54 protein-coding genes and 1 riboswitch (1 of these 55 only partly in view) are annotated in these 56748 nt (G+C 73.0%); of the genes, 42 read left to right on the top strand and 12 right to left on the bottom strand.

Translation table 11 applies throughout. The features are described from left to right. The 4 genes from coaBC to ACX27O_RS20365 form a co-directional block, all read left to right on the top strand. Positions 1 to 998, top strand: the 3' portion of a protein-coding gene (gene coaBC / locus ACX27O_RS20380; protein WP_458939920.1) for a bifunctional phosphopantothenoylcysteine decarboxylase/phosphopantothenate--cysteine ligase CoaBC. 211 nt of this gene lie to the left of the window's left edge; the window shows 998 of its 1209 coding nt (coding positions 212-1209); its start codon lies off the left edge, out of view; the stop codon is at positions 996 to 998. Positions 999 to 1085: 87 nt separating this feature from the next. Next, a complete protein-coding gene (gene metK, locus ACX27O_RS20375; RefSeq protein WP_030335671.1) occupies positions 1086 to 2279 on the top strand; it encodes a methionine adenosyltransferase in 1194 nt (397 codons plus the stop codon). Next, positions 2276 to 4249 (top strand): primosomal protein N', encoded by a 1974-nt coding sequence (locus ACX27O_RS20370; RefSeq protein ID WP_435823377.1) that lies wholly within the window; start codon positions 2276 to 2278, stop codon positions 4247 to 4249. Before metK ends, ACX27O_RS20370 begins: the two co-directional genes overlap by 4 nt. A gap of 245 nt (positions 4250 to 4494) precedes the next feature. After that, positions 4495 to 5478 (top strand): AAA family ATPase, encoded by a 984-nt coding sequence (locus tag ACX27O_RS20365; protein WP_203122050.1) that lies wholly within the window; start codon positions 4495 to 4497, stop codon positions 5476 to 5478. 79 nt (positions 5479 to 5557) lie between these two features. Here the strand turns inward: ACX27O_RS20365 and ACX27O_RS20360 are convergent, their stop codons facing one another. After that, positions 5558 to 6838: a chymotrypsin family serine protease gene (locus ACX27O_RS20360; protein WP_458939919.1), complete on the bottom strand. Its 1281-nt coding sequence runs from the start codon at positions 6836 to 6838 to the stop codon at positions 5558 to 5560. A 238-nt stretch (positions 6839 to 7076) separates the two neighbouring features. Here ACX27O_RS20360 and ACX27O_RS20355 point away from each other — a divergent pair, with 238 nt between their 5' ends. The 4 genes from ACX27O_RS20355 (at position 7077) to ACX27O_RS20340 (ending at position 12576) form a co-directional block, all read left to right on the top strand. Next, complete coding sequence (locus ACX27O_RS20355; RefSeq protein WP_458939918.1) at positions 7077 to 9542, top strand: ATP-binding protein; 2466 nt, start codon at positions 7077 to 7079, stop codon at positions 9540 to 9542. A 111-nt stretch (positions 9543 to 9653) separates the two neighbouring features. Next, positions 9654 to 10211, top strand: coding sequence for a peptide deformylase (gene def, locus ACX27O_RS20350; protein ID WP_030335682.1), 558 nt, complete (start codon positions 9654 to 9656; stop codon positions 10209 to 10211). Between the two features lie 5 nt (positions 10212 to 10216). Further along, complete coding sequence (gene fmt / locus ACX27O_RS20345; protein WP_458939917.1) at positions 10217 to 11143, top strand: methionyl-tRNA formyltransferase; 927 nt, start codon at positions 10217 to 10219, stop codon at positions 11141 to 11143. Continuing rightward, positions 11098 to 12576, top strand: a complete 1479-nt coding sequence (locus ACX27O_RS20340; protein ID WP_435817694.1) for an RsmB/NOP family class I SAM-dependent RNA methyltransferase — start codon at positions 11098 to 11100, stop codon at positions 12574 to 12576. Before fmt ends, ACX27O_RS20340 begins: the two co-directional genes overlap by 46 nt. 50 nt (positions 12577 to 12626) lie before the next feature. Here ACX27O_RS20340 and ACX27O_RS20335 read toward each other — a convergent pair whose 3' ends face one another. Next, complete coding sequence (locus tag ACX27O_RS20335) at positions 12627 to 13517, bottom strand: septum formation family protein (protein ID WP_030335686.1); 891 nt, start codon at positions 13515 to 13517, stop codon at positions 12627 to 12629. Between the two features lie 82 nt (positions 13518 to 13599). Beyond that, complete coding sequence (locus tag ACX27O_RS20330) at positions 13600 to 14493, bottom strand: septum formation family protein (RefSeq protein ID WP_030335687.1); 894 nt, start codon at positions 14491 to 14493, stop codon at positions 13600 to 13602. A 253-nt stretch (positions 14494 to 14746) separates the two neighbouring features. On the opposite strand from ACX27O_RS20330, the gene rpe reads away from it, so the two are divergent. The 7 genes from rpe to ribH all read left to right on the top strand — a co-directional run bounded on the left by rpe (position 14747) and on the right by ribH (position 20957). Next, positions 14747 to 15427 (top strand): ribulose-phosphate 3-epimerase, encoded by a 681-nt coding sequence (gene rpe / locus ACX27O_RS20325; protein ID WP_030335689.1) that lies wholly within the window; start codon positions 14747 to 14749, stop codon positions 15425 to 15427. 1 nt (position 15428) lies between these two features. Beyond that, positions 15429 to 16385 (top strand): GGDEF domain-containing response regulator, encoded by a 957-nt coding sequence (locus ACX27O_RS20320; protein WP_030335691.1) that lies wholly within the window; start codon positions 15429 to 15431, stop codon positions 16383 to 16385. 78 nt (positions 16386 to 16463) lie between these two features. Beyond that, positions 16464 to 16634, top strand: a riboswitch (FMN riboswitch). Between the two features lie 167 nt (positions 16635 to 16801). Beyond that, entirely contained in the window at positions 16802 to 17863 is a 1062-nt protein-coding gene (gene ribD, locus ACX27O_RS20315) for a bifunctional diaminohydroxyphosphoribosylaminopyrimidine deaminase/5-amino-6-(5-phosphoribosylamino)uracil reductase RibD (RefSeq protein ID WP_030335693.1), read from the top strand. 1 nt (position 17864) lies between these two features. Then, on the top strand, positions 17865 to 18509 hold the full coding sequence (locus ACX27O_RS20310; RefSeq protein ID WP_357638411.1) for a riboflavin synthase: 645 nt from the start codon (positions 17865 to 17867) through the stop codon (positions 18507 to 18509). Further along, positions 18509 to 19192: a nicotinamide riboside transporter PnuC gene (gene pnuC / locus ACX27O_RS20305; RefSeq protein ID WP_210859248.1), complete on the top strand. Its 684-nt coding sequence runs from the start codon at positions 18509 to 18511 to the stop codon at positions 19190 to 19192. The genes ACX27O_RS20310 and pnuC overlap by 1 nt, the downstream gene beginning before the upstream one ends. Continuing rightward, positions 19189 to 20454 carry a bifunctional 3,4-dihydroxy-2-butanone-4-phosphate synthase/GTP cyclohydrolase II gene (locus ACX27O_RS20300; protein ID WP_030335699.1) on the top strand — a complete coding sequence of 422 codons (1266 nt, stop codon included), beginning with the start codon at positions 19189 to 19191 and terminating at the stop codon, positions 20452 to 20454. Before pnuC ends, ACX27O_RS20300 begins: the two co-directional genes overlap by 4 nt. 2 nt (positions 20455 to 20456) lie before the next feature. Beyond that, a complete protein-coding gene (gene ribH / locus ACX27O_RS20295; protein ID WP_030335701.1) occupies positions 20457 to 20957 on the top strand; it encodes a 6,7-dimethyl-8-ribityllumazine synthase in 501 nt (166 codons plus the stop codon). Between the two features lie 17 nt (positions 20958 to 20974). Here ribH and ACX27O_RS20290 read toward each other — a convergent pair whose 3' ends face one another. The 3 genes from ACX27O_RS20290 to ACX27O_RS20280 are packed head-to-tail and all read right to left on the bottom strand — an operon-like array spanning position 20975 to position 23427. Then, positions 20975 to 21718 carry an amino acid ABC transporter ATP-binding protein gene (locus ACX27O_RS20290; protein WP_030335704.1) on the bottom strand — a complete coding sequence of 248 codons (744 nt, stop codon included), beginning with the start codon at positions 21716 to 21718 and terminating at the stop codon, positions 20975 to 20977. A gap of 3 nt (positions 21719 to 21721) precedes the next feature. After that, on the bottom strand, positions 21722 to 22567 hold the full coding sequence (locus tag ACX27O_RS20285; RefSeq protein ID WP_374224328.1) for an amino acid ABC transporter permease: 846 nt from the start codon (positions 22565 to 22567) through the stop codon (positions 21722 to 21724). Next, entirely contained in the window at positions 22564 to 23427 is an 864-nt protein-coding gene (locus tag ACX27O_RS20280) for an ABC transporter substrate-binding protein (protein ID WP_030335707.1), read from the bottom strand. The genes ACX27O_RS20285 and ACX27O_RS20280 overlap by 4 nt, the downstream gene beginning before the upstream one ends. 133 nt (positions 23428 to 23560) lie before the next feature. On the opposite strand from ACX27O_RS20280, the gene ACX27O_RS20275 reads away from it, so the two are divergent. The 16 genes from ACX27O_RS20275 (at position 23561) to argH (ending at position 39809) form a co-directional block, all read left to right on the top strand. Next, positions 23561 to 23824 carry a phosphoribosyl-ATP diphosphatase gene (locus ACX27O_RS20275; protein WP_030335709.1) on the top strand — a complete coding sequence of 88 codons (264 nt, stop codon included), beginning with the start codon at positions 23561 to 23563 and terminating at the stop codon, positions 23822 to 23824. A 48-nt stretch (positions 23825 to 23872) separates the two neighbouring features. Further along, positions 23873 to 24718 (top strand): ATP phosphoribosyltransferase, encoded by an 846-nt coding sequence (hisG, locus tag ACX27O_RS20270; RefSeq protein ID WP_030335711.1) that lies wholly within the window; start codon positions 23873 to 23875, stop codon positions 24716 to 24718. A 437-nt stretch (positions 24719 to 25155) separates the two neighbouring features. Beyond that, complete coding sequence (locus ACX27O_RS20265) at positions 25156 to 25629, top strand: PH domain-containing protein (protein ID WP_210859252.1); 474 nt, start codon at positions 25156 to 25158, stop codon at positions 25627 to 25629. Positions 25630 to 26186: 557 nt separating this feature from the next. After that, positions 26187 to 26834 (top strand): translation initiation factor IF-3, encoded by a 648-nt coding sequence (gene infC, locus ACX27O_RS20260; protein WP_030335715.1) that lies wholly within the window; start codon positions 26187 to 26189, stop codon positions 26832 to 26834. A gap of 20 nt (positions 26835 to 26854) precedes the next feature. Continuing rightward, complete coding sequence (rpmI, locus tag ACX27O_RS20255; protein WP_007458415.1) at positions 26855 to 27049, top strand: 50S ribosomal protein L35; 195 nt, start codon at positions 26855 to 26857, stop codon at positions 27047 to 27049. Positions 27050 to 27081: 32 nt separating this feature from the next. Continuing rightward, the gene (rplT, locus tag ACX27O_RS20250) at positions 27082 to 27474 is read left to right on the top strand and encodes a 50S ribosomal protein L20 (protein WP_030335718.1); all 393 of its coding nucleotides are present in this window, start codon (positions 27082 to 27084) and stop codon (positions 27472 to 27474) included. A gap of 83 nt (positions 27475 to 27557) precedes the next feature. Beyond that, complete coding sequence (locus ACX27O_RS20245; RefSeq protein WP_435817690.1) at positions 27558 to 28355, top strand: TrmH family RNA methyltransferase; 798 nt, start codon at positions 27558 to 27560, stop codon at positions 28353 to 28355. Between the two features lie 218 nt (positions 28356 to 28573). Then, complete coding sequence (gene pheS / locus ACX27O_RS20240; RefSeq protein ID WP_030335722.1) at positions 28574 to 29641, top strand: phenylalanine--tRNA ligase subunit alpha; 1068 nt, start codon at positions 28574 to 28576, stop codon at positions 29639 to 29641. Between the two features lie 40 nt (positions 29642 to 29681). Then, a complete protein-coding gene (gene pheT, locus ACX27O_RS20235; RefSeq protein WP_458939916.1) occupies positions 29682 to 32231 on the top strand; it encodes a phenylalanine--tRNA ligase subunit beta in 2550 nt (849 codons plus the stop codon). Positions 32232 to 32464: 233 nt separating this feature from the next. Then, positions 32465 to 33466 (top strand): N-acetyl-gamma-glutamyl-phosphate reductase, encoded by a 1002-nt coding sequence (gene argC / locus ACX27O_RS20230; protein WP_030335725.1) that lies wholly within the window; start codon positions 32465 to 32467, stop codon positions 33464 to 33466. Further along, positions 33463 to 34635 carry a bifunctional glutamate N-acetyltransferase/amino-acid acetyltransferase ArgJ gene (gene argJ / locus ACX27O_RS20225; RefSeq protein ID WP_030335727.1) on the top strand — a complete coding sequence of 391 codons (1173 nt, stop codon included), beginning with the start codon at positions 33463 to 33465 and terminating at the stop codon, positions 34633 to 34635. The genes argC and argJ overlap by 4 nt, the downstream gene beginning before the upstream one ends. A gap of 55 nt (positions 34636 to 34690) precedes the next feature. Beyond that, complete coding sequence (gene argB / locus ACX27O_RS20220; protein ID WP_210862104.1) at positions 34691 to 35596, top strand: acetylglutamate kinase; 906 nt, start codon at positions 34691 to 34693, stop codon at positions 35594 to 35596. Next, on the top strand, positions 35593 to 36822 hold the full coding sequence (locus ACX27O_RS20215) for an acetylornithine transaminase (protein ID WP_030335731.1): 1230 nt from the start codon (positions 35593 to 35595) through the stop codon (positions 36820 to 36822). Before argB ends, ACX27O_RS20215 begins: the two co-directional genes overlap by 4 nt. Next, complete coding sequence (gene argF, locus ACX27O_RS20210; protein WP_210866538.1) at positions 36819 to 37757, top strand: ornithine carbamoyltransferase; 939 nt, start codon at positions 36819 to 36821, stop codon at positions 37755 to 37757. The genes ACX27O_RS20215 and argF overlap by 4 nt, the downstream gene beginning before the upstream one ends. Then, entirely contained in the window at positions 37754 to 38269 is a 516-nt protein-coding gene (locus ACX27O_RS20205; RefSeq protein ID WP_210863518.1) for an arginine repressor, read from the top strand. Before argF ends, ACX27O_RS20205 begins: the two co-directional genes overlap by 4 nt. Positions 38270 to 38345: 76 nt before the next feature. Beyond that, positions 38346 to 39809: an argininosuccinate lyase gene (gene argH, locus ACX27O_RS20200; protein WP_030335737.1), complete on the top strand. Its 1464-nt coding sequence runs from the start codon at positions 38346 to 38348 to the stop codon at positions 39807 to 39809. A gap of 44 nt (positions 39810 to 39853) precedes the next feature. Here argH and ACX27O_RS20195 read toward each other — a convergent pair whose 3' ends face one another. Then, positions 39854 to 40207 carry an MmcQ/YjbR family DNA-binding protein gene (locus ACX27O_RS20195; RefSeq protein ID WP_030335740.1) on the bottom strand — a complete coding sequence of 118 codons (354 nt, stop codon included), beginning with the start codon at positions 40205 to 40207 and terminating at the stop codon, positions 39854 to 39856. A 77-nt stretch (positions 40208 to 40284) separates the two neighbouring features. After that, complete coding sequence (locus ACX27O_RS20190) at positions 40285 to 40725, bottom strand: hypothetical protein (RefSeq protein ID WP_036412188.1); 441 nt, start codon at positions 40723 to 40725, stop codon at positions 40285 to 40287. A gap of 135 nt (positions 40726 to 40860) precedes the next feature. Here ACX27O_RS20190 and ACX27O_RS20185 point away from each other — a divergent pair, with 135 nt between their 5' ends. The 5 genes from ACX27O_RS20185 to ACX27O_RS20165 all read left to right on the top strand — a co-directional run bounded on the left by ACX27O_RS20185 (position 40861) and on the right by ACX27O_RS20165 (position 44893). Further along, positions 40861 to 41502 carry a DNA-3-methyladenine glycosylase gene (locus ACX27O_RS20185; protein ID WP_051708752.1) on the top strand — a complete coding sequence of 214 codons (642 nt, stop codon included), beginning with the start codon at positions 40861 to 40863 and terminating at the stop codon, positions 41500 to 41502. Positions 41503 to 41590: 88 nt separating this feature from the next. Beyond that, positions 41591 to 42676 carry a WD40/YVTN/BNR-like repeat-containing protein gene (locus ACX27O_RS20180; RefSeq protein WP_210861121.1) on the top strand — a complete coding sequence of 362 codons (1086 nt, stop codon included), beginning with the start codon at positions 41591 to 41593 and terminating at the stop codon, positions 42674 to 42676. Between the two features lie 2 nt (positions 42677 to 42678). After that, complete coding sequence (locus ACX27O_RS20175; protein ID WP_030335746.1) at positions 42679 to 42954, top strand: ubiquitin-like small modifier protein 1; 276 nt, start codon at positions 42679 to 42681, stop codon at positions 42952 to 42954. Positions 42955 to 43118: 164 nt separating this feature from the next. Further along, positions 43119 to 44261: an LLM class flavin-dependent oxidoreductase gene (locus ACX27O_RS20170; RefSeq protein ID WP_030335748.1), complete on the top strand. Its 1143-nt coding sequence runs from the start codon at positions 43119 to 43121 to the stop codon at positions 44259 to 44261. Further along, positions 44258 to 44893, top strand: coding sequence for an FMN reductase (locus ACX27O_RS20165; RefSeq protein WP_030335749.1), 636 nt, complete (start codon positions 44258 to 44260; stop codon positions 44891 to 44893). Before ACX27O_RS20170 ends, ACX27O_RS20165 begins: the two co-directional genes overlap by 4 nt. Here ACX27O_RS20165 and ACX27O_RS20160 read toward each other — a convergent pair. The 3 genes from ACX27O_RS20160 to ACX27O_RS20150 form a co-directional block, all read right to left on the bottom strand. After that, positions 44886 to 45764 (bottom strand): universal stress protein, encoded by an 879-nt coding sequence (locus ACX27O_RS20160; RefSeq protein ID WP_458939915.1) that lies wholly within the window; start codon positions 45762 to 45764, stop codon positions 44886 to 44888. The genes ACX27O_RS20165 and ACX27O_RS20160 overlap by 8 nt on opposite strands. A 154-nt stretch (positions 45765 to 45918) precedes the next feature. Further along, complete coding sequence (locus ACX27O_RS20155) at positions 45919 to 46809, bottom strand: universal stress protein (protein ID WP_458939914.1); 891 nt, start codon at positions 46807 to 46809, stop codon at positions 45919 to 45921. Positions 46810 to 46863: 54 nt separating this feature from the next. Beyond that, complete coding sequence (locus tag ACX27O_RS20150) at positions 46864 to 49479, bottom strand: cation-translocating P-type ATPase (protein ID WP_458939913.1); 2616 nt, start codon at positions 49477 to 49479, stop codon at positions 46864 to 46866. Between the two features lie 170 nt (positions 49480 to 49649). On the opposite strand from ACX27O_RS20150, the gene ACX27O_RS20145 reads away from it, so the two are divergent. From ACX27O_RS20145 to ACX27O_RS20125, 5 genes are all read left to right on the top strand, one after another. Next, positions 49650 to 50162 carry an ArsR/SmtB family transcription factor gene (locus ACX27O_RS20145; RefSeq protein WP_458939912.1) on the top strand — a complete coding sequence of 171 codons (513 nt, stop codon included), beginning with the start codon at positions 49650 to 49652 and terminating at the stop codon, positions 50160 to 50162. Between the two features lie 69 nt (positions 50163 to 50231). Then, a complete protein-coding gene (locus tag ACX27O_RS20140) occupies positions 50232 to 51707 on the top strand; it encodes a serine hydrolase domain-containing protein (protein WP_458939911.1) in 1476 nt (491 codons plus the stop codon). 38 nt (positions 51708 to 51745) lie between these two features. After that, positions 51746 to 52246, top strand: a complete 501-nt coding sequence (locus ACX27O_RS20135) for a GNAT family N-acetyltransferase (protein WP_030335760.1) — start codon at positions 51746 to 51748, stop codon at positions 52244 to 52246. A gap of 9 nt (positions 52247 to 52255) precedes the next feature. Beyond that, complete coding sequence (locus ACX27O_RS20130; RefSeq protein ID WP_458939910.1) at positions 52256 to 52897, top strand: hypothetical protein; 642 nt, start codon at positions 52256 to 52258, stop codon at positions 52895 to 52897. Positions 52898 to 53050: 153 nt separating this feature from the next. Next, complete coding sequence (locus ACX27O_RS20125; RefSeq protein WP_458939909.1) at positions 53051 to 54370, top strand: hemolysin family protein; 1320 nt, start codon at positions 53051 to 53053, stop codon at positions 54368 to 54370. A gap of 22 nt (positions 54371 to 54392) precedes the next feature. Here ACX27O_RS20125 and ACX27O_RS20120 read toward each other — a convergent pair whose 3' ends face one another. After that, a complete protein-coding gene (locus tag ACX27O_RS20120; protein ID WP_210863300.1) occupies positions 54393 to 54782 on the bottom strand; it encodes a PaaI family thioesterase in 390 nt (129 codons plus the stop codon). A 101-nt stretch (positions 54783 to 54883) separates the two neighbouring features. Between ACX27O_RS20120 and tyrS the strand changes: the two genes are divergently transcribed. Continuing rightward, positions 54884 to 56176: a tyrosine--tRNA ligase gene (gene tyrS / locus ACX27O_RS20115; RefSeq protein ID WP_458940012.1), complete on the top strand. Its 1293-nt coding sequence runs from the start codon at positions 54884 to 54886 to the stop codon at positions 56174 to 56176. Positions 56177 to 56748: the final 572 nt, after the last annotated feature.

Below are 56748 nucleotides of genomic sequence, written 5' to 3'. Positions count from 1 at the left end.
TCCGGCTCGGTAAGCAGGCCGACCTGGTGGTGGTCGCGCCGACCACCACCGACCTGCTCGCCAAGGCCGCCCACGGCCTCGCCGACGACCTGCTCACCAACACCCTGCTGACCGCCCGCTGCCCGGTCCTGCTGGCCCCGGCCATGCATACCGAGATGTGGGAACATCCCGCCTCCGTGGCCAACGTCGCCACGCTGCGCTCCCGGGGGGTGCGGGTCATGGAACCCGCCGTCGGCCGGCTCACGGGCGCCGACACCGGCAAGGGTCGGCTGCCGGACCCGGCGGAGATCTTCGCGGTCGCCGTTCGGCTCCTGGCCCGTGGTGACGCGGCTCCCGCCGACCTGGCCGGTCGCCGGGTGGTCGTCACCGCCGGTGGCACCCGCGAGCCCCTGGACCCGGTCCGCTTCCTGGGTAACCGCTCGTCGGGCAAGCAGGGGTACGCGTTCGCGCGCGCGGCGGTCGCCCGGGGTGCCCGGGTCACCGTGGTCGCGGCGAACGTCGACCTCGCCGACCCGGCCGGCGTCGACCTGATCCGGGTGGGCACCACCGCCGAGCTGCGGGAGGCGACGGTCAAGGCCGCCGTCGACGCCGACGCGGTGGTCATGGCGGCGGCTCCGGCCGATTTCCGGCCCGCGACGTACGCGCCTGGCAAAATCAAGAAGTCGGACGACGGTGTCGCGCCCACCATCGAGCTCGTCACGAATCCGGACATCGCGGCGGAGCTCGGCCAGCGCAAACGACCGGAGCAGGTGCTGGTGGTGTTCGCCGCCGAGACCGGCGACGCCGAGGCCAACGGCCGGGCGAAACTCGCCCGGAAGCGGGCCGACCTGATCGTGATCAATGAGGTCGGTCCGGACCTGGTCTTCGGCGCCGACACCAACACGGTGACGGTCATCGGCGCCGACGGCTCGGTCAGCCGGCTGCCCGAGCAGGCCAAGGAGGCAGTGGCCGACGCCGTGTGGGATCTCGTCGTGGCGCGGCTGCCCGGCCGCTCCTGACGGGTGGAACAGGACGCGACCGATCCCGACACCGGCCGCAGTGGTGATTAGACTGCCGCGGAACGACCTCACACGCTTAGGAGTGCCGTGACACGCCGTCTCTTCACGTCCGAATCGGTCACGGAAGGCCACCCGGACAAGATCGCTGACCAGATCAGCGATGGCATCCTCGACGCGCTGCTGACCGAGGACCCCCACAGCCGCGTGGCGGTGGAGACCATGATCACCACCGGTCAGGTACACATCGCCGGTGAGGTGACCACCAAGGCGTACGCCGACATCCCGACGATCGTCCGCCGGACCATCCTCGACATCGGCTACGACTCGTCGAAGAAGGGCTTCGACGGCGCCTCCTGCGGCGTCAGCGTCTCCATCGGCGCACAGTCCGAGGACATCGCGCAGGGCGTGGACAACGCCTTCGAACTGCGGACCGGGGCGTCGGAGAGCGCGCTGGACGCGCAGGGCGCCGGCGACCAGGGCATGATGTTCGGCTTCGCCTGCTCGGAGACGCCCGAGCTGATGCCGCTGCCGATCGCGCTCGCCCACCGGCTGGCCCGTCGCCTCTCGGCGGTGCGCAAGGACGGCACGATCCCGTACCTGCGGCCGGACGGCAAGACCCAGGTCACCATCGAGTACGAGGGGCTGCGCCCGGTCCGGCTGAACACCGTTGTGGTGTCCAGCCAGCACGCCGCCGACATCTCGTTGGACTCGCTGCTCACCCCCGACGTTCGTGACCACGTGATCGCCCCGGAGCTGGAGAGCCTCGGTCTGGACACCGACGGCTACCGGCTGCTGGTCAACCCGACCGGCCGGTTCGAGATCGGCGGCCCGATGGGTGACGCCGGGCTGACCGGTCGCAAGATCATCGTCGACACCTACGGCGGATACGCCCGCCACGGCGGCGGCGCGTTCTCCGGCAAGGACCCGTCCAAGGTGGACCGCTCGGCCGCGTACGCGATGCGCTGGGTGGCCAAGAACGTGGTCGCCGCCGGTCTGGCCGAGCGGTGCGAGGCGCAGGTCGCCTACGCCATCGGCAAGGCGCACCCGGTGAGCCTCTTCATCGAGACGTTCGGCACCGAGACCGTGCCCGTCGCCTCGATCGAGAAGGCCGTCGGCGAGGTGTTCGACCTGCGTCCGGCGGCGATCATCCGGGACCTCAACCTGCTCCGCCCGATCTACCAGCAGACCGCCGCGTACGGCCACTTCGGCCGGGAGTTGCCGGACCTGACCTGGGAGAGCACCGACCGGGCCGCCGACCTCAAGTCGGCCGCGGGAGCCTGACCACCACCAAGCGCAGCGACCGGCGACCCGCGGATGGGTCGCCGGTCGCGCGCGTCTGCGTGGATGTCGGCCTGGCGCACCTGGACCGGCCGTTCGACTACCTGGTGCCGGCGGAGCTGGACGAGGTGGCGGTGCCCGGGACCCGGGTGAAGGTGCGCTTCGCCGGGCAACTCGTCGACGGGTGGCTGCTGTCGCGCGCCGACGACTCCGGGCACACCGGCCGCCTCGCGTACCTGGAGAAGGTGGTCTCGCCGGAGCCGGTGCTGGCCCCCGAGATCGCCCGGCTGGCCCGGGCGGTCGCCGACCGCTACGCGGGCAGCCTCGCCGACGTGCTCCGGCTCGCCGTGCCACCCCGGCACGCGCGGGTGGAGAAGGAGCCCCGCGACGAGCAGCCCACCCCGGCCGCCCCCACCGGGGCGGTCGACCCGCGCGGTTGGCGTGACTACCCGACCGGCCCGGCGATGCTGCGCGCGCTCACCGACGGCCGGGCGCCCCGCGCGGTCTGGTCGGCGTTGCCCGGCGAGGACTGGGCGGCCCGCTACGCCGACGCGGTGGCGGCCACCGTCGCCGGTGGGCGCGGCGCGGTGGTCGTGGTGCCCGACGCACGGGACCTCGACCGGCTCGACGCCGCGCTCACCACAGTGCTCGGCCCGGGGCGGCACGTCAGCCTCTCCGCGGCCCTCGGCCCGGCCCGGCGGTACCGGGCGTTCCTCGCCGCTCGCCGGGGCCAGGTGCCGGTGGTGATCGGCACCCGGGCGGCGATGTTCGCCCCGGTGGCCCGACTCGGCCTCGTCGCCATCTGGGACGACGGTGACGACCTGCACTCCGAGCCCCGGGCGCCCTACCCGCACGCCCGCGACGTGCTGCTCACCCGCGTCCACCTCGCCGAGGCCGGCGCGCTGGTCGGCGGGTACGCCCGCACGGCCGAGGGGCAGCTGCTGGTGGAGACCGGTTGGGCGCGGGAGGTGGTCGCCGACCGGAGCACCGTACGGGCGCGGGTCCCGGCCATCGCGCCGACCGGGGACGACCCCCAACTGGCCCGGGACCCCGGGGCGGCCACCGCCCGACTGCCCAGCCTGGCCTGGACGGCCGCCCGCGACGCGCTCCGCCAGGACCTGCCGGTGCTGGTGCAGGTGCCCCGCCGCGGCTACCTGCCGTCGATCTCCTGCGCCGAGTGCCGCACTCCGGCCCGCTGCGTGCACTGCGCCGGCCCGCTCGCGCTGCCCGCTGCCGGCGGCACCCCGGCCTGCCGGTGGTGCGCCCGGGTGGCGGCCGCGTACGCCTGCCCGCAGTGCGGTGGGCGGCGGCTGCGGGCCGCGGTCACCGGCGCCCGGCGCACCGCCGAGGAGCTGGGCCGGGCGTTCCCCGGCGTCCCGGTGCGCACCTCGGGGCGCGAGGAGGTGCTGACCGACGTACCCGGTGGTGCCGCCCTGGTGGTGGCCACGCCGGGCGCCGAGCCGGTCGCCGAGGGAGGCTACGGCGCGGTGCTGCTGCTCGACTCGTGGGCCCTGCTGACCCGGGCCGACCTGCGCGCCGGTGAGGAGGCGCTGCGCCGCTGGCTGGCGGCGGCGGCGCTGGCCCGCCCGGCGCCGGCCGGTCGGGTGGTGGTGGTCGCCGACGGCGCGCTCGCCCCCGTGCAGGCGCTGCTGCGCTGGGACGCCGGCTGGTTCGCCGGCCGGGAGCTGGCCGAGCGCCGCGAGCTGGGCTTTCCACCGGCCGTCCGGATGGCGAGTGTCACCGGCCCGGCCGAGGCGGTGGCGGACCTGCTGGCCGCGGCCCGGCTGCCGGACGACGCCGAGGTGCTCGGGCCGGTGCCGGCCGAGGAGGGTCGGGAGCGGATGCTGGTCCGGGTGCCCCGGGCCCGGGCTGGCGCGCTCGCGGAGGCGTTGCACTCGGCCGCTGGTGCGCGGGCCGCCCGCAAGGCCGCCGATCCGGTTCGTCTCCAGGTCGATCCGCTGAGCCTGTTCTGAGGCGTTTCGGCCGGTGCCGGCTGGCCCACCGGGGGTGCCCTCGCACACCGCGTCCGGCAAACCGGTGGCGGCCGAGTGGTAGCATCGCCCGTCATGCCGAGGCGTACGACGGGCTCCAGGTCGCGAGGGGGCGTCAGCCGCGCCGAGCTGGAGTCGCCGCGGGATGGCGCGACGATGGCGGGAACGCGTCCGTCGGGCGCGAGGTCGATGATGTCAATGAGCCGGTGATCAGGGGTGGACCAGTCGTGACCGTTGGACAATCGATCGTCTTCAACGGCGACCTCGGCAGCGGCAAGAGCACCGTGTCGGTCGAGATCGCCAAGCGGCTCGGCATGCGCCGGGTCAGCGTGGGGGACCTCTACCGGGAGATGGCGCAGCAGCGGCAGATGACCGCGCTGCAGCTCAACCTGCACGCCGAGCTGGACCAGGCCGTCGACGGCTACGTCGACCAGCTCCAGCGGGACATCGCCGCCTCCGGTGAGCGCCTCATCATGGACTCCCGGTTGGCCTGGCACTTCTTCACCGACGCGCTCAAGGTGCACATGATCACCGAGCCGGGTGAGGCGGCCCGCCGGGTGCTCGCCCGGCCGTCCGGGCCGGCGGAGAGCTACGCCTCCCTGGAGGAGGCCAAGGCCAAGCTCCGTGAGCGCAGCGCGAGCGAGCGGAGCCGGTTCATCATCCGTTACGGGGTGGACAAGGCCCGGCTGCGCAACTATGACCTGATCTGCGACACCACCCGGGCGTCCGCCACCGAGGTGATCGAGCACATCGTGGCCGCGTACGAGGGCACCCTCGGCGCCGAGGTGCTGCGGGACGCGCCGCCGCTGCTGCTGCTGGACCCGGCCCGGGTCTACCCGACCGAGGACATCGCCACCCTGCGGGGCCTGTGGGACACCGACTTCGTCGGTGGGGTGGCCGAGGCGGGCGACGAGGCCCTCGAACCGCTGAAGATCGGGTTCACCGGTGAGTACTTCTTCGTCGTCGACGGTCACCGCCGCCTCAGCGCCGCTCTGCAGAACGGGTTCTCCCTGGTCCCGGCCCAGTTGGTCGCCGAGGTCGACGAGCCGGTGGTGGGTGGGATGACCGCGATCGACTACTTCGCCGCCCAGGTGCGCCCCGGTCTGATCTACGACTGGGAGGCGGCTCACAAGATCCAACTGCCGTTGCCCGAGCCGGCGCTGCTCCGTGGCGACGCGGTGCTCGCGGGGGACCCGGGCGCCAGCGTCTGAACCCGGCGCGAGACCGGGCCGACGCGCGGGTACGCGCGCCGGCCCGGCCACCGAGTCGTACGGCGGTCGCCGCGACGTCTCAGCCGAGGACGACGCCCGTGGCGCCAACGCCGGCCATGCCGGAGAAGATGTCCTCGTAGTAGAACCGCCAGGCGCAGACCCGGCCGGTCTTCACGTAGCCGGTACAGGCCGTCGACGTGAAGGTGTCGTCGATGGCGGTGTTGGTTCCGGTCGCCCAGACCTGGAGCGTGTTCGCCGCGTTCACGATCTCCACCGGGCCACCGCTGTCGCCCTGGCCGACGGCGTTGGTGCCGGTGGTGTTCTCCGCCTGGACCTGGCCGCAGACCTGACCGAAGTCGCGCACGTTGATGCAGAGGTTGCGGGCCTTCACCTGGATCGAGCAGCGGGTGCCGGAGTACGCGCCGGAGGTGCACACCCAGTTGCCGACCTGGCTGGCCGACGCGCCGATCACCTGGTTGCTGAACTCACTGACCACGTCGCCGTTCGCGGCGGTGCTGTTGTTGAAGACCCGGCCGCCGGCGCCGGCCGACAACAGCAGGGTGTCGGTGCCGGCGTTGCGGGTGCTGACGGTGCCCATCGACTGGCCGGTCGGGTCGGTCGCGACGTTGTTGAGGTTGCCGCAGTGCGCGGCGGAGAGGATCCGCGCGTTCCCGTTCTTGAAGACCCCGAAGCCGGTCGAGCAGCCACCGCCGGTGGTGGCGTTGCGCCAGGCGGCACCACCCCACCACGGCGCGCTGTCGTCCCACCGCGTCGCGGGCGCGGCGGCGACCCCGCTCTGCACGGTCACCGGCACGCCGGCCATGGCCGTCGCGCCGAGCAGCCCGTCCTGCGTGCCGACGAGCAGGCCGGCCCCGTCGGCGCGCGGCCCGACCGTGGTGATCTCGTTTCCGGCCTTGGCCCGCAGCCGATCGGCTGCGGCAAGCAGTTCCCGCTGCGAGTACGCGGCGGGCAGCACCTGGGTGGCGACGGTGGCCCGGGCGGTGGCCACCAGGCTCGCCGGCGGCTCACCCTTCCAGTAGACCTGGAGGTGGCGGGTGGTGGGGTCGGCGACGATGCCGGCGAAGCCGGAGTTCGGGCTGCGTTCGGCCACCTTCGTGATCCGCTCGGCGGCGGTGTTCATGCGCTGCTGCAGCCGGAGCAGCTCTGACCAGGAGGCGAAGCCACCGGGCACCGGTGTGCTGTCGACGAAGGATCCGGCGGTGGTGGCCTTGCCGCCCGGTGCGGCGGCGGCCGGAATGGTGGTCAGGCCCGCGGCGAGCAGCGTGAGACCGATCGCGGCGACGGCGACGCGACGCAGCAGCGCCACCGGGCGTCGGGTGGTCGGGTGTGGACGGATCATCGGGTACCTCTTCCCCCAGGGGTCGTGGAGCGGGCCGTGCCCGCACCAGGACGGTGGCACCGGCGCCCGCGTCGCGGGGCGGATCCTGGACGGGACTGGACACCGCTGGACGGCGCCGGCCGGTGACGGTCCGCAGTGGAACTGTCATAGATTGGCAACTGTCTATTGATCGGCGAGTGGGCGGAATTACCCTGCCCGTGCGTGTCCGGGGGGCCGGACGACCGGGGGTGGGGGCCGCATGTCTGACCAGTGGGTACCTTCCGGTGCTCATCACACGTCACATGGGTCGCCGCTGGCGTTCGAGCTGGCCCGGGCCGCCGCCGAGGCGCAGACCCTGCCGGAGTTGGCCGGGGTGCTGCGCCAGCTGCGTCGGCGCGAGGCGCGGCAGCAGGGCGAGACGCTGCTGACGTACCGGCAGCTGGCAGCGAAGACCGGCTGGTCACGCGGGATCATCGGGGAGTACTTCGCCGGCAACATCCTGCCGCCGCCGGAGCGGTTCGACGTCCTCATCCGACTGCTCGGGGCGACCGCCGCCGAGCAGGGCGTGCTGGCCACCGCGCGGGACCGGGTCGAGGAGTGCCGCCGACGCCCGAACCGGGAGCACGCCGCCACCGGCCGGTCGGTCGTCCGGGCCAGGGCCGGCGGCCCGCGTACCGCAACGACGTCCCCCCGGTTCCCGGTGCCCCGTCAACTGCCCCCGGCACTGCCCGGGTTCGTCGGACGCGCGACCCAACTCGCGCGGCTCGATGCCGAGTGCGCCGGGACCGTGGCGGGCGGCGACGACGCCGTGGCCCCGGTCACCGTCCTGACGTTGTCCGGCACCGCCGGGGTCGGCAAGACGACCCTCGCCGTCAACTGGGCGCACCGGGTCGCCGATCGCTTCCCGGACGGTCAGCTCTACGTCGACTTGCGCGGGTTCGACTCGAGCGGGACGGTGGTGACGGCCGTCGAGGTGGTTCGGGGCTTCCTGGAGGCGCTCGAGGTGCCGCCCGAGCGCATCCCCACCCACCTGCCCGCGCAGGTGGGCCTCTACCGCAGCCTGCTCGCGGGCCGCCGGATGCTGGTGCTGCTGGACAACGCCCGCGACGCCGACCAGGTCCGGCCCCTGCTGGTCGGCAGCCCGAGCTGCCTGGTCCTGGTCACCAGTCGCAACCGGCTCGCCGGCCTGATCGCCGCCGACGGTGCCCGGCCGATCGGCGTCGACCTGCTCAGCACCGCCGAGGCCTGGCAACTGTTGGCGCGGCGGCTCGGCGCGGACCGGTTGGCGGCCGAGCCACAGGCGGTGGACGAGATCATCGAACGGTGCGCCCGGCTGCCGCTGGCGCTGGCGGTGCTCGCCGCGAGAGGCGCGGAGAAGCCGGAGTTCCCACTGGCCGTGCTCGCCGCCGAGCTGCGGGCGGCGCCGCGACCACTCGACTCGTTCGACGGTGGGGACGCCGGCACCGACGTGCAGGCCGTCTTCTCCTGGTCGTACCGGAGCCTCACCCCGGCGGCGGCGCGGCTGTTCCGGCTCATCGGCTGCCACCCCGGACCGGACATCGGGTTCGCGGCGGCGGCCAGCCTGGCCGGACTGCCCCGGGCCCAGGCGCCCCGACTGCTGGCGGAGCTGGCCCACGCCCACCTCGTCACCGAGCACGCCCCCGGCCGGTTCGGCGCGCACGACCTGCTCCGGGCGTACGCGGCCGAGCAGGTCGAACGGCTCGAACCGGCGCCGGCCCGGCGGGCCGCGATCCGGCGTGGGCTGGACCACTACCTGCACACCGCGCACGCGGCGGCCCTGCTGCTGCAACCGGGCCGCGATCCGGTCACCCTCGCCGCCGCGGCACCGGGCGTGGTGCCCGAGGAGATCAGCGACCTCGCTTCGGCGCTCGCCTGGTTCACCGCCGAGTACCCGGTGCTGCTGGCGGCGGTCGCCCACGCGAGGCGGACCGGGTTCGACGGCCACGCCTGGCAGCTGGCCTGGACACTCGTGGACTTCCTGCAACGTCGGGGGCGGTGGCCGGACCTGGCCGTGGCCCAGCGCAACGCCCTGGCCGGGGCGCAGCGCAGCGGCGACCGACCCGGACAGGCGAACGCCCACCGCGACCTCGCCCGGGTGCTGTCCCGGCTGGGTCGGGTCAACGAGGCGGCGAGGAACTACCGCCAGGCCCTGACGATCTTCGCCGAGCTGGGTGACCACACCGGGCAGGCGCGCACCCACCGGGCCTTCGGCGCGATGCTCGACGGGCTCGGCCGGCACGCCGAGTCGCTGGAGCAGAGCGAGCGCGCCCTGGCGCTGTACCGCAGCGCCGGCCACGTCGCCGGGGAGGCCAGCGCCCGCAACGCGGTGGGGTGGGCGTACGCCCAGCTCGGTCGGTACCCGCCGGCGCTCAGCCACTGCCGGGAGGCGTTGGCGCTGCTGCGGACGACAGGCGACCGGCACGGTGAGGCGAACACCTGGGACAGCCTCGGCTTCATCCACGCCCGGCTCGGTGAGCACCGGGCCGCGATCCGCTGCTTCCAGCGGGCGCTCGGGCTGTACCGGCGGGTCAGCGACCGCTACGACGAGGCGGACACCCTGTCCCGGCTCGGCGAGAGCCGCCAGGCGGTGGGGGACGCGGCCGGTGCCGCGCGCACCTGGCGGCGGGCCCTGGGCATCCTCGACGACCTCGGCCACCCGGACGCCGAGCGGGTGCGTGACCTGCTCGACCGGGCCGCCCGGTGACGCTGGGCACACCGGCGGTGGTTGATCGAGGTGCGCCGCCCGGCGTCCGGCCGGGCACTCCGTAGACTGGTACGGCACCGCTCGTCCACCCCGAAGAAGGAGCCGTCCCGCGTGACCGTCCAGCCCATCCGTCTGTTTGGGGATCCGGTGCTGCGCACGCCGGCCGATCCGGTGGTCGACTTCGACGCCGAGCTCCGTCGGCTCGTCGCCGACCTCACCGACACGATGCGTGAGCAGAACGGCGCCGGCCTGGCCGCGCCGCAGCTCGGTGTGAGCCTGCGGGTGTTCACCTTCGACGTCGACGACGTCCTCGGGCACCTGATCAACCCGGTGCTGGAGTTCCCCGACGAGGAGGAACAGGACGGCCCCGAGGGCTGCCTGTCGATCCCCGGGCTGTACTTCGACACCAAGCGCCGGCAGAACGTGGTCGCCAAGGGCTTCAGCTCGTTCGGCGACCCGGTGCAGATCGTCGGCACCGGTCTGATGGCGCGCTGCGTGCAGCACGAGACCGACCACCTCGACGGGGTGCTCTTCCTGGATCGACTGGACCCGGAGGGGCGCAAGGAAGCCATGAAGGCGATCCGCCAGGCCGAGTGGTACGACGCGGCGGCCCCGCCCACGGTCAAGCTCAGCCCGCACATCAGCGACCCCTTCGGTCTGGGGCGCTGACCCGGATGCGCGTGATCTTCGCCGGTACGCCGGCCGTCGCCGTGCCCGCCCTGGCCGCCGTCGCCGCCTCCCGGCACGAGCTGGTGGCCGTGGTCACCCGGCCCGACGCGCCCGCCGGGCGTGGCCGCGGTCTGTCCCGTTCCCCGGTCGGCGCGTGGGCCGACGAGCATGGCGTGGAGGTGCTCACCCCGGCCCGCCCCCGCGACCCGGAGTTCCTCGACCGGCTGCGCGAGCTGGAGCCGGACTGCGTGCCGGTGGTCGCCTACGGCGCACTGGTGCCGCCGGCGGCCCTGGAGATCCCCCGGCACGGCTGGATCAACCTGCACTTCTCCCTGCTGCCCGCGTGGCGTGGCGCCGCGCCGGTGCAGCACGCCGTGCTGCACGGCGACGAGCTGACCGGGGCCAGCGTCTTCCAGTTGGAGGAGGGCCTGGACACCGGGCCGGTCTACGGCACGCTGACCGACGAGATCCGCCCCGCCGACACCTCCGGTGACCTGTTGGAGCGGCTCGCCGACTCCGGCGCCGGGCTGCTGGTGGCGGTGCTCGACGCGATCGCCGACGGCACCGCCCGCGCCGAGCCGCAGCCCGCCGACGGGGTGTCACTGGCACCGAAGCTGACAGTGGATGACGCGCGGGTGCGCTGGGGCGACCCGGCCTTCGCCGTGGACCGGCGGATCCGGGCCTGCACGCCCGCGCCGGGCGGCTGGACCACGTTCCGCGACGAGCGGGTGAAGCTCGGCCCGGTGTCCCCGGTGCCTGACGGCCCCGAGCTGAAGCCGGGGCAGTTGCTGGTGGAGAAGTCCCGGGTGCTGGTCGGCACGGCGACAGTGCCGGTGCGTCTCGGTGACGTCCGCGCCGCGGGCAAGCGGGCCATGGGCGCGACCGACTGGGCGCGCGGCGTCCGGGTCGGCGCTGGAGAGGAATTCGCGTGACGGCACCGGAGGGAACCCGCCCGACGCGCTCCGGCCCGTCGACCGGCCGGGGCGGGGATCGCCGCCCGACCCGGCCACCACTGGACCGACCGCGTCGCGCCGCGTACGAGGCGGTGGCGGCGGTGCACCGGGACGACGCGTTCGCCAACCTGGTGCTGCCGACCATCCTGCGCGAGGAGGGGCTGTTCGGTCGGGACGCGGCCTTTGCCACCGAGCTGACCTACGGCACCCTGCGCAACCTGGGCACGCTGGACGCGATCCTGACCGACGCGGCCGGCCGGGACGTGGCCCGGATCGACCCGCCGGTCCGTGACGCGCTGCGGCTCGGGGCGTACCAACTCCTGCACACCCGGGTGCCGGCGCACGCCGCGGTCTCGTCCACGGTGGACCTGGTCCGCTCGGTCGCACCGGGGGCCACCGGCTTCGCCAACGCGGTGCTGCGTGAGGTGTCCAGCCGGGACGCGGACGCCTGGGTGGCGAAGCTCGCCCCACCGATGGAGACCGACCCGGTCGGGCACCTCGCGTTGGCGTACAGCCATCCGCAGTGGATCGTGCGGGCCTTCTCCGAGGCGCTCGGCGGCGACCTGGGGGAGACGGCCCGCCTTCTGATCGAGGACAATGAGCGCCCGCCGGTGCACCTGTGCGCCCGGCCCGGCCTGATCGACCCGGTCGAGCTGGCCGACCAGGTCGGCGGTGCGCCCGGCGCCTTCTCGCCGTACGCCGTCTATCTGCCCGGCGGCGCGCCGGGTGACATCCCGGCGGTGGCCGACGGCCGCGCCCACGTCCAGGACGAGGGCTCCCAGCTGGTGGCCGCCGCGCTCGCCGACGCGCCGTTGGACGGCCCGGACGGGCGTTGGCTGGACCTGTGCGCCGGCCCGGGTGGCAAGGCCGGCCTGCTCGGCGCGCTGGCCGCGCAGCGGGGTGCCCGGGTGACAGCGGTCGAGGTGGCCGAGCACCGCGCCCGGCTGGTCTCGCTGGCCACCCGGGATCTGCCGGTGGCAGTGCTGACCATGGACGGCCGTGAGGTCGGCGGCGACCCCAAGCTTCCCGAGCAGCACTTCGACCGGGTGCTGGTGGACGCGCCGTGCACCGGGTTGGGCTCGCTGCGTCGTCGGCCGGAGTCGCGCTGGCGTCGCCAGCCGTCGGACCTGCCGCCGCTGACCCGGTTGCAACGGGAGTTGCTCGGCGCCGCGCTGCGGGCGGTCCGCCCGGGCGGCCTGGTCGCCTACGTCACCTGCTCGCCGCACACCGTCGAGACGCACGTGACGGTGACCGAGGCGGCCCGCCGCAGCGGGGTTCCGGTGGACTTCGTCGACGCCCGGCCGCTGCTGCCGACCGGCATGCCCGGTCTCGGCGACGGGCCGACCGTGCAGCTGTGGCCACACCGCCACGGCACCGACGCGATGTTCCTCGCCGTCCTACGCCGGGGCTGATCCGACCCACGCGTCCGGCCGGTCACCCGACCGGCCGGACGCCGTGTGGCCTAGGTGACCGGGAGGCCCTTGGTGCCGGCGTTCTTCATCGACCGGGTCAGGTTCCGGTCGGAGATCCAGAGGAAGCACTGCACGCCCCGGTTGCCGTTGCGCCACTCCTCCTCGTACGGCTGGTAGTAGATCGTCCCGGCGCGGAAGTCCAGCTGGGAGTTGTCCGGAACCTTGGCGTACTTGGCGATCATCGTCTGGCAGGCCCGGTGGGTCCGCTTGACGTCGCTGGTGAACCTGGCGTAGCTGACGTCCGGGGCCTGCCAGACGCCGACGAACTCGGCGTGGTGCTTGGCGGTGCAGGAGACCGGCACCATCTCGTCGATGTCGTCCTTGACCATCTTCGGGTTGAAGCAGCGGTACGCCAGCGGGGCCGCGCCGGACAACGCGCCCCGGAGGCTGCCGGTGCGCAGGTCGACGGCGGTGTCGTCGATGCTGGCGATCTCGGTGACGTCGCAGCGGTACCAGCGGGCCCCGCCCGACCAGGCCTGCGGCGACGGCAGCACGACGGTCAGGCCGAGCCGCCCGGAACGCCAGTCGGCGCCCACCGCCTTGTTGACCGCGGTGTCGCACCCGGCCTGCGCGGACCGCATGCCGGCCGAGCCGGGCTGCGGGGGTGCGCCGCCGTCGGCGCCCGGGCCGGTGAGGGTGCCGACGTGCATGGTCTCCACCCGGTGCGCCTCGGTGCACGGCGTCGGGTTGTAGCCGGTCAGGAAGCCGACCTGCTGGGAGCTCTGGTGGCACACGTCGGCGGCGGGGACGAACTGTTGCGCCGCGACGGGCGCCGGCCAGTCGTCGGTGAGGTCACTGTCGACTCCGGCGGGTGCGCCGCACCCGGCCAGCGCCAGGGCCAGCGCCCCGCCCCCGGCCAACGTCGCCAACCACCGTCGCATCCCGACCTCCCGCCGCCGGTGGCCCCCGACCGGACCCAACCGGTCGGTAGCGCCACGGCGCAGCAGCATACGGCACCGATGCTCAGATCGCGGGCAGTCCCTCGGGGCCGACCCCGCGCATCGAGCGGGTGAGTTTGCGGTCGTCGCTCCACAGGAAACAGCGCACTCCACGGTCGCCCTCCTCCCACTCCCGCTGCGAGGGCGGGTAGTAGATGGACCCGGCCCGGTACGGCAACTCGCTGTTGTTGGGCACCGCCGCGTACTCGGCGATCAACGCCATGCAGCGCTGGTGCGCCTGCTCGGCGGATTTGGTGAACTCCGCCCAACTCATGTCCCGCTCCTGGTAGACGCCGACGAACTCGGCGCGGTGCGGCTCGGTGCAGAGCACCGGCGCCATGTAGTTGAGGTTGTCGCCGATCAGCTTCGGGTCGAAGCAGCGGTGCGTCAGGGGCGCGTCGCCGATCAACGCCCCGCGCAGGCTGCCGGTGCGGTTCACCGGGCGGGTGTTGTCGATGCTGCCGGTCTCGCTGAGGTCGCAGCGGAACCAGCGGGCGCCGCCGGCCCAGGCGGGCGCGGACGGCAGCGCGAGGGACAGCGCGAGTCGGGCGGTGTGCCAGTCACCGCCGAGCACCTCGCGGGCCCGCTGGTCGCATTCGGCGCGGGCCGTGCGCAGCGCCGACGACCCGGGTTCCGGTCGGGTCTCGGTCAGCGCGTCGGGGCCGACGAAGGTGCCGACGTGGATGGTCTCGGCCAGGTGGTTGCGCGCGCAGTCCACCGTCTCGTACGTGCTGGCCTGCACGACGGTGGCGATCCGCGGCAGGCAGGTGTCGGTGGCGGGGGTGAACGGCTTGGGCACCCGCAGCGTCGGCCAGTCGTCGGTGAGATCACCGTCCGCGCCCCGGGCCGGCGTGCAGCCGGTCAGCAGCAGCATCGTCGTGACGCCGGCCAGCACCAGCGCTGGAAGCCACCGTCGCATCGTCTGCCTCCCGGGAGCTGGCGGCCGGTCACCGCGCCCCGCGGCGAGACCCCGGCGGGCGTGCAGCCTACGGCACCGTCCCGCTTGGAGTGTCGTCGCGTTTCCGTCGTTCGGCCAGCCGCCGATGTCTGTTCGTCCGGATTCAGGAATCCGGAGCGTCCAATTCTGCACCACTGGTCACTGCTGGGTCACAGCGCGTCGGAGTTGGTGCCGCGATGCCGGTGGCGGGTGGCCACGTTCGTACACTGGCCCGGTGACCGTACCGCCGCCGATCGTCGCGCCGAGCATCCTGGCCGCCGATTTCGCCCGCCTCGCCGAAGAGGTCCGTGCCGTCGAGGACGCCGCGGACTGGTTGCACGTCGACGTGATGGACAACCACTTCGTGCCGAACCTGACCATTGGGCTGCCCGTGGTGCAGAGCCTGCGGGCTGTCACGGCGATGCCGTTCGACGTGCACCTGATGATCGAGGACCCGCGCCGGTGGGCGCCCGGGTACGCCGACGCCGGGGCGTACAACGTCACCTTCCACGCGGAGGCTTCCGACGACCCGGTGGCGCTGGCCAAGGACCTGCGCTCGGCCGGTGCGAAGGCGGGCCTGGCCATCGACCGGGACACCCCGATCGAGCCCTATCTGGACCTGCTGCCCAGCTTCGACACCCTGCTGATCATGACGATCAAGGCGGGCTTCGGTGGGCAGCGGTTCATTCCGCAGCTGCTGGAGAAGGTGCGCACGGCCCGGCGGCACGTGTCGGCCGGGCACCTGGAGCTGCGCATCGAGGTGGACGGCGGGATCGCCGCCGACACCATCGAGCAGGCGGCCGCGGCGGGCGCCGACGCGTTCGTGGCCGGCACCGCCGTGTACGGGGCCGCCGATCCGGCGGAGGCGGTACGGCATCTGCGGGCACTGGCGGAACGCGCGGCTCCCGGGGCCTGAGGTGGAGCCCGAGGCCGACCGCAAGGACGTCATCCTCGTCGTGGACGACGACGAGGACATCGCTCGTTTCGTCGACTTCAACCTGCGGCTGCACGGCTTCGAGGTGATCCACGCCGGTGACGGCCAGGAGGCCCTGGAGGTCATCGAGCGCCAGCGGCCGGATCTGGCGGTGGTCGACCTCATGATGCCCCGGATCGACGGGCTGGAGCTGACCCGGCGGCTGCGCGCCGACCCGATGACCTCCGCCCTGCCGGTGATCATGCTGACGGCCAAGGGGATGACCGTCGACAAGGTGCACGGGCTCAGCGCCGGCGCGGACGACTACCTGGTCAAGCCGTTCGACACCGCCGAGCTGGTGGCCCGGGTGTCGTCCACGTTGCGCCGCAACAAGGAGTTCCGGGAGGTCTCCCCGCTGACCGGGCTGCCCGGCAACAGCCGGATCCGTCGGGAGATCAGCGACCGGGTCCGACAGGGCGTGGACTACGCGGTCGGCTACGTCGACATCGACCGGTTCAAGAGCGTCAACGACCGGTACGGCTTCGTCCGTGGCGACGACTTCATCTCCGCGCTGGCCCGCAGCCTGCACCGGGCGGTGGTGGGCGTCGGGCTGCCACCGGCCTTCCTCGGTCACGTCGGCGGTGACGACTTCGTCATCGTCTGCGCCCCGGACCAGGTGCGCCCGTTGACGTCCCAGGCGGTGGTCGACTTTGAGAACGCCGCCGACACGCTCTACGACCCGACCGACCGGGAACGCGGCTTCGTCGAGTTGAAGGACCGGCGGGGCACCATCCGGCGGGCCGCCCTGGTCACCCTCTCCATCGGGGTCTCCCTCTCCGACGCCGGCAAGCGGTTCTCCGACCCTCTCGAGGCGATCGCGATGGCCTCGGAGATGAAGACGGTCGCCAAGAGTCAACCGGGCTCGTACGTGGCGGTGGACCGGCGTCGCGGCGTCACCTGAGCGTGATACCGCTGTGAAGTAGCTCGCCTAGGTGGCGGCGGAGCCGGATCGGCGTGTAAGACTTCCCGTGTACCCACCACGCGCTGGCGGGACTCGGTGAAATTCCGAACCGGCGGTGATCCACGGTCCAACCGTGGTCAGCCCGCGACCCGGACGGCTCTGCCGCCCGGTGGACCTGGTGAAAATCCGGGGCCGACGGTTGGGGGCGGTTCGTCCGCGCCCAGACAGTCCGGATGGGAGACAGCGCGCGGGACGGACGGGTCCGAGCCGACCGCTGGCGTCAGCGTGCCGTGCCGGCCCTCCGGGGGCGGCTGTGCCGTTCCCGGATTCCGCCACCGCCTGCCCGTGGCCCCATGGCCACCGCCTCCCTGACCGCCCGCGCGCGGACCGGCGAGTGAGAGGGCAGGGGCAGGGCGATGGCCAGCGTCTCCGTTGACGAGGCGATGCGGCGTGCGATCGAGTTGGCGGCGCGCGGGCTCGGCACCACCAGCCCCAACCCGGTGGTCGGGTGCGTGCTGCTCGACTCCGACGGCGAGGTCGTGGGCGAGGGCTTCCACGCGTACGCCGGTGGCCCGCACGCCGAGATCGTCGCCCTGGCGCAGGCCGGCCGGCGGGCCAAGGGCGGCACCGCTGTCGTCACCCTGGAACCCTGCGATCACACCGGCCGCACCGGCCCCTGCAGTTCCGCGCTCGTCCAGGCCGGGGTGGGTCGGGTGGTCATCGCCGTGCCCGACCCCAACCCGGTCGCGTCCGGGGGCGCCGCCACCTTGCGCGCCGCCGGGGTGCGGGTCGATCTGGGGGTACGCGGCGAGGAGGCCGAGGCCGGCAACATCGCGTGGCTGACCTCGATGCGCCGGGGCTGGCCGTACGTGATCTGGAAGTACGCCGCCACGCTCGACGGGCGGTCCGCCGCGGCGGACGGCACCAGCATGTGGATCACGTCGGAGGCGGCCCGGATCGACGTGCACGCGCTGCGCGGCACCGTCGACGCGGTCATCGCCGGGGTGGGCACCGTGCTCGCCGACGACCCCCGGTTGACCGCCCGCAACCTGCGCGACGGCAGCCTGGCCATCCGGCAGCCGCTGCGGGTGGTGGTGGACAGCTCGGGGCGGACCCCGGCTGACGCCCGGGTCCGCGACGGCGCGGCACGGACGTGGATCGCGACCGCCGAGGAGGTCGGCGCCGACGCGGACGGCCGGGTCGACCTGCCGGCGCTGCTCGCGGCGCTGCACCAGCGCGGGGTCCGCGCGGTGCTGCTGGAGGGCGGCCCCCGGCTGGCCGGCGCGTTCCTGGCCGCCGGCCTGGTCGACAAGATCGTCGGGTACGTCGCGCCGCGGTTGCTCGGCGCCGGCCCGACCGCTCTGGTCGACGCGGGAGTGACCACCATCGCCGAGGCCATCGATCTGGAGTTCGTCGACGTTACGCAGGTCGGTCCGGATCTCCGGATCACCGCTTTGCCCCGCAAAAGGGAGGGCTGAGATGTTCACCGGCATTATCGAGGAAATGGGCGAGATTGTCCGGGTGGCGCCCACGGCTGGCGATTCGGCGCTGCTCGGCGTCCGCGGCCCACTGGTCACCTCCGACGCCCGGCACGGCGACTCGATCGCCGTCAACGGTGTCTGCCTGACCGTCGTGGAGGTGGCCGACGGGGTCTTCACCGCCGACGTGATGGGGGAGACGCTGCGCCGCTCCGCGCTGGGCGCGCTGCGCCCCGGCGACCCGGTCAACCTGGAGCGGGCCGCCGCGCTCGGCAGCCGGCTCGGCGGGCACCTGGTGCAGGGCCACGTCGACGGCGTCGGTGAACTGATCTCCCGGGAGCCGGCCGAGCAGTGGGAGACGGTCCGCTTCCGGCTGCCCGCCAGCCTGTCCCGGTACGTGGTGGAGAAGGGCTCGATCACCATCGACGGTGTCTCGTTGACGGTGGCCGCCGTCGGCGCGGACGAGTTCGCCGTCGGGCTGATCCCGACCACGCTGAAGCTGACCACGCTCGGCGCGAAGGGCGTCGGCGACCCGGTCAACCTGGAGGTCGACGTGCTGGCCAAGTACGTCGAACGGCTGCTCGGCGACCGGCTCACCCAGGCCGACGTGCGCGGCGTGGCCGCGAACCTGGGCGGGGTGGCCTGATGGGCCCGCTCAGCTGGCTACTGGACGCCCAGGTGCACATCGCCGGTTCGCCGGTGCTGGCCCGGGAGATCGTCGGCAACGCGTTCGGGCTGATCTCGGCGCTGCTCGGGCTGCGCCGGCTGGTCTGGGCGTGGCCGGTCGGCATGATCGGTAACGCGCTGCTGCTCACCGTCTTCCTCGGCGGGGTGTTCACCACCCCGCAGGCGCACGACCTGTACGGGCAGGCCGGCCGACAGGTGTTCTTCTTCGCGGTCAGCGTCTACGGCTGGTGGCGCTGGCAGCGCAACCGTCGCGGCGACGCCGGGCAGGCGGCCGTCGTCCCGCGCTGGGCCACCGGACGGGAGCGGCTGATGCTGCTGCTGGCCGCCGTGGTCGGCACCGCCGCGGCGTACCCGCTGCTCAAGGCCCTGGGCTCGTGGGGTCCGCTGCCGGACGCCTGGATCCTCACCGGCAGCCTGCTGGCCACCTACGGCATGGCCCGCGGGTGGGTGGAGTTCTGGCTGCTCTGGATCGCGGTGGACGCGGTCGGCGTGCCGCTGCTGCTGCGCGGCGGGTTCTACCCGTCGGCCGTCATGTACCTGATCTACGGCGCCCTCTGCGTCTGGGGCTTCGCCGCCTGGTGGCGCACCTCGCGTGCCACGGCCACCGTCCGTCAGCCCATCTACCGGGAGGCCGTCGCATGACCAGTTTTGGGGATATCGAGCAGGCGGTCGCAGACATCGCGGCCGGCCGGCCGGTCGTGGTGGTCGACGACGCGGACCGGGAGAACGAGGGCGACCTGATCTTCGCGGCCGAGCTGGCCACGCCGGAGCTGATGGCGTTCATGGTGCGCTACACCTCCGGATACGTCTGCGTGGCGCTGACCGAGAGCGAAGCCGACCGGCTCGACCTGCCGCCGATGCACCACACCAACCAGGACCGGCGCGGCACCGCGTACACGGTGACGGTGGACGCCCGCGAGGGGGTCAGCACCGGCATCTCGGCGGCCGACCGCGCGCACACCAGCCGGCTGCTCGCCGCCGCGACGACCGACCCGACCGACCTGGCCCGCCCCGGGCACGTGGTGCCGCTGCGCGCCCGCGAGGGCGGGGTGCTGCGCCGGCCGGGGCACACCGAGGCGGGCATCGACCTGACCCGGTTGGCCGGGCTGCGGCCGGCCGGCGTGCTCTGCGAGCTGGTCAACGACGACGGCACCATGATGCGCCTGCCGGACCTGGAGAAGTTCTCCGCCGAGCACGGCCTCACGTTGGTCACCATCGCCGACCTGATCGCCTACCGGCGGCGTACCGAGAAGCAGGTCGAACTGGTCGCCGACGCCCGGATGCCGACCCGGCACGGGGTGTTCCGGGCGCTCGGCTACCGCGCCGAGCACGACCCGGCCGAACACGTCGCGATGGTGCTGGGTGACCTCGGTGACGGCCAGGACGTGCTGGTCCGGGTGCACTCCGAGTGCCTGACCGGGGACGTGTTCGGCTCGCTGCGCTGCGACTGCGGGCCGCAGCTGGACGCCGCGCTGGCCCGGGTCGGGAAGGAAGGCCGGGGCGTGGTGCTCTACGTCCGTGGGCACGAGGGGCGCGGCATCGGGCTGCTGCACAAGCTGCAGGCGTACCAGCTGCAGGACCTGGGCCGCGACACCGTCGACGCCAACCTCGACCTGGGCCTGCCGGCCGACGCCCGCGACTACGGCACCGGCGCGCAGATCCTCTACGACCTGGGCGTGCGGTCGATGCGGTTGCTGACCAACAACCCGGCCAAGCGGGCCGGGCTGGAGGGGTACGGGTTGACGATCACCGGCCGGGAGAGCCTGCCGGTCGGCGCGCACCCGGAGAACATGCGCTACCTGCGCACCAAGCGGGACCGGATGGGTCACCTGCTGGACGAGTTGGACGAGGAGTCCGAGGCGCCGCTGGGGCGTCCGGTCGCCAACGACGAGATCGGAGCATGACGATGGCGGGTTTCGGTGAGCCGGGGGTCGAGGCGGTCGACGCCGCAGGACTGACGGTCGGGGTCGTCGCCGCCCGCTGGCACGGTGAGCTGACCGACCACATGCTGGAGCGGGCGGTGGCCGCCGCCGAGGCGTGCGGCGCTCGTTCCGTGGTCGCCCGGGTCGCCGGCTCGGTCGAGCTGCCGGTGGTGGCGCAGGCCCTGGCCCGCCGCTGCGACGTGGTGGTCGCCCTCGGCGTGGTGGTCCGTGGCGCCACCGCCCACTTCGACTACGTCTGCCGCTCGGTCACCGACGGGTTGACCCGGGTGGCGTTGGACGAGGGCAAGCCGGTGGCGCACGGGGTGTTGACGGTGGAGACCATCGAGCAGGCCCGCGACCGGGCCGGCCTGCCCGGTTCGGCGGAGGACAAGGGCTGGGCCGCCACGGTCGCGGCCCTCGACGCGGCACTGGCCGTGCGGACCGTGGCGGCGGGCAACGCCCAGCGGGTCGGCTTCGGCGGCTGAGGCACCCCCTTGCAGGCTCAGAGCCGACCGGCCTCGATGATCCGGCGCAGGAACTGCCGGGTCCGGGGCTGCGTCGGCTCGCCGAGCACCTGTTCGGGCGGGCCGCTCTCGACGACCCGCCCGGCGTCGAGGAAGCACACCTCGTCGGCGACCTCCCGGGCGAAGCCCATCTCGTGGGTGGCCAGCACCATGGTCATCCCGTCGGCCTTCAGGTCGCGGACCATCGACAGCACCTCGCCGACGAGCTCCGGGTCCAGTGCTGAGGTGATCTCGTCCAGCAGCATCAGCCGGGGTGAGTTCGCCAGCGCCCGGACGATCGCCACCCTTTGCTGCTGCCCGCCGGAGAGCCGGTCCGGGTAGGCGTCCGCCTTCGCGCCGAGCCCCACCCGGTCGAGCAACTCCCGGGCCTGCGCCTCCGCCTCCGCGCGGCCACGACGGTGTACGCGCCGCGGCGCGAGGGTGATGTTGTCCAACACGCTCAGGTGCGGAAAGAGGTTGTACGCCTGGAACACCATGCCGATGCGCCGACGGACCTGGTCCGGGTCCACCCGGGGATCGGAGATGTCCTCGCCGTCCAACTCGATGGTGCCGTCGTCGAGTTCCTCCAGCAGGTTGACGCAGCGCAGCAGTGTCGACTTGCCGGAACCGGACGCGCCGATCACCGCCACCACCTGGTGCTCGGTGACGGTCAGGTCGAGCTGGTCGAGCACGGTGTGCCCGCCGAACTCCTTGCGCAGGCCCCGACAGCGCAGCAGTGCCATGGCTCAGCCTCCCGACTGCCGGCGGGCCGCGCGCAGCGTCACCCAGTCGGTGACCGCGATCAGCGGGATCGCGAGCAGCACGAAGAGCACCCCCGCCACGATGTACGGCGTGTAGTTGAAGGTCTGTGCGGTGGCGATCTGCGCGGCGCGGACCGCGTCGATCGGCCCGGCGAGCGACACCAGCCCCACGTCCTTCTGCAACGCCACCACGTCGTTGAGCAGGGGCGGCGCCACCCGGCGGACGGCCTGCGGCAGGACCACGTGGCGCATCGTCTGCCGGTGGGTCAGGCCCAACGAGCGGGCCGCCGCGAGCTGGCTGTGGTGCACCGACTCGATGCCGGCCCGGAACACCTCGGCGAGGTAGCCGCCGTAGGTGAGGACCAGCGCGATCCCGCCCAGCACCAGCACCGGCGGCATGCCCTGCAACCGCAGCCCCGGCACGCCGAGGGTGAGCAGGTAGAGCACGATGATCAGCGGCAGGCCCCGGAAGGTGTAGGTGTAGCCGGCGGCCAGCGCGCGGACCGGGAAGAAGACCGGCCCGCGCAGCGTCCGCAGCACGGCGATCACCAGCCCGAGCAGCAGCGCGCCGAACGCACAGCACACCAGCAGCCGGACGTTGAGCCAGAGCCCGCTCAGCACCGTCGGCAGCGCGTCGCGGGCGATCGCCGGATCCAGGAACGAGCGCCGGACCCGGTCCCAGCCCGGCGCCCCGGTCACCGCGATCACCAGCAGCGTGCCGAGCGCCGCCGTCGAGCAGGCCGCGACGAGCACGCTGTAGACGGTCTGCCGACGCCGGTACGCCGTGCGCCGCAGCTGCGCCTCGGACGGCACACGATCCAGAAGTGTCACCGCAGTTCGGCCGCCCCCGCCGCCTGAGCGAGCCACTTCTGCTCCAACTGCTTCAGGGTGCCCGCCGTGCTGAGCTGACCGACCGCGTCGCTCACGCACGGGGTCAGTGGGGAGTTCTTGTCGAGCAGCAACCCGAACGCCTCGGGCGTACCGACCTGCGGCACCTGCCCGACGATCGTCGCGTCGGTGATCTCCGCGCCGGTGATGTAGAAGGCGGTCGGCAGGTCCACCACCAGACCGTCCAGCTGCCCGTTCTGCAGTGCCTTCTTGGCGTCGTCGTTGCTGTTGTAGACCTGCGGCTTCGCGGTCGGCTTGATCACGTCGGTGATCGCCTGGTAGCTGGTGGTGCCGACCTGCGCGCCGAGCCGGGCGTCGCGCAGCTCGGCCAGCGACGTCCTGCCGGCGATCTTCGAGGACTTCAACGCGATGACGGTCTGTCGCACCAGGTAGTACGGCGCGGAGAAGTCGACCGCCTGCTTGCGCTCCTCGGTGATGGAGAACTGGTTGATGTCGAAGTCGAAGTCCTTCGGGCCGGGCGCGATCGCGGTGTCGAACTTGATCCGGGTCCAGGTGACGTCGGCGCGGGCGTAGCCGAGCTGCTCGGCCACCGCGTACGCGACGGCGGATTCGAAGCCCTCACCGTTGTCGGGCTTGTCGTCGGAGAACCACGGCTCGTACGCGGGCTGGTCGGTGGCGATGGTCAGCTTGCCCGGCGTACGCGTGGGCAGGCTGTCCTTGGCGCAGGACGCCGTGGCGGTGACAGTGGGGGTGGGTTTCTCGTCCTGTGGCGCGCATCCGGCGGTGGCTACCACGACGGCGCCGGCGAGGGGGAGCGCGAGAAGACGTGATCTGCTGGCCATGGCCGACAGCGTAGGGCTCCATGAGCATCGATCGACAATTGTCCCACCATGTTGGTAGGGAATTGTCCGCTTGCGGGACTCGGGCGGACCCGGACGCGGGGCCCTGCCGGGGAGGCTGGAAGAATCGCTTCCCGTGAAGACGTTCGAGGAGTTGTTCGCCGAGCTGCAGGCCAAGGCCGCCGCCGGCACCCCGGGCTCGGGCACCGTCGCCGCGCTGGACAAGGGCGTGCACTTCATCGGCAAGAAGGTCGTCGAGGAGGCGGCCGAGTCGTGGATGGCCGCCGAGCACGAGGGGCCGGAGCGCACCGCCGAGGAGATCTCCCAGCTGCTCTACCAGGTCCAGGTGCTGATGCTCGCCAGTGGTCTCGAGCTCAAGGACGTCTACCGACATCTGTGAGTGCCCCCACCCCGTTGATCGCCATCCGGATCGAAGGAGCACTCCGTCATGCTGCGTGTCGCCATTCCCAACAAGGGCACCCTGGCCGAACCGGCCGCCCAGATGCTGCGCGAGGCGGGCTACCGCCAGCGCACCGACCCCAAGGACCTCGTCTGCCGGGACGAGGCCAACGACGTCGAATTCTTCTACCTGCGCCCGAAGGACATCGCCACCTACGTCGGCTCCGGTGACCTCGACCTCGGGATCACCGGCCGGGACCTGCTGATCGACTCGGCAGCGCCGGCCGAGGAGGTCGTCGACCTGGCCTTCGGCCGGGCCACCTTCCGGTTCGCCGCCCGCCCCGACGACATCGCCTCCGTCCAGGAGCTGGGCGGTCACCGGATCGCCACCGCGTACCCGGGGCTGGTCGAGCGGCACCTCGGCGAGGTGGGGGTCAAGGCCGACGTGATCCGTCTCGACGGCGCGGTGGAGAACGCCGTACGCCTCGGCGTCGCCGACGTGATCGCGGACGTGGTGGAGACCGGCGCGACCCTGCGCCAGGCGGGCCTGGTGGTCTTCGGCGAGCCGCTGCTGCGCTCGTCGGCGGTGCTGGTCCGGCGGGCCGGCGCGCCCGCGCACGCGCAGGCCGAGCAGTTGCTGCGCCGCCTGCACGGGGTGCTGGTGGCCCGCCGCTACGTGATGCTCGCCTACGACGTGCCGGCCGGTCTGCTGGACCGGGCCAGCGGGCTCACCCCGGGCATCGAGTCGCCCACCGTGTCGCCGCTGCACCGGGAGGGCTGGGTGGCGGTGCAGGCGATGGTGCTCCGCGACGACGTGCACCGCATCATGGACGAGCTGTACGAGTTGGGTGCCCGCGCCATCCTCGTCACCAACATCCACGCCTGTCGCCTCTGACCGTCCCTCTCCCGAACCGCGGCCGTCTGCGTCCCGTCTCCGTTCCCGTCCGCGGCGCGGCCCGTCTGCGTTCCGTCTCCGTTCCCGTCCGCGGCGCGGCCCGTCTGCGTTGCGGTCCCGTGTCCGTCTCCGTCTCTGGCGAGGTGGCGGTCGCCGCCCGCCGCCGTCCGTGTCCCGTCCCTTTCCCGGCCCAGTCCGCGTCCATGGGGCGGCCCCAGCGGCTGATCCACTCGGGTTTCAGGAAACGGGGGTGTCCCTGGCGTGCGGACACCCCCGTTTTCATGAACCCGAGTGGATCTTGCGGGTGCGCGGGTGCGCGGGTGCGCGGCTAGAACGCCGGCAGGCGGCCGGCGATCGTCGGGCGGGCGGCGGCTTGGCGGGTGCTGGCTCGGCGGGTGGTGCGTCTGCGGGACGAGTGCGGGTGGCAGACTGGTGGGGTGAGTGATACCGAGCTGGTCCGCCTGAAGCCCCGCCGCATCCGCGCGGTCTGCTGGTCGGCGGCGGTCGCCCTGGTGGTGGTGTTCGGTCTGGTCGCGACGTCGCTGAGTGGCCCGACCGGTGATGGTTACGGCAGCTTCCAGCGCGGCGACCAGATCGCCATGATCGGCCTGGGCGTCTTCGGGGCGCTGGGTTGCCTGCTGTTCACCCGTCCCCGGGTGGAGGCGGACGCGCGGGGGATCCGGGTGCGCAACATCGTCGGCTCCTACGAGCTGCCCTGGGAGGTTGTCCGGGGCGTGCGCTTCGACCGGGGCGCGCCGTGGGCCAGCCTGGAGCTGCACGACGACGACCTGCTGCCGATGGTCGCCCTGCAGGCCGCCGACAAGGAGTCGGCAGTCGACGGGGTCCGCGCGCTGCGCCGGCTGCACGAGGCCCACCAGGCCCGTCTCGCCGAACGCGCCGTCGGCCGCTGACCCCAGCGACACCGCCCACGCCGGTCCGCGGCCGAACCGCCGACCGTCGACCTCGCGTCGCCGCCCAGCGGCCAGGCATGCGGCGCACCCCTCGCCAAGATCTGGACAACTTCCCTGAAACTGCTGCATCACGGCGCCGGGAGGCGGCAGTTTCAGGGAAAGTGCGCGGATCTTGAAGCGTCGCCAGGCGCGTGAGGGCCGCGCAGGCGTGGCACGGCGTCCCGGACGCTGCCCCGGGTGTCCCGGTTTGGGGGTGACCGGGGCGCCGGTGTAGTGTTGTCGAGTCGACCAGGCTGTCTCCGCGTGCGAGCAGACAGCCTTGAAAGCGGAGCGCCTGCTCCCACCTGAGTCACCGCTACGGTGGCCGGGTCCGGTCACCGGTTCCGGGCATGTCCCGGCGCTGGATGCGCGATCCTTGTGATCGTGCCGACCGGTCGAGCGGGCCCTGGCATACGCCGGGGCCTTCTGCTTTTCGAGTCGGTTCCCTCCCGGGAGCCGCAGGGGTCGGCGACACGGCAGAAACGACTCGAGGAGGCCCCATCAGCGTCGAACCACGCGTGAACGAGCAGATCCGGGCACGTGAGGTCCGACTGGTCGGCCCAGAGGGTGAGCAGGTGGGCATCGTCCCGCTGGAGCGCGCTCTTCAGCTGGCCGCGGACGTCGATCTGGACCTGGTCGAGGTTGCGCCGATGGCGCGCCCGCCGGTGTGCAAGCTCATGGACTTCGGCAAGTTCAAGTACGAGAGCGCACTCAAGGCGCGCGAAGCGCGGCGTAACCAGCAGCAGACCGTCATCAAGGAAATGAAGCTTCGGCCGAAGATCGACCCGCACGACTACGAGACCAAGAAGGGTCACGTGGTGCGGTTCCTCAAGGCGGGCGACAAGGTCAAGGTGACGATCATGTTCCGCGGTCGCGAGCAGAGCCGCCCGGAGCTGGGTTACCGGCTCCTGCGCCGGCTCGAGTCCGAGATCACGGACCTGGGATACGTCGAGGCCGCTCCCAAGCAGGACGGCCGAAACATGATCATGGTTCTCGCTCCGCACCGGGCCGTCAAGGCTTCCGCGGTCGCCGCCACGGCGTCCCGCGGTGGTCCTCGGGACCGGGCTGGGGACGAGTCCGCCGCTCCGGCAGCCGATGAGACCGCGGCGGTCGGCGAGACCGCAGCAGCCGGCGACACCGGCACCGCCGCCACCAGCGGCGAGTAACAGGGGAGAAGACGTTCCACATGCCGAAGATGAAGAGCCACACGGGTATGGGTAAGCGGGTCAAGGTGACCGGCAAGGGCAAGATCGTTGCCCAGCAGGCCGGCCTGCGCCACAACCTGGAGAAGAAGCCCTCCACCCAGACCCGCCGGCTGACCGGCACGGTCGTGCTGGCCAAGGCCGACGTCAAGCGCATCAAGAAGCTGCTCGGCCGCTGACGCGCGCCACCTTTACGTAAGAAGGAGTTGAGATGGCACGCGTCAAGCGGGCTGTAAACGCCCAGAAGAAGCGTCGTACCCTGCTGGAGACCGCGAGTGGTTACCGCGGTCAGCGCTCCCGCCTGTACCGCAAGGCCAAGGAGCAGGTGCTGCACTCGATGCAGTACGCCTACCGGGACCGTCGCGACCGCAAGGGCGACTTCCGGCAGCTGTGGATTCAGCGGATCAACGCGGGCGCCCGGGCCAACGGGATGACCTACAACCGTCTGATCCAGGGCCTGCGTCTGGCCGGCATCGAGGTCGACCGCAAGATCCTGGCCGACCTGGCTGTCAACGACGCCGCCGCCTTCGCGGCGATCGTCGAGCTGGCCCGGGCCGCGGTCGCGGCCGAGGGCACCGGCGGCGCGGCGGCTCAGGCCGCCTGATCCCCACGCACCAGAGCGAGGCGTCTCCCGTGTCGGCACCGCCGTCCGGGGGGCGCCTCAATCGTGCCGGAGGAGCGCACATCATGGCCTTCACCCCGCGTACCCCCAGGGTTGTCGCCGCCCGCCGCCTGCAACGCCGCCGGGACCGCGACGCCACCGGCCGTTTCCTGGCCGAGGGCCCGCAGGCGGTCCGCGAGGCCCTCGCGCGGCCGGGGGTGGTCACCGAACTGTTCGGTACGACCACCGCGCTCGACCGGTACCCGGAGTTGGCCGCCACGGCGGCCCGCGCCGACGTGCCGGTCTCGGAGGTGACCGAGGACGCCCTCGCCGCGCTGGCCGAGACCGTCGCCCCGCAGGGGCTGGTGGCCGTCTGCCGGCACCTGGACGTGTCGTTGGAGCAGGCCCTCGCCGGTGCGCCCCGGCTGGTGGCGGTGCTCGCCGAGATCCGCGACCCGGGCAACGCCGGCACGGTGCTGCGCACCGCCGACGCGGCCGGCGCGGGTGCGGTGGTCTTCGCCGGGGACGCCGTCGACCCCTACAACGGCAAGTGTGTGCGGGCCTCGGCCGGCAGCCTCTTCCACGTCGACGTGGTGCGCGCCCCCGACCCGGTCGCGGTGGTCGAGGCGCTGCGCGCCGCCGGGCTGTCGATCTTCGCCACCACGGGGTACGGCGACAGCGATCTGGATGACCTGACCGACTACGGGCGGCTCGTCGGGCCCACGGCCTGGCTGTTCGGCTCCGAGGCGCACGGCCTGCCCGAGGAGTTGACCGCCGCCGCCGACGCGCGGGTGCGGGTGCCGCTGTACGGGCGCGCGGAGAGCCTGAACCTGGCTGCGGCTGCCGCGGTCTGCCTGTACGCTTCAGCGAGAGCACAGCGCTGACGGTGTCCACACCCGGCGCGACTGACAGCAGGGGAGATGCTCCGTCCATGAACGCGACACGGCGTTCGTTTAGCCAGCCCGCCGGTGTCGGCGGGCGGCGGGCCTGACCTGCTCCCTGCGCAACTCCTACCGGCGGGCTGCGGCACAGCCGCGCGTCCGTAGACTCGCCTAGCCGCCCGTGGAGGGCTGGCGCCGCCGTGAGGGAGTGCCCGTACGCCATGAGCTACCGCAACGATCCGTACGACCCGAAGCAGGTCGCCCTGCTCGACCCCGCTGCCCTGGCCGAGGCCGTCGCGGACGCCACGAAGGCGTTCGAGGCCGCCGCCGACCCGGACGCGCTGACCGCGCTGCGTTCGGTGCACCTGGGTGACCGGTCACCGGTCTCCCTCGCCCGCCGGGAGATCGGCGCGCTGCCACCGGCCGCGAAGTCCGACGCCGGTAAGCGGGTCAACGAGGCCCGCCGGGCCATCGAGTCCGCGTACGCCGAGCGCGCCGAGGTGGTGGAGCGCGAGCAGGCCGAGCGGGTGCTGGTCGAGGAGCGGGTGGACGTCACGCTGCCCTACGACAGGCGTCCGCGCGGTGCGCGACACCCACTGAGCACCCTGATGGAGTCCATCAGCGACCTGTTCGTCGGGATGGGCTACGAGGTGGCCGAGGGGCCCGAGGTCGACCTGGAGTGGGTCAACTTCGACGCGTTGAACATCCCCGCCGACCACCCGGCGCGCGGGTTGATGGACACCTTCCACATCGCACCGGAGGGCTCCGGCCTGGTGCTGCGCACGCACACGTCGACGGTGCAGACCCGCACCATGCTCAGCCGCAAGCCGCCGATCTACGTGATCGTGCCGGGCCGCGTCTACCGCACCGACGAGATCGACGCCACCCACAGCCCGGTGTTCCACCAGGCCGAGGGCCTGGTCGTCGACAAGGGCATCACGATGGCGCACCTGCGCGGCACGCTCGACCACTTCGCCCGCGCGATGTTCGGCCCGGAGGCGAAGACCCGGTGGCGGCCGCACTACTTCCCGTTCACCGAGCCGTCGGCGGAGTTCGACGTGTGGTTCCCGGAGCACCGGGACGGCCCGCAGTGGGTCGAGTGGGGCGGCTGCGGCATGGTCAACCCGCGGGTGCTGCGCGCCTGCGGCGTCGACCCGGAGGTCTACTCCGGATTCGCCTTCGGTATGGGCATCGACCGGACCCTGATGGTCCGGCACGGGGTCAGCGACATCCGCCATCTCTTCGAGGGCGACGTGCGGTTCAGCCGCGCGCTCGGGACCGGGGCGTAGGCGATGCGGGTACGAGACACGGGAACGGTGGTCTGAAGTCATGCGAGTTTCTGTCAGTTGGCTGCGGGAGTACGTCGATCTCCCCGCCGACCTGCCCACCGGTGACCTGGAGCAGGCCCTGGTCGACCTCGGCATCGAGGTCGAGTCCGTGGTGGACCTGGCCGCGTCGGTCACCGGCCAGTTGGTCGTCGGTGAGGTCCGCGAAATCGAGGAGCTGACCGGTTTCAAGAAGCCGATCCGGTTCTGCCGGGTCGACGTGGGTGCCGCCAACGGCACCGGTGAGCCGCAGGAGATCGTCTGCGGGGCGCGCAACTTCGCCGTCGGTGACCGGGTGGTGGTGATCCTGCCCGGCGGCGTGCTGCCCGGCGGCTTCGCCATCGGCGCCCGCAAGACGTACGGGCACAACTCGGCGGGCATGATCTGCTCGGCCAAGGAGCTGGGCCTGGGCGACGACCACTCCGGCATCATCGTGCTGGGGCCGGACGTGACGGCCAAGCCGGGTGACGACGCGCGCCCGGTGGTCGGCCTGGACGACGTCGTGCTCGATCTGGAGATCACCCCCGACCGGGGGTACGCGCTGAGCCTGCGCGGCCTGGCCCGGGAGCTGTCGCACGCGTTCGAGGTGCCGTTGCGCGACCCGGCCCTGACGCCGGCACCGGGCGGCACCGAGACGCCCGCGTACCCGGTGGAGGTCCGCGACACGGTCGGCTGCGACCGGTTCACCGCCCGCCTGGTCCGCGGGGTCGACCCGACCGCGCCCACCCCGTCGTGGATGGCTCAGCGGCTCGTCACCGCCGGCATCCGCAGCATCTCGCTGCCGGTGGACATCACCAACTACGTGATGCTGGAGCTGGGCCAGCCGATGCACGCGTTCGACGCCGACCGGATCGTCGGGCCGCTGGTGGTCCGCCGCGCCGAGGCGGGGGAGAAGCTGACCACCCTCGACGGCGTCAACCGGGTGCTCACCGCCGACGACATGGTGATCTGCGACGACACTGGGCCGATCTCCCTGGCGGCGGTGATGGGCGGCGAGACCAGCGAGGTCGTCACCGGCGGCACCACGAACGTGCTCTTCGAGGCGGCGCACTGGGACCCGGCGATGGTCGGGCGGACCGCCCGCCGGCACAAGCTGTTCAGCGAGGCCGCGAAGCGCTGGGAGCGGGGCGTCGACCCGGCCGTGGCGCTGGTCGCGCTGGAGCGTGCCGTGCGGCTGCTCACCGAGCACGGCGGGGGCACCCCGAGCGCGGAGATCCTGGACATCGACCACGTCCGTCCGCGTACCCCGATCAGCCTGCCGGCGGACCTGCCGACCCGGCGGGTCGGCGTCGAGTACCCGCCGGCGCGGGTGGTCGCCCTGCTGGAGCGGGTCGGCTGCACCGTCGCGCAGGGCGCGGACCGGTTGTCCGAGGACCCGGGCGCGGTCGGTGTGGCCAGCGGCGTGGGGACGGTGCTGAGCGTCACCCCGCCGACCTGGCGGCCCGACCTGACCGACCCGGCCGACCTGGTCGAGGAGGTGGTCCGCCTCGACGGGTACGACAAGGTGCCGTCGGTGCTGCCGACCGCGCCCCCCGGTCGTGGTCTGACCCCCCGGCAGCGTCGCCGCCGGGCCGTCGCCGACTCGCTGGCCGAGCGGGGGTACGTGGAGGTGCTCGCGCACCCGTTCGTGTCCCCGGAGCTGGCCGACCAGCTCGGCCTGCCGGCCGACGACCCGCGTCGACCCGCGGTGCGGCTGGCCAACCCACTGTCCGAGGAGGAGCCGCTGCTGCGCACCACGCTGCTCGGCCCGCTGCTCGGCACCCTCAAGCGCAACCTCGGCCGGGGTCACCGCGACCTCGCCCTCTACGAGATCGGCGCGGTCTTCCACCCGCGCGTCGGCGCCGGCAGCCCGCCCGCGATGGGCGTGGACCGGCGGCCCACCGACGAGGAGTTCGCGGCCGCCGACGCGGTGGTGCCGGCGCAACCGGTGCACGTCGCGGTGGTGCTCGCCGGGGACATCGACCCGGCCGGCTGGTGGGGGCCGGGTCGGCAGGCCGGCTGGGCGGACGCGATCGAGGCGGCCCGGGACGTGCTGGCCGCCGCCGGGATCCCCGACGAGCGGGTCGAGGTGCGTGCCGCCGAGCACGCCCCGTGGCACCCGGGCCGCTGCGCCGAGCTGCGGGTCGACGGCGAGGTCGTCGGCCACGCCGGTGAGCTGCACCCGGCGGTGGTCGCGGCGCTGGAACTGCCCCGTCGCACCAGCGCGATGGAGCTGAACCTCGACACGCTGCCGCCGACCCCGGTGACGCCCGCGCCGACGGTCTCCGGTTTCCCGCCGGCGCTGATCGACGTGGCCCTGGTGGTGGACGACTCGGTGCCCGCGGAGCAGGTGCGCCGGGCGCTGGAGGCGGGCGCCGGTGAGCTGCTGGAGGACGTGCGGCTGTTCGACGTGTACTCCGGCGCGCAGCTCGGCGAGGGCCGCCGGTCGTTGGCGTACAAGCTGACCTTCCGGGCACCGGACCGGACCCTCACCGTCGAGGAGGCCGTAGCGGCCCGGGACGCGGCGGTCGCCGTCGCGGCCGAACGCCTAGGCGCCACCCTGCGCGGCGCCTAACCCCCACCCCACCCCCACCCCCACCCCCACCCCCACCCCACCCCCGCTCCCACCCTCGCGATCTTGCAGTTTGTGTTGCCGATTCGCACCTTTGGTCGGCTATGCGGGCGCAGTAAGTGCAAGATCGCGAGGATGGGGCGGGGTTTCTACATCATCATGCAGGGGGCTGTATTAACTTGCACGAATCGGGTCGCCCTTGTTAATCTTCGCTGCATAGTCATGCGGAGGTGGGTATGGGGATTCGAGTCGCGGTCGCCGGAGCGAGCGGGTACGCCGGGGGTGAGCTGCTGCGCCTGATCGCCGGGCACCCGGAGTTCGACCTGGTCGCTGCCACCGCCCACAGCCAGGCCGGGCACCGCGTCGACGTGGTGCACCCGCAGCTCACCGGGCTCGACCTGGTGCTCGGCACGACCGATCCGACCACCCTGGCCGACGCGGACCTGGTCTTCCTGGCCCTGCCGCACGGCGAGTCGGCGGCCCTCGCGGCGCAACTGCCGGCCGAGGTGCGGATCGTCGACCTGGGCGCCGACCACCGGCTGGCCGACCCGTACGCCTGGGCGCAGTACTACGGCGGCACGCACGCCGGGCAGTGGACCTACGGGCTGCCCGAGCTGCCCGGTCAGCGGGAGCTGATCGCCGGCTCCACCCGGGTGGCGAACACCGGCTGCTACGCCGCCGCGATCACCCTGGCGCTCGCGCCGTTGATCGCCGACGGCGCGGCCAGCCCCGCCGACGTGGTGGTCGTGGCCGCCTCCGGCACCTCGGGCGCGGGGCGGGCGGCGAAGCCGCACCTGCTGGCCAGCGAGGTGATGGGCGACCTGTCGCCGTACCGGGTCGGCACCCACCAGCACGTCCCGGAGATCAAGCAGGCCACCGGTGCGACGGGTCTGTCGTTCACCCCGGTGCTGGCGCCGATGCCGCGCGGCATCCTCGCCACTGTCACCGCGACGCCGGCGCGCGGCGTCGACCCGCAGGAGGTGCTGGCGCGGGCGTACGCGGACGCGCCGTTCGTGCACGTGCTTCCGGAGGGCCGCTGGCCGCACACCGCCGCCACGCTGGGCTCCAACTCGTGTCACCTGCAGGCCACCGTCGACGTCGACTCGGGTCGTCTGATCGTGCTGAGCGCATTGGACAACCTGGGTAAGGGCGCCGCCGGCCAGGCCGTACAGAACGCCAATCTCATGCTCGGCCTGCCGGAGACGACGGGCCTGTCGATGTGGGGAGTCACCCCTTGAGCGTCACCACCCCACGGGGGTTCCGGGCGGCCGGTGTGGCCGCCGGCCTCAAGGCCAGCGGCGGCGCGGACGTCGCACTGGTCGTCAACGACGGCCCGGACGCCGGCGTGGCCGGTGTCTTCACCACGAACCGGGTCAAGGCCGCGCCGGTGCTCTGGACGCAGCAGGTCGTGCAGGGCGGCGTGGTCCGCGCGGTGGTGCTCAACTCCGGTGGTGCCAACGCCTGCACCGGCCCGGCCGGCTTCCAGGACACCCACGCCACCGCCGAGCACACCGCCGCCGCGCTGACCTCGGTGAGCCCACGGTTGATCCTCGGCGCCGGTGAGGTCGCGGTCTGCTCGACGGGCCTGATCGGTGAGCGGCTGCCGATGCCGAAGCTGCTGCCGGGGGTCAGTTCGGCGATCCGTGGGCTGTCCCGCGACGGTGGCGTGGCCGCCGCCGAGGCGATCATGACCACGGACACCCGCTCGAAGACCACTGTGGCGCGGGGCAGCGGGTGGACTGTCGGTGGCATGGCCAAGGGCGCGGGGATGCTCGCGCCGGGGATGGCCACCATGCTCTGCGTGCTCACCACCGACGCGGTGGCAGGGCCGGCGGTGCTGGACGAGGCGCTGCGCGCGGCGACCCGGGTCACCTTCGACCGGGTCGATTCCGACGGCTGCATGTCCACCAACGACACGGTGCTGTTGCTGGCAAGTGGTGCGAGCGGCATCGAGCCGACGCCGGCCGAGCTGGCCGCCGCGGTCACCGCGGCCTGTCACGACCTGGCCCAGCAGTTGGTGGCCGACGCCGAGGGCGCGACGAAGCAGGTCGCCATCGACGTGGTCGGCGCGGCGGACGAGGACGAGGCGGTCGAGGTGGGCCGTTCGGTGGCCCGCAACAACCTGGTCAAGACGGCGCTGTTCGGCAACGACCCCAACTGGGGTCGGATCCTCGCCGCCGTCGGCACCACGGCCGCCGCGTTCGATCCGGACGAGGTGGACGTGGCGGTCAACGGGGTGTGGGTGTGCCGGGGCGGTGCCGGCGCCGAGGACCGTTCGAAGGTCGACCTGACCGGCCGGGACGTGACGATCCGGATCGACCTGCACGCGGGTACGTCGGCCGCCACCATCTGGACCAACGATCTGTCGCACGCGTACGTGCACGAGAACTCGGCGTATTCAACGTGAGCGCGAGGAACGTAGCGCAGCGGAGTCCCGCAGTCGCGAACGAAAGGCCGGCACTGTGAGCCTCAGTAGCGATCTGGCTCGTGCGCAGGCCAAGGCGGAGACGCTGATCGAAGCGCTGCCGTGGTTGGCGCGTTTCTCCGGCTCGACGGTCGTGGTCAAGTACGGCGGCAACGCGATGACCGATCCACTGTTGCAGCAGGCGTTCGCGGCCGACATGATTTTCCTGCGGTACGCGGGCCTGAAGCCCGTGGTGGTGCACGGCGGTGGTCCGCAGATCTCCGCCATGCTGGGTCGTCTCGGCATCGCCAGTGAGTTCCGTGGTGGTCTGCGGGTGACCACCGCCGAGGCGATGGACGTGGTCCGGATGGTGCTGGTCGGTCAGGTGGGCCGGGAGCTGGTGGGTTTGATCAACTCGCACGGTCCGTTCGCTGTCGGCCTGTCGGGGGAGGACGCCCGGTTGTTCACCGCGGTGCGCCGCCCGGCGTACGTGGACGGGCAGGCTGTGGACGTCGGCCAGGTCGGCGACGTCGAGTCGGTGGACGTGTCGGCGGTGACGGATCTGATCGACGCCGGCCGGATCCCGGTGATCTCGACGGTCGCGCCGGACGTCGACGGGGTGTTGCACAACCTCAACGCGGACACTGCCGCCGCCGCTCTGGCGGTCGCGTTGCGGGCCCGCAAACTGGTCGTGCTCACCGACGTGGCCGGTCTGTACGCCGACTGGCCGGACACCACCAGCCTGGTCTCCGAGATCGCCGCGGACGACCTGGCCAAGCTGCTGCCCAGCCTCGAGTCGGGGATGGTGCCGAAGATGGAGGCCTGCCTGCGGGCGGTGCGTGGGGGAGTGCCCGCCGCGCACGTCGTCGACGGTCGGGTGGCGCATTCCACGTTGCTTGAGGTGTTCACCTCGGAAGGGTTCGGAACGATGGTGGTGCCGGGAGACGGGACGGACGCGACATGAGCACGCTGGCGCAGCGGTGGAAGCAGTCCATGATGGACAACTACGGCACGCCGCCGTTGGCGTTGGTCTCCGGCGCCGGAGCGGTGGTGGTCGACGACGCGGGCCGGGAGTACCTGGACCTGGTGGGTGGCATCGCTGTCAACGCTCTCGGTCACGCCCATCCGGCGGTGGTGGCGGCGGTGTCGAAGCAGGTCGCGACCCTCGGGCACGTCTCCAACCTCTATGTGGCCGAGCCGCCGGTCGCCCTCGCCGAGCTGCTGTTGGCGCTCGCCGGCCGACCGGGGCGGGTCTTCTTCGCCAACTCGGGCGCGGAGGCGAACGAGGCGGCGTTCAAGCTGTCCCGGCGCACCGGCCGCACCCAGGTGGTGGCCACCAGGGGTGGCTTCCACGGCCGTACCATGGGTGCTCTCGCGTTGACCGGCCAACCGGCGAAGGCCGACCCGTTCCGGCCGTTGCCCGGCGAGGTGACCCACGTCGACTACGGCGATGTCGCCGCCCTCGACGCGGCCGTCTCCGACGCCACCGCGATGGTGATCCTGGAACCCGTTCAGGGTGAGAACGGCGTGCTCGTCCCGCCGGCCGGTTATCTCGCGGCGGCCCGGCGGATCACCGCCCGGCACGGCGCGCTGCTGGTCCTCGACGAGGTGCAGACCGGCATCGGGCGCACCGGGCACTGGTTCGCGCACCAGGCCGAGGGGGTGGAGCCGGACGTGGTCACCCTGGCCAAGGGGTTGGGTGGCGGGCTGCCCATCGGGGCGACGCTGGCGTTCGGCCCCGCCGCGGACCTGCTCACTCCCGGCTCGCACGGCACCACGTTCGGCGGCAACCCGGTCAGCTGCGCGGCGGCGCTCGCCGTGGTGGCGACCATCGCCAACGAGGGGCTGCTCGACAACGTCAAGCGGGTCGGTGAGCGGTTGCGTCGCGGCATCGAGGCGCTGGGCCACCCGCTGGTCGCCGGGGTACGCGGCGCCGGTCTGCTGCTCGGCGTGGTGCTCACCGCGCCGGTGGCGCCGGTGCTGGCCGAGGCCCTGCGCGAGGCCGGCTTCCTGGTCAACCCGGTGCAACCGGGTGTGGTCCGGTTGGCGCCGCCGCTGATCCTCACCGCCGCCCAGGCGGACACCTTCCTCGCGGCGCTGCCGGCCGCACTGGACGCGACCGCCCCGGCAGCGGCCGGCGCGGACACCGCACCAGCCACAGTGACCACCACGACGGGGACGACTCGATGACCCGGCACTTCCTGCGCGACGACGACCTTTCGCCCGCCGAACAGTCAGCGGTCCTCGACCTGGCGGCCCGGATGAAGGCGGACCGGTTCGGTCACCGGCCACTGGTCGGCCCCCGCTCGGTGGCGGTGCTGTTCGACAAGCAGAGCCTGCGGACTCGGATCTCGTTCGACGCCGGGATCGCCGAGCTGGGCGGGCACCCCCTCGTGGTGGACACGCAGGTCACCCACTTCGGTCGGGGTGAGTCCCTCGCGGACGCGGGGCGCGTGCTGTCCCGCTACGTCGCGGCGATCGTGCTGCGGACCCACGGTGACGAGCGGATCGCCGAGGTGGCGGCGGGGGCCAGTGTGCCCGTGGTCAACGCGCTCACCGACGGATTCCACCCGTGCCAGTTGCTGGCCGACCTGCTCACCGTCCGGGAGCGGTGCGGTGGCACGGCCGGTCGCACCCTGGCGTACGTGGGGGACGGCGCGAACAACATGGCGCAGTCGTACCTGCTGGCCGGGGCGACGGCCGGGATGCACGTGCGGATCGCCGGCCCGGCCGGGTTCGCGCCGGACGCGGCGGTGGTGCAACGGGCCGCGCGGATCGCGGCCCAGACCGGCGGGTCGGTGCGGGTGCTGACCGACCCGGTCCAGGCGGTACGCGACGCCGACGTGCTGGCCACCGACACCTGGACGTCGATGGGGCAGGAGTCCGACGGGTTGGACCGGATCACGCCGTTCCTGCCGTACCAGGTGAACAAGGAGTTGCTCGGCCAGGCCGCGCCGGACGCTATCGTGCTGCACTGCCTGCCGGCGCACCGCGGCGAGGAGATCACCGACGAGGTGCTCGACGGCCCGCAGAGCGCGGTCTTCGACCAGGCGGAGAACCGGCTGCACGCCCAGAAGGCGCTGCTGACGTTCCTGCTGGACGCCGCGACCGGGGAGTCCCGATGACCGCACCGCTGACCCGCGCGGCCCGGCACGCCCGGATCGTGGAGCTGATCCGCGACCGGGCGATCCGGTCGCAGACCGAGCTGGCCGACCTGCTCGCCGCCGACGGCGTGGGCGTCACCCAGGCCACTCTCTCGCGGGACCTGGAGGAGTTGGGCGCGGTCAAGGTGCGCGGCGGCGACGGTCCGGCCGTCTACCTGATCCCCGAGGACGGTCAGCGACCGTTGCGCGACGCCGAGGCCGCTCCGGCCCGGCTGGTACGACTGCTGCGCGAACTGCTCAACGGGGTCGACTCCAGCGGCAACATCGCCGTGCTGCGGACCCCGCCGGGCGCGGCCCAGTACCTGGCCAGCGCGTTGGACCGGGCGGGTCTGCCCGAGATCGTCGGCACCATCGCCGGCGACGACACCATCCTCGTCGTGGCCCGTGAGGCCGTCGGCGGGGCGGCGCTGGGGGAGAAGCTCGCCGGCTGGGCCCGCCGCGACGACACCATCGACGGGACCACCGCCTCATGACGCGGCGGAGCGTGAAGAGTGACCGAGCGCGGCGAGTGAGCCCCGCAGTCGCGAGCGAAAGGCAACCAGAGCAATGATGGGCGACGTGGACGACAAGAGCCTTACCGAGAACAGTGCCGCCACCAACCGGACGAGCCTCTGGGGTGGCCGGTTCGCGGGCGGCCCCGCCGAGGCGCTCGCCCGACTGTCGGTGAGCGTGCAGTTCGACTGGCGGCTGGCCCCGTACGACATCGCCGGTTCCCGGGCGCACGCCCGGGTCCTCGCCGGCGCCGGCCTGCTCGACCCGGAGGAGCTGGGCCGGATGCTGGCCGCGCTGGACGACCTGGAGGCCGCCTGCGCCTCCGGGGCGTTCCGGCCCACCATCGACGACGAGGACGTGCACACCGCGCTGGAGCGTGGCCTGCTGGAGCGCCTCGGCAGCCTCGGTGGCAAGCTGCGCGCCGGCCGGTCCCGCAACGACCAGGTCGCCACCGACCTGCGGCTCTACCTGCGGGATCACGCCCGGGGCGTGGCCAGCCGGCTGGTCGAGCTGGCGGAGGCGCTGGTGGAACAGGCCGAGCGGCACGTCGACACCGCCGCGCCGGGCATGACCCACCTCCAGCACGCTCAGCCGGTCACCTTCGGGCACTGGCTGCTGGCGCACGTGCAGCCGCTGCTGCGCGACCTGGAGCGGCTGCGTGACTGGGACCACCGGGCGGCGATCAGCCCGCTCGGCGCGGGCGCGCTGGCCGGTTCCGGGCTGCCGTTGGACCCGGTGGCGGTGGCCAAGGAGCTGGGTTTCCGGACGTCGTTCGCCAACTCGATGGACGCGGTCGCCGACCGGGACTTCGTCGCCGAGTTCCTCTTCACCACCGCGTTGATCGGGGTGCACCTGTCCCGCCTCGGCGAGGAGGTGGTGCTCTGGACCTCGCACGAGTTCGGCTGGGTGGAGCTGGACGACTCGTTCGCCACCGGCTCGTCGATCATGCCGCAGAAGAAGAACGCGGACATCGCCGAGCTGGCCCGGGGCAAGTCCGGGCGGCTGGTCGGCGGCCTGATGACAGTGCTGACCATGCTCAAGGGCCTGCCGATGACCTACGACCGGGACATGCAGGAGGACAAGGAGCCGGCCTTCGACGCGGTCGACACCCTGGAGCTGCTGCTTCCGGCCCTGGCGGGAATGATCTCCACGATGACGGTCCGGGTGGACCGCCTCGTCGCCGCCGCCCCGGTCGGTTTCTCCCTCGCCACCGAGGTCGCCGACTGGCTGGTCCGACGCAACGTGCCGTTCCGGGACGCGCACGAGATCACCGGCCAGCTGGTGGCGCTCTGCGCGGCTCGCGAGTGCGAGCTGAACGATGTCTCCGACGAGGACCTGGCCACGATCAGCGGGCACCTCGACCCGTCGGTGCGCGACGTGCTCTCGGTCCGTTCGGCTCTCGCGGCCCGGACCACCCCCGGGTCCACCGGTCCCGGCCCGGTCGCCGACCAGCTCGCCGCCGCGGCGGACCGGTTGGCCGGTTGGCGGGAGTGGGCCGCCGAGCGGGTCGTTCCGCGCTGAGCTGTGCCGTGGCGTCGGCGTCGGCCGCCGGCGCCACGGCTGGTTCAGGCCGTCGGGCGCTCCCGCTTGGGGAGCTTCGCCACCACCATGTCGTACGACGAGTCGACCGCCTCGGTCAGCTCCTCGTCGCCGATCCCGCCGTCCAGGCGCAGCGTGTTCCACCCGGACCGGCCGATGTAGGCCATCACGCTGGCGTCGCCGGGGTGTCGGTGCAGCCACTCGTCGGCGACCTCCCGGGTCGGCCCGCACTTGACGCCGACCGTCGGTTTGCCCCCGGCGCTGCCGAGGAACGCGAAGATCCGGCTGCCCACCTTCACCACCTCGTCGCCCTCCCACGGCTGGTCCAGCCATGCTCCCGGCTTCGCCAGGCAGTACGCCAGCATCTCCGCGCGCTCCATGGGTGCCTCCTCGTCGTGCGCACAGTGTGCCCGCCCGACCGCCGTCGCGGGCGCGACGTGCCGATCCGGGTGTGTGCTCAGGACGCGCCGGATCCGGCGGTCTGCTCGGACGAGCGGGCGGCGACCCGCTCGTAGCGCTGTCGGGCCGCCTGTGCGCTGCCCAACCCCAACCCGTACGCGATCGCCTGCCAGGTCAGCCCCCGGTCGCGGGCCAGTGTCAACAGGCCGGCTTCCAGGGCGTCCAGCTCGGCGCGGACGTGGGGCAGCAGGGTCAGCGCGGCGGTCAGGTCGGCGGCGTCGACCGGCTCCTCCGTCGGTTCGCGTTCGGCCCCGCCGGCGGCCAGCGCGGTGACCAGGGCGACCGCCTCCCACGGGTCCAGCACGTACGGGTGGGCCCAGCGGCCCCGCTGGGCGTCGGTGCCGGCGTGCCGCTCGGCGATCCGGTGCAACGCCTCGTGCGTGCGGTGGGCGCGGGCGCGGGCCGGGTGGGGCGCGGTGAATGGATCGTCCGTCGTCATACCCCGAGCACACATCATCAACGTCCGGTTGTCAACAGAACGTTCAAATCTCGTCGTGGGTCCGCTCGCGGCCGACCCCCGGGCGCGCATCGCCCGCTCGGCTGCCGGGTCGGCGGGATGGGTACCGTCGGGGGCATGCCCCTGCTGCCCGGTGACCGCACCAGCGACCCCGACCTGGCGGCCCTGGCTGACCTGCTCGCCGGGCCCCTGCTGCCGGCGGCGCGCGGGCTGCTGGGCTGCCGCCTGCACGCCGGCGGGGTCACCGTCCGGATCACCGAGGTCGAGGCGTACGCGGGAACCGGCGGCGATCCCGCTTCGCACGCCCATCGGGGCCGCACTCCACGCAACGCCGTGATGTTCGGCCCCGCCGGGTACGCCTACGTCTACTTCACCTACGGCATGCACTGGTGCGTCAACGTGGTCACCGGGGTCGAGGGGACGGCCACCGCCGTGCTGCTGCGCGCCGGTGAGGTGGTCGACGGGCTGGCCACCGCACGGGAGCGCCGGCCGGCCATCCGGCGGGACGTGGACCTGGCCCGGGGGCCCGCCCGGCTCTGCTCCGCGCTCGGCATCGACCGCGAGGCGTACGGCGCGTACCTGCTCGGCGACGGCCCGGTCCGGCTGCGGCCGCCGGCCCGGCCGGTGCCGCAGGAGGCGGTGGCGGCGGGTCCCCGGGTGGGCGTGACCGGCGCGCACGACCTGCCCTGGCGGTTCTGGCTGGACGGCGATCCCACGGTGAGCGCGTACCGCCGGCACGTGCCCCGCGTCCGGCGCTGAACGCGCCCGGCGGCGTGTGAGCGGCGGAGTGTGTCAGTGGGTGTGGCCATAATCACCGCACCTGCTCACCGACGGTACGGAGGACGCCATGGCAACGCTGCTCGCGATCGGCACGGCGAAGGGGTTGTTTCTCGCCACCAGCACTGACGACCGGCGCAGTTGGGAGATCACCGGTCCACACTTTCCGATGACCGGTGTCTACGCGGTGGCTATCGACACCCGCCGTCCCACCCCACGGTTGCTCGCCGGCATGACCAGCTCACACTTCGGCCCGAGTGTCGCCACCAGCGACGACCTCGGTGCTTCCTGGGACGAGCCCGACCAGGCGCCGGTCGCGTTCCCGGCCGACACCGGCGTCTCCCTCGGGCGGGTCTGGCAGTTGACGCCGGCCGGCCCCGACGAGCCGGACGTGGTCTGGGCCGGCACCGAGCCCTCGGCGTTGTTCAAGTCGACCGACGGTGGCCGCAGCTTCGAGCTGGTCCGTTCCCTCTGGGACCACCCGCACCGTCCGCAGTGGGAGGCCGGCTTCGGCGGTCAGGCCGTGCACACCGTGCTGCCCCACCCGCGTGACAGGGCTCGGCTGCTGGTCGCCATGTCCACCGGTGGGGTCTACCGCTCGGAGGACGCCGGGGCGAGCTGGACGCCGGGTAACACCGGCATCCGCGCCTACTTCATGCCCGACGAGTGGCCGGAGTTCGGCCAGTGCGTGCACAAGGTCGCCCGGGACGCCGGCAACCCCGAGCGGCTGTACGCGCAGAACCACCACGGCGTCTACCGCTCCGACGACGACGGCCGCACCTGGTCCTCGATCGCCGACGGGCTGCCCAGCGACTTCGGCTTCCCGATGGTGGCCCACCCGGGGCGTGCCGGCACGGTGTGGACCTTCCCGCTGGTGGCCGACGGGGAGCGGTTCCCGACCGATCACCGCTGTCGGGTGTTCCGCTCCGCGGACGCCGGCGGCAAGTGGGAGCCACTGTCGGTCGGGCTGCCCGAGGGGCCGTTCTATCCGGCGGTGCTGCGCGACGCGATGTGCGCCGATGACGCCAGCCCCGGCGGGGTCTACTTCGGCACCCGCTCCGGTTCGGTCTTCGCCAGCCGCGACGAGGGTGACTCCTGGTCGACGGTCGCGGCGCACCTGCCCGACGTGCTCTGCGTTCGCGCCGCGGAGGTCTGAGCATGGTCACCGTGCTGCTGCCCGGCCCGCTACGCGGCGAGGCCGGAGGTGCGAGTCGGCTGAGCGTCACCGCCGCCGGGACGCTGCGGGCGGTCCTCGACGAAATGGCCGTCGCGCACCCCCGGCTGGCTCGGCGCATCCGCGACGAGCGTGGCGAGCTGCGCCGCTACGTCAACGTCTTCGTCGACGGGGAGGACTGCCGTCACTCCGGCGGTCTGGCCACCCCGGTCAGCGACGGCGCGGAGGTGCAGGTGTTGCCCTCGGTCGCGGGCGGCTGACCGCGCCGGCACCGCCGGGCGGTGTCGACCTGGATGTCGGGTTGCGGCGAGTGACCGGCGCCACTGCGGGGCGTCCCGCCGACGGAATAGTTGCGTCGTCAAATAAGTTGTGGCCTGCGTCCGGGTACCACGACGGCACCTGGTTGACACGCGAGGAGCTGGTCATGCAGTTCGGAATCTTCACCGTCGGTGACGTCACTGTCGATCCGACCACCGGTCGGGAGCCGACCGAGCATGAGCGGATCAAGGCGATGGTCGCGATCGCGTTGAAGGCCGAGGAGGTCGGCCTGGACGTCTTCGCCACCGGCGAGCACCACAACCCGCCGTTCGTGCCGTCGTCACCGACCACCATGCTCGGCTACATCGCGGCGCGTACCGAACGCCTGCTGCTGTCCACCGCCACCACGCTGATCACCACCAACGACCCGGTGAAGATCGCCGAGGACTACGCGATGCTCCAGCACCTGTCCGGTGGCCGGGTGGACCTCATGATGGGCCGCGGCAACACCGGCCCGGTCTACCCGTGGTTCGGCAAGGACATCCGCGCCGGCATCCCCCTGGCCATCGAGAACTACGACCTGCTGCACCGGCTGTGGCGCGAGGACGTGGTCGACTGGAAGGGCAAGTACCGCACCCCGTTGCAGTCGTTCACCTCGACGCCGCGCCCGCTCGACGGCGTGCCCCCGTTCGTCTGGCACGGCTCGATCCGCAGCCCGGAGATCGCCGAGCAGGCCGCCTACTACGGTGACGGCTTCTTCGCCAACCACATCTTCTGGCCCAAGGAGCACACCCAGCGGATGATCGGGCTCTACCGCCAGCGGTTCGCGCACTACGGCCACGGCTCCGCCGACCAGGCGATCGTCGGCCTCGGCGGGCAGGTGTTCATGCGCCGCAACTCGCAGGACGCGGTCCGGGAGTTCCGGCCCTACTTCGACAACGCCCCGGTCTACGGGCACGGGCCGTCGCTGGAGGAGTTCACCCGGGAGACGCCGCTGACCGTGGGCAGCCCGCAGCAGGTCATCGACCGCACCCTCGGCTTCCGCGAGTACGTCGGTGACTACCAGCGGCAGCTGTTCCTGATGGACCACGCGGGTCTGCCGCTGAAGACCGTGCTGGAGCAGCTCGACCTGCTCGGCGAGGAGGTCGTGCCGGTGCTGCGCAAGGAGTTCGACGCGCTGCGTCCGGCGCACGTGCCGGCCGCGCCGACGCACGCCTCGCTGGTCGCCGCCGCCGGCGGCGCCAAGGACAGCACCGTGCACGCCGTCGACGACGTGACCGGCAAGGCACCGGAGGGGGCGACCCGATGACCCGCCGCAGCCTGGCCGTCATCTCGGCGGGGCTGAGTCAGCCCTCGTCGACCCGACTGCTCGCCGACCAGCTCGCCGCGGCCACCCGCGACGAGTTGGTCCGGCGCGGCTCCGAGGTGCAGCTGCACGTCGTCGACCTGCGCGAGTACGCCCACGACGTGGTGAACAACATGCTCACCGGGTTCGCACCCGCGGCGCTGCGCGAGGTCATCGACACGGTGACCGGGGCGGACGGGATCATCGCCGTCACCCCGATCTTCAGTGCCTCGTACAACGGGCTGTTCAAGTCCTTCTTCGACGTGCTGGATGCCGAGTCGCTGATCGACCGACCGGTGCTGATCGGCGCAACCGGCGGCACCGCCCGACACTCCCTCGCTCTGGAGCACGCCGTCCGCCCGATGTTCGCCTACCTCCGGTCGGTGGTGGTCCCGACCGCGGTCTTCGCCGCCCCGGAGGACTGGTCCGACGGCACCGCCGACGGCGCGCTGCGCGCGCGGATCCGGCGCGCCGCCGGGGAGTTGGCCGACCAGATCGAGCGCCGGCCACCGGCCACCGGGCCGGCCGACCCGTTCGCCCTCACCACCGACTTCCTGCAGATGCTCGGCCGGGGCGACGGCCCGACGGTCAGCTGACCGGGTGGGCGACCAGCACCGGGCAGTGCGCGTGCTGGATCGCCGCCTGACTCACCGACCCGAGCAGCAGACCGGCGAACCCGGCCCGGCCCCGGGTGCCCACGACCAGCAGCGCCGCCGCGCCGCTGGCCTCGATGAGCCCCTGGGCCGCGCCGGCCGCCCGGACCGGATGCTCCCGTACCACCAGATCGGGATGCCGGGCGCGCACCACGGCGGAGGCGTCGGCCAACAACCGCACCGCCTCGGCCTGGTGCGCGGCCTGCGACTCCTCGATCTCCTCCGGCACCGTCCGGCCGCCGTCCGCCGCAACGACGTGCACCAGCACCAGCGGCACGTCCCGCAGCGCCGCCTCGTCGGCGCCGACGCTCACGGCGAGGCCTGACGACTCGGACCCGTCGACGCCGACCAGCACCGGACCGTCCACCGGGATCGGCTGCTCGTCCGGGCGGACCACCAGCACCGGGCAGTGCGCGTGCGCCGCCACCTGCGCGCCGACCGAGCCGAGGAGCAGCCCGGCGAAGCCGCCCCGGCCACGGCTGCCCACCACGACCAGCTCCGCCCGGCGGGACTCCTCGATCAGGGTGGCGCCCGGGCCCCCGGCGACCTGACGCGCCTCGACGGCGAGGCCGGGCCACCGCTCGCCCAGCTCGGCCGCGGTGCGCTCCAGCATCTTCTGCGCCTCCTCGGAGGGCGCCGGCACGCCGATCTCGTACGGGTTGAGCGGCACGCCGTAGCCGAACGGATGCAGGTAACCGTGCACCACCAGCAGCGGCCGGGACCGGAGCTGCGCGGCCCGGGCCGCGTGCTCGGCGGCGACGAGGCTGGACGGCGATCCGTCCACACCCACCACGACAGGTCGGTTCATCGGCACTCCCTGGGTCGGTCAGGTCATTGTCGGCGTTGCCCGGCCGCCGCGCCGTGGAACGCGCCGGCCCGGACCGACCGACCGCCGCCGCCTGAGCCCGCGTCGGAGCACCCGGAGCCGGCGTCGGAGCACCGGTGCACGCCGCCCGGGCCGTGCGGTGTCAGCTCTGCCGACCCTCCTGGCGACGCCGGACGACCACCACCGGGCCGTGCGCGTGATGCAGCACCGCGTGGCTCACCGAGCCGAGCAGCATGCCGGCCAGCGCGCCCCGGCCGCGCGCCCCGACCACGGTGAGCTGCGCGGCCGCCGACTCCTCGACGAGGACCTTCGCCGGCCCGCCGTACGTGACGCGGCGCCGCACCGGCACGTCCGGGTACCGCTCGCACCAGCCGGCGAGGGCCTCGGCGAGCACCCGCTCCTCCTCGGCGGCGAGCGCTTCCACGTCGTACGCCACCGGCAGGAGGTCGCTCGGCGGGACCGGCATGATCCAGGCGTGCACGGCGAGCAGCTCGGTACCCCGCAACGAGGCCTCGTCGAAGGCGAAACCCAGCGCCTGGTCGGACCGGGGCGAGCCGTCCACCCCGACCAGGACCGGCCCGTCGGCGCGGGCCTCACCCTTGACGACGAGCACCGGGCAGTCGGCGTGGGCGGAGACCTGCACCGCGACCGAACCCATCAGCAGTCCGCCGAAGCCGCCCAGGCCCCGGCTTCCGAGCACCAGCAGCGCCGCGTCCCGGGCCTCGGCCAGGAGCACCGGCGTGGCCGCGCCGTCGACCACCGCGCCGGTGACGGCGACGTCCGGCGTGACCTTGCCGGCCTCGGTCACCGCCTCGGCGACCACCTGCTCGGCCTGTTGGCGAAGCCCGGCGTGCGGGGGAGCGCCCGGCGCCGGCGCGAGCGACACGTCGTAGAGCGGCCAGATGAACGCGTGCACCACCCGCAGCGGGCGGCCTCGCGTCCCGGCTTCCCGGGCGGCGGCCCGCACCGCCTCCAGCGCGGATGTCGAACCGTCCACGGCCACCACCACGGGGGCACCGGATCTGCTGGTCATCACGTCCTCCTTCGTTCCGTCCGTCTTCATCCTCGTCGCGCGCCGGCCCGACGATCAGGGGCGGACGGTAAGGGGGCGGGGGCCGTTGGTCCCGTCATCGCCCCGGTCGGCGTCGGTGGCCGACGATCGGGTCAGCCGCAGCACCAGCCCCGGCAGTACGCTGACCGCCGCGCAGGCCAGCAGCACGCTCGGTGCCAGCGCTTCGGTGCCGAGCAGGTCCCGCAGCGGAGCGAGCAGCACCCCACCGACCTGCAGCAGCGCCGACACCGCGACCGCGACGAGCAGGCCGGGGTTCCCGCTTCGGGCGCCCGCCGGCCGGGGTGCTCGGACGGCCAGCGCCACACCGAGTTGGGCGAGCCCGAGCACCACGAAGACCACCGACTGCCAGGGCAGCTCCCGCTGGGCGGCGAACACCCCGGCGCCGAGCACGACGGCGGCGATCAGCGCGCCGGTGAGCAGGACGTCGCGACCGAGCCCGGCGCCGAGCACCGATTCCTGCGGTGAGCGTGGTGCTCGGCGTAGCGTCCCGGGTTCGGCCGGCTCCGCGCCGAGTGCCACCCCGGGGACCCCGTGGGTCAGCAGGTTGATCCAGAGGATCTGGGCGGGCAGCAGCGGTACGGGCAGACCGAACAGCGGACCGATCAGCATCACCAGGATCTCCGCCACCCCACCGGAGAGGGCGTACCGCAGGAACCTGCGGATGTTGTCGTAGATGCGCCGGCCCTCGCCGATCGCGTTGGCCACTGTGCTCAGTTCGTCGTCGACGAGCACCAGGTCGGCCGCCTGCCGGGCGACCTCGGTGCCGCCTCCCATGGCCACCCCGATGTCGGCGCGCCGCAGCGCTGGCGCGTCGTTGACCCCGTCGCCGGTCATCGCCACCACCTCGCCGCGGGCCTGCAGACCGGCGATGATGTCGAGCTTCTGCTCCGGCTGGGTCCGGGCGAAGATCCGGGTGTCCGGGTGCGCCGCCTGGTCGTCGTCGCCGTTGGCGAGGGGGTCGCCGGCGCGCCAGAGGCCGAGACGACCACCGATCGCGGTGGCCGTGGCCGGGTGGTCTCCGGTGATCAGCAGCAGCCGTACCCCGGCGGTGTCGAAGCTGTCCGCGACCCGCGCGGCGCCCTCGCGCAGCGGGTCGCCCACGGCGACCAGTCCCATCGGTCGCAACCCGGTGGGGGAGGCGGGGTCGGGCACGGTCTCCACCAGTGCGGCGGCGACGGCGAGCACCCGCAACCCTTCGGTGGCCAACCGGTGGGCGGTGCTGGTCAGTTCGGCGATCTCCTCGTCGGTGGCGTCGAGCAGCGGTGCGCCGAGGACACTCTCCGGGGCGCCCTTGCAGACCACCAGGTAGCGCTGGTCGCAGGAGCGGTGCACGGTGACCATCCGGCGTTGCGCCTGGTCGAAGGGGTGCTCGGCGACCCGGGGCCACGCCGTGCGGGTGGCCTGCGGGTCGAGGCCACAGCGGGCGGCGAAGGCGACGAGCGCCGCTTCGAGCGGGTCACCCACCGCGCCCCACTCGGGTCGCTCGTCGTCCGGCGGCGACAGCGCGGCGTCGTTGCAGAGCAGCCCGGCCCGCGCCAGGTGGCGCAGCCCGTCCGGTACGGCCACCGCCTGCCCGTCCCGGTGCACGGTGCCGGTCGGGGCGTACCCGCTGCCGGTGACCCCGTACCGGGCGCCGTCGCCGGTGACCGCCTGCTGCACCGCCATCCGCCCCTCGGTGAGGGTGCCGGTCTTGTCGGAGGCGATCACCGTGACCGAGCCGAGAGTCTCGACCGCGTGCAGTTGACGGGGGATGGCGTGTGCGGCAGCCATCCGACGTGCGCCCAGGGCCAGGGCCAGCGTCACCACCGCCGGGAGCGACTCGGGCACCGCGGCGACCACCAGGCTCACCGCTGTGATCGCCATGTCGACAACGGGCCGGCCGCCGACCACCCCGATGGCGAAGACCAACCCGGACACTGCCACCGCGACCAGGCCGAGCACCCGACCCAGGGCGGAGAGTCGGCGTTGCAGCGGAGTGCCGGTCGGCCGGGTGCCCGCGACCAGGGCGCTGATCCGACCGAGGGCGCTCGCTGCTCCCGTGCGCAGCACGGTGCCGGTCGCCCGGCCGATGGTGACGACCGTCCCGGCCAGCGCCTCCTCACCGGCGACACGTCCGACCGTCACCGACTCGCCGGTCAGTGCGGACTCGTCCAGGTGCAGCCGGCTCGCCTCGATCAGGGACAGGTCGGCCGGGACGACGTCGCCCGCCTCGACCCGGACCAGATCACCGCGCACGATGTCGGCGGCGGGCACCACCAGTTCCCGGCCGTCGCGGACCACCCGTGCGGTGGGCGCGGCGAGTTGGTCCAGCGCGGCGATGGCGCGGTCGGCGCGTACCTCCTGCACCACGCCGATCACGGTGTTCACCAGGACGACCAGGAAGATCACCGCGGTGTCCGGGTAGTCGCCGAGCGCCGCGGTGACGGCCGCCGCGGCGAGCAGCAACGCCACCAACGGGTCGGTGAGCTGGTGCAGGACCCGTGCGGTCACCGGCTGGCGCGGTGGCGCAGCGACGGTGTTGGGGCCGGTGGCGCGCAGACGGGCGGCTGCCTCGGCCGCGTCGAGCCCCACCGACACGTCCCGGTCAACGGGGTCCACCAGGATCCCGTCCCGTCCGCCGATCGTCGTCACCAGTGACCTCCCCGTCGCTCGCGGCGGGCCACCGGCCGCCGTCGGGTCCCACCATGGCGCTGCCCGACCACCCCCGGGCAGAGGCGTTTGCACCTGTGGCGCCCGGGACCAAAGACCCGTCCGCGACATCCACCCTTGTGTGGAAGTACGTATGTACGTAGTATCGACGTATGAGCACCGTGGAAGAGCGACTCTCCGCGCTGGAGGCACAGGTCGCCGCCCTGACCGAGCACCTGACGTCGGCCCCCGCGCCGTCCGACGCGCCGCCCACGCCGGAGGGCACGTTCTGGGCCCTCGACGGCCTCAAGCAGCGCCTGCCGGCCGACGGCACCGGCGCCGTGCTCTACACCGGCACGGTTCGCGTCGCGGACCAGCACTACGACTGGCAGTACGGGCGCACCGTCGACGACCTGCTCGCCGCCGACTGGACGGAACTGGCCGGCGCACTCTCCGCGCTGGCGCACACGGTGCGGCTGCGGCTGCTACGGGAGGTCCTCGGTGGACGGCAGGGCACCGGCGAGCTGGCCGAGATCGAGGATCTGGGCACCACCGGTCAGCTGCACCACCACCTGCGCCAGCTCACCGCCGCCGGTTGGCTGCGCAGTGTCGGCCGGGGCCGCTACGCCGTGCCCGCCGAACGCGTGGTGCCGCTGCTGGCCATCCTCGCCGCCGCCGGCCGCTGACGCCGGCCCGGTCGCCGCACCGATCGTCGCGCCACCGACCCGCACAGCCCGCTCGACCGAAGGACCCCCATGCGGAGAACAGTCGTCATCGCCCTCGTCGTCGCGCTCGCCGCCAGCCTCGTCGGGGCGGCGCTGATGCCCCGCGTTCCCCGCCTCGGCGCGCAGGTCACCGGTGACGACGACCTCGCCCGCCTCGCCCGGATGGCAGTGCCCGACCCGAAGGGGCACCGCGGGCTCGCCGTCGCCCTGGTCGAGAACGGCCGGATCCGCACCGCCGGCCTGGGCGACCGGGACGCCGACGGCCAACCCGTCGAGGCCGGCACCGCGTTCGAGATCGGCTCGGTCACCAAGGTCCTCACCGGCATGCTCCTCGCCGACCAGGCCGCCGCCGGGGTCGTCCGCCCCGACGACCCTCTCGGCGCCACCTGGCCCACGGTCACCGGCCCCGCCCGCGACGTGACGCTCGCCGAGTTGGCCAGCCACCGCGCCGGGCTGCCCCGGCTCGCCCCCGACGGCATCCTGGGCTGGGCACGCATCCTCTGGTCCAACGTGTCCGGCGGCAACCCGTACGCCGGGCAGGACATCGACGCCGTCCGCAGCGCCGCCGACCGGGTCACCCCCGACGACGACGAGCGCGGCGAGGTCCACTACTCCAACCTCGGGCCGTCCGTGCTCGGCCACGCGCTCGCCGCGAGGGCCGGCGTCGCGTACTCCGATCTGCTGCGGGCGCGGCTGCTCCAACCGCTCGGCATGAACGCCACAGTGATCGCCACCCGCGCCGACGACCTGCCGTCCGGCCGCGCCCTGGGCGGCCGGGCCTCCGGCCGGCCCCTCGACACCTGGTCGGGAGTGGGGTACGCCCCGGCCGGCATCGGCCCCTGGTCCACCGCCGAGGACCTGGGCCGGCTGGCCGCCGCGACCCTCGCCGGCACCGCGCCCGGCGCCGACGCCGCCACCGCCCGGTTCCAGCGGGACGGGGACACCCGTATCGGGTACGGCTGGTTCACCACCCGACACGGTGACCACGAGGTGGTCTGGCACAACGGCGGGACCGGCGGGTTCCGGTCCTACGTCGGTTTCGAACGAGCCACCGGCAGGGCGGTGGTGGTGCTCGGCAACACCGACAAGGGCGTCGAGCCGATCGGGCTGCGGCTGCTCGGCGTACCGGAGAAGGAGGCGGGGGCGGGGACTCCGCCGGCTCCCGTCTGGATCGGCGCCGGTCTCGCGGTGGCGTTCACCTTCCTCGGCGGCCTGTCCCTGCTCGGCACCGCCCGCCGCCGCGAACTGGACCGGGTGACAGTGGTGGCGGCGGTGGTGTGGGCGTTCGCCTATCTCGGATTGGCGCACCGGATGGGCGACTGGTCGGTGGTGCCGGTCTGGTTTTGGCCGCTCGGGGTCGGGCTGTCCGCGGCGGGAGCGACACTGGCCGTGACCCGGTGGTCCGCCCTGCCGGTGGTCGACGCGCGGGTGCCGTGGCGTCGCCTGCTGTCCGTGGCCAGCTCCCTGCTAGCCGCCGTGCTGGCGGTCGCCGCCGTGAGCGACTGAGCGAGCCGCGCCGGCCCACCGTTGCGTACCCTCGGCCAATGACTTCTGATCTGCGGCTGCGCCCGGTCGGTGAGGACGACCTCGTCGAGTTCTTCCGGCACCAGCAGGACCCGGAGGCCAACCGGATGGCCGCGTTCGGCCCGAAGGACCCGTCCGACCGCCGGGAGTTCGCCGCGCACTGGGCCCGGGTGCTCACCAACCCGGCGAACCTGGTCCGCACCGTCGAGGTCGACGGCGACGTGGTCGGCTACGTGAGCGCCTTCCCGGTCGACCAGCAGACCGAGGTCAGCTACTGGATCGACCCGGCACGCTGGGGTCGGGGGCACGCCACGGCGGCCCTGGCCGCCCTGCTGCGCGAGCTGCCCCGGCCGGTGCACGCCCGCGCCGCCAAGGACAACGCCGCCTCGCTCGCGGTGCTGCGCAAGTGCGGGTTCGTGGTGGTCGGTGAAGACTCGGGGTACGCCAACGGCCGCGGCGAAGACGTCGAGGAGTGGCTGCTGGAGCTGCCCGCCGACGCTCCTGACCTGGGTGGGCACTAGTCTCGCGGCGTGAACTGGTTGGATCTCGTCGGCTGGGCCGGCTCCGCGGTGCTGGTCTGGTCGCTGCTGCAGTCGCGCGTCCTGCGACTGCGCGCGATCAACCTCGTCGGCTGCGTCGTGCTGATCGGCTACAACGCCGCGATCGAGGTTTGGCCCATGGTCGGGCTCAACGTGGTGCTCGCGGCGATCAACATCTGGTACCTGCGCGGGATGCTCGCCACCCGGCACGACGACAAGACCTACCAGGTGGTGGAGGTCGGCGTCGACGACCAGTTCCTCGCGCACACGCTGCGGGTGCACGCCGCCGACATCGCCCGGTTCAACCCCGGCTTCCACTGGGATCCGGACGCGCCCAGGCGCTCGGCGTTCCTCGTGGTCACTGCCGACGAGGTGGTCGGGGTGGTGCTGTCGCACGCCGAGGCGCCCGGCGTCGCCCAGATCGACCTGGACTACGTCACCCCGAAGTTCCGTGACTTCACCCCGGGCGAGTTCGTCTACCGGCGCAGCCACCTGTTCACCGAACGCGGCTTCCACCGGGTGGTCAGCCCGCCCCGGATGGTCGCCCCCTACTACCACCGGCTCGGCTTCCGACCGGAGGGCGACTCCTACGTCCTCGATCTCCCGGCGTCCTCGACGCCCCCTGCCCGGTAGCGTCACCGCGTCCGATTCGACGTGGCGTCGCCCGGGCAGGATTCGGCCGGCACCGGACGGGGCAAAGACAACGCCTACGCCGGGCGGGCTCGCCGACCGGCGGGTACCGCGCGTACCGGCCGGTGCCACCACCGGAGAGGGAGCGAACCGGGCGTGCAGAGTTACGGGAGCCAACTGGCCCTGGTCGGAGTCCTGGTCGTGATCAACGCGCTCTTCGCGGGCAGCGAGATGGCGTTGGTGTCGCTGCGGGACAGCCAGATCCAACGGTTGGAGCGCACCAGCCGGGGCGGGCGGGTGCTGGCCCGCCTCGCCAAGGACCCGAACCGCTTCCTGGCCACCATCCAGATCGGCATCACCCTCGCCGGCTTCCTGGCCTCCGCCGCCGCGGCGGTCTCCCTGGCCAAACCCCTGGTGCCGCTGCTCGGGGTGTTCGGCGGCGCCGCCGAGACGGTGGCGATCGTGATCGTCACCCTCGCGCTGACCTTCGTCACCCTGGTCTTCGGCGAGCTGGCGCCCAAGCGGATCGCCATGCAGGCCGCCGAACGGTGGGCGCTGCTGGTGGCCCGCCCCCTCGACCTGCTCGCCAGCCTCACCCGCCCGGCCGTCTGGGCGCTCGGCGCCACCAGCGACGTGGTGGTCCGCCTGGTCGGGCTCAACCCGAAGCACGAGCCGGAGGAGATCGGCCCGGACGAGCTGCGCGACATCGTCGCCGGCAACCACGGCTTCACCAAGGAGCAGCGCACCATCATCGCGGGCGCTGTGGAGATCGCCGACCGACGGCTGCGGGCTGTGCTCGTACCCCGGTTGCAGGTCTTCACGCTCGACAGCGGGACCACCGCGGAGGCCGCGCGGCTCGTGCTGGCCGCCACCGGGCACTCCCGGGCCCCGGTTGTGCGTCACGGCGGCCTGGACGACACGGCCGGAGTGATCCACCTGCGTGACCTGGTGGGTGTGCCCGACGACCGGCCGGTCGACGAGATCGCCCGACCGCCGATGCTGCTGCCGGACTCGCTTCCGGTGGTGGACGCGCTGCGTCAGTTCAAGGCCGAGCGTCAGCACATCGCGCTCGTCGTGGACGAGCGCGGCGCCGTCGACGGGATCGTGACGCTGGAGGACATCCTGGAGGAGATCGTCGGCGAGATCTACGACGAGACCGACCGGGACGGCTACTCGGTACGCCGCGACCCCGACGGCGCGCTGCTGCTGCCCGGCACCTTCCCGGTGCACGACCTTCCCGACATCGGCGTGGAGCTGCCGTCGCGACCGGCCGGTGACTACACCACAGTCGCCGGGCTGGTGCTGGCCCGGCTCGGGCACATCCCCACCGTCGCCGGGGAGGACGTCACGCTGGACGGTTGGGTGCTGATGGTGGCCGGCATCGACCACCGGGCGATCACCGAGGTACGGCTCAGCCGCGTACCCGAGGACACCGACGCGGACGCGGAGCCGGTGTTGGACGAGGCCCGCAGCTGACCCGTCCGGTGCGGCCGGACGCTCAGGCAGGCGAGAGGTTCTGCAGCCGGACCTGACCACGGGCGACCAGCCGCTCGTCGGCGTCGGTGATCTCCACCTGCCAGAGCTGCTGGCTGCGACCCCGGTGCACCGGGGTGCCGACGGCGGTCAGCTCGCCGTCCCGCACGGCCCGCAGGAAGTCGGTCTGGTTCGACACCCCGACCACGGTGCCCCGGTCGGCCAGCCAGAGGGCACCGCCCACGCTGGCCGCGGTCTCCACGACCGAGCAGTACACCCCGCCGTGCAGGAGGCCGAACGGCTGGTGCAGGTCCGGGCGGACCTGCCAGCTGATGACCACCCGGTCGGCGCTCGCCTCCTCGAACGTGAGGCCGAGCAGGGCGGCAAAACCACCCGTCAGATCCGGAATCTCCATGGCAAAAGCCCTCCTCGATCAACGGGGCGCAAGCCTAGCCGGGGCGGGTTGCGCCAAACCCGGTACGGGTCGGTGCCGGCGATGGGGGAGAATCGGTGACCGTGACCGACAGCAGCCTCCCGCCCCCCGGGCGGGCCTCCCTGACCGATGACCTGCTCTGGCGTGGCCTGATCCAGGACTCGACCGGCCTCGACGAGCTGCGCGAGCTGCTCGACGGTGGGAGTGCCGCCACCTATTACGTGGGCTTCGACCCCACCGCGCCGAGCCTGCACGTCGGCAACCTCATGCAGGTTCTCATGGCCCGCCGGCTGCAACTCGCCGGTCATCGCCCGTTGCTGTTGGTCGGCGGGGCCACCGGGCAGATCGGCGACCCGAAAGAGAGCGCCGAGCGGGCGCTCAACCCGACCGAGGTGATCGCCGGTTGGGTCGAGCGGATCCGCGAGCAGCTCGCGCCCTTCGTGTCGTACACCGGGGACAACGCTGCGCAGCTTGTCAACAACCTGGACTGGACCGGCGAGATGTCGATCGTCGAGTTCCTCCGCGACGTCGGCAAGCACTTCCCGGTGAACAAGATGCTCGCGCGGGAGGTGGTGCGGGCCCGACTGGAGACCGGCATCAGCTTCACCGAGTTCAGCTACCAGCTGTTGCAGGCCAACGACTTCTACGAGCTGCACCGCCGGCACGGCTGTCAGCTCCAGTTCGGCGGCTCCGACCAGTGGGGCAACATCACCGCCGGCGTCGACTACGTGCGCCGGCGGGGGGTGGGGCCGGTGCAGGCGTTCACCACGCCGCTGGTCACCAAGGCCGACGGTACGAAGTTCGGCAAGAGCGAGGGCGGCGCGGTCTGGCTCGACCCCACGATGACCAGCCCGTACGCGTTCTACCAGTTCTGGCTCAACGTGGAGGACCAGGAGGTCGACCGCTACCTGCGGTACTTCAGCTTCCGCTCCCGCGATGAGCTGGAGGAGCTGGCGAAGGCGACCGCCGAACGGCCGGCGGCCCGGTTGGCGCAGCGGGCGCTCGCCGAGGAGCTGACCACCCTGGTGCACGGCGCCGACGAGGCCCGACAGGCGATCGCCGCCAGCCAGGCGCTCTTCGGCCGCGGCTCACTGGACGACCTGGCGCCGGAGACCCTGCGCGCGGCCCTGACCGAGGCGGGCCTCGTACGCCTCACCGGCGAATTGCCGGATGTGGCGGGTCTGCTGCGGGACTCCGGCCTGGTGAACGGCCTCAAGGAGGCCCGACGGGTGATCGCCGAGGGCGGCGCCTACGTCAACAACAACCGGGTGACCGCTGTGGACGCCGTGGTGTCGCCGGCCGATCTACTGCATGGCCGATACCTGGTGCTGCGCCGGGGGAAGCGCTCGTTCGCGGGCGTTGAGCTGGGTGAATAGTCGTCTGTCGACGATGTGACGGGGGACGCGTCCGGCGGATTTGACGATCATCCCGCCGGACGCGTAACTTTCTCTCTGCCAGCGCGGAACGGACGAAACAGGCGAAAGCCTGAAACGGCCGGAGCGCGGGCCAACGGCCTGGGGGTCGGGCGGGCTTGCCCACCGGAACCCCCGACCGGGAGGTGCCACCAGAAACGCCGCGAGGCGGATTTGGCGCGGCGAAACCGACCGGGTATGGTTACGAGCCGGCGGGGAACCGGGCGGGTCGCGGGAAATCGCGACTGGCCGGCCTGTCGAATCCATGACGAGAGCGGCGCAAGCCGGTAGCGACATGGTGCCCGCGTTATCGGATGAAGCATGACGAACCGCGAAATATCGGTTTGACAGGGTGGAAACGAGCGGGTAACGTAGTAAAAGTGCCTGGCGCTGAAAGCGCCGGGACAGCGGAGCGGGAAATGCCCCGGTTGGGGTTCCACTGAGGTGGGGCTTGCGGCTGGTGTGTGGTTGTTCTTTGAGAACTCAACAGGGTGCTTGTAAAGCCAGTGCCAATTATGATTTATACCCCGGACTGG

The organism is Micromonospora sp. SD19 (assembly GCF_054462275.1).
This window is presented reverse-complemented; position numbering and strand designations above follow the sequence as displayed.

Bases quoted from the DNA above. Each gene is read 5' to 3' on its own strand.
- ACX27O_RS20360 (WP_458939919.1), bottom strand. From the start codon at position 6,838: ATGATCCGTCCACACCCGACCACCCGACGCCCGGTGGCGCTGCTGCGT.
- ACX27O_RS20355 (WP_458939918.1), top strand. From the start codon at position 7,077: ATGTCTGACCAGTGGGTACCTTCCGGTGCTCATCACACGTCACATGGG.
- fmt (WP_458939917.1), top strand. From the start codon at position 10,217: ATGCGCGTGATCTTCGCCGGTACGCCGGCCGTCGCCGTGCCCGCCCTG.
- ACX27O_RS20335 (WP_030335686.1), bottom strand. From the start codon at position 13,517: ATGCGACGGTGGTTGGCGACGTTGGCCGGGGGCGGGGCGCTGGCCCTG.
- ACX27O_RS20330 (WP_030335687.1), bottom strand. From the start codon at position 14,493: ATGCGACGGTGGCTTCCAGCGCTGGTGCTGGCCGGCGTCACGACGATG.
- ribD (WP_030335693.1), top strand. From the start codon at position 16,802: ATGGCCAGCGTCTCCGTTGACGAGGCGATGCGGCGTGCGATCGAGTTG.
- ACX27O_RS20310 (WP_357638411.1), top strand. From the start codon at position 17,865: ATGTTCACCGGCATTATCGAGGAAATGGGCGAGATTGTCCGGGTGGCG.
- pnuC (WP_210859248.1), top strand. From the start codon at position 18,509: ATGGGCCCGCTCAGCTGGCTACTGGACGCCCAGGTGCACATCGCCGGT.
- ACX27O_RS20300 (WP_030335699.1), top strand. From the start codon at position 19,189: ATGACCAGTTTTGGGGATATCGAGCAGGCGGTCGCAGACATCGCGGCC.
- ribH (WP_030335701.1), top strand. From the start codon at position 20,457: ATGGCGGGTTTCGGTGAGCCGGGGGTCGAGGCGGTCGACGCCGCAGGA.
- ACX27O_RS20290 (WP_030335704.1), bottom strand. From the start codon at position 21,718: ATGGCACTGCTGCGCTGTCGGGGCCTGCGCAAGGAGTTCGGCGGGCAC.
- ACX27O_RS20280 (WP_030335707.1), bottom strand. From the start codon at position 23,427: ATGGCCAGCAGATCACGTCTTCTCGCGCTCCCCCTCGCCGGCGCCGTC.
- hisG (WP_030335711.1), top strand. From the start codon at position 23,873: ATGCTGCGTGTCGCCATTCCCAACAAGGGCACCCTGGCCGAACCGGCC.
- rpmI (WP_007458415.1), top strand. From the start codon at position 26,855: ATGCCGAAGATGAAGAGCCACACGGGTATGGGTAAGCGGGTCAAGGTG.
- rplT (WP_030335718.1), top strand. From the start codon at position 27,082: ATGGCACGCGTCAAGCGGGCTGTAAACGCCCAGAAGAAGCGTCGTACC.
- ACX27O_RS20245 (WP_435817690.1), top strand. From the start codon at position 27,558: ATGGCCTTCACCCCGCGTACCCCCAGGGTTGTCGCCGCCCGCCGCCTG.
- pheS (WP_030335722.1), top strand. From the start codon at position 28,574: ATGAGCTACCGCAACGATCCGTACGACCCGAAGCAGGTCGCCCTGCTC.
- pheT (WP_458939916.1), top strand. From the start codon at position 29,682: ATGCGAGTTTCTGTCAGTTGGCTGCGGGAGTACGTCGATCTCCCCGCC.
- argC (WP_030335725.1), top strand. From the start codon at position 32,465: ATGGGGATTCGAGTCGCGGTCGCCGGAGCGAGCGGGTACGCCGGGGGT.
- ACX27O_RS20215 (WP_030335731.1), top strand. From the start codon at position 35,593: ATGAGCACGCTGGCGCAGCGGTGGAAGCAGTCCATGATGGACAACTAC.
- argF (WP_210866538.1), top strand. From the start codon at position 36,819: ATGACCCGGCACTTCCTGCGCGACGACGACCTTTCGCCCGCCGAACAG.
- ACX27O_RS20205 (WP_210863518.1), top strand. From the start codon at position 37,754: ATGACCGCACCGCTGACCCGCGCGGCCCGGCACGCCCGGATCGTGGAG.
- argH (WP_030335737.1), top strand. From the start codon at position 38,346: ATGGGCGACGTGGACGACAAGAGCCTTACCGAGAACAGTGCCGCCACC.
- ACX27O_RS20195 (WP_030335740.1), bottom strand. From the start codon at position 40,207: ATGGAGCGCGCGGAGATGCTGGCGTACTGCCTGGCGAAGCCGGGAGCA.
- ACX27O_RS20190 (WP_036412188.1), bottom strand. From the start codon at position 40,725: ATGACGACGGACGATCCATTCACCGCGCCCCACCCGGCCCGCGCCCGC.
- ACX27O_RS20185 (WP_051708752.1), top strand. From the start codon at position 40,861: ATGCCCCTGCTGCCCGGTGACCGCACCAGCGACCCCGACCTGGCGGCC.
- ACX27O_RS20180 (WP_210861121.1), top strand. From the start codon at position 41,591: ATGGCAACGCTGCTCGCGATCGGCACGGCGAAGGGGTTGTTTCTCGCC.
- ACX27O_RS20175 (WP_030335746.1), top strand. From the start codon at position 42,679: ATGGTCACCGTGCTGCTGCCCGGCCCGCTACGCGGCGAGGCCGGAGGT.
- ACX27O_RS20170 (WP_030335748.1), top strand. From the start codon at position 43,119: ATGCAGTTCGGAATCTTCACCGTCGGTGACGTCACTGTCGATCCGACC.
- ACX27O_RS20165 (WP_030335749.1), top strand. From the start codon at position 44,258: ATGACCCGCCGCAGCCTGGCCGTCATCTCGGCGGGGCTGAGTCAGCCC.
- ACX27O_RS20155 (WP_458939914.1), bottom strand. From the start codon at position 46,809: ATGACCAGCAGATCCGGTGCCCCCGTGGTGGTGGCCGTGGACGGTTCG.
- ACX27O_RS20145 (WP_458939912.1), top strand. From the start codon at position 49,650: ATGAGCACCGTGGAAGAGCGACTCTCCGCGCTGGAGGCACAGGTCGCC.
- ACX27O_RS20140 (WP_458939911.1), top strand. From the start codon at position 50,232: ATGCGGAGAACAGTCGTCATCGCCCTCGTCGTCGCGCTCGCCGCCAGC.
- ACX27O_RS20135 (WP_030335760.1), top strand. From the start codon at position 51,746: ATGACTTCTGATCTGCGGCTGCGCCCGGTCGGTGAGGACGACCTCGTC.
- ACX27O_RS20120 (WP_210863300.1), bottom strand. From the start codon at position 54,782: ATGGAGATTCCGGATCTGACGGGTGGTTTTGCCGCCCTGCTCGGCCTC.